The 55,085-nt window shown below is 62.4% G+C and carries 55 protein-coding genes and 2 pseudogenes (2 of these 57 cut by a window edge); 30 read left to right on the top strand and 27 right to left on the bottom strand.

The genetic code is table 11. The features are described 5' to 3' along the window. Window positions 1-260 carry the end of a DMT family transporter gene (locus C0Z18_RS21720; RefSeq protein WP_102647497.1) on the top strand. It extends 643 nt beyond the left edge of the window, so the window shows 260 of its 903 coding nt (coding positions 644-903); the start codon falls outside the window, past its left edge; the stop codon is at window positions 258-260. Between the two features lie 316 nt (window positions 261-576). Continuing rightward, on the top strand, window positions 577-2,088 hold the full coding sequence (locus tag C0Z18_RS21715) for a methyl-accepting chemotaxis protein (protein ID WP_199189517.1): 1,512 nt from the start codon (window positions 577-579) through the stop codon (window positions 2,086-2,088). 15 nt (window positions 2,089-2,103) lie between these two features. On the opposite strand, the gene mnmH is transcribed toward C0Z18_RS21715, so the two are convergent. After that, window positions 2,104-3,153 carry a tRNA 2-selenouridine(34) synthase MnmH gene (gene mnmH / locus C0Z18_RS21710; protein ID WP_233217423.1) on the bottom strand — a complete coding sequence of 350 codons (1,050 nt, stop codon included), beginning with the start codon at window positions 3,151-3,153 and terminating at the stop codon, window positions 2,104-2,106. A gap of 81 nt (window positions 3,154-3,234) precedes the next feature. On the opposite strand from mnmH, the pseudogene C0Z18_RS21705 reads away from it, so the two are divergent. Next, window positions 3,235-3,351: pseudogene (locus C0Z18_RS21705) on the top strand (YjbQ family protein); the annotation flags it as partial. A gap of 20 nt (window positions 3,352-3,371) precedes the next feature. On the opposite strand, the gene C0Z18_RS21700 reads toward C0Z18_RS21705, so the two are convergent. After that, window positions 3,372-5,084, bottom strand: coding sequence for an acid phosphatase (locus C0Z18_RS21700; RefSeq protein ID WP_102647533.1), 1,713 nt, complete (start codon window positions 5,082-5,084; stop codon window positions 3,372-3,374). 257 nt (window positions 5,085-5,341) lie between these two features. Here C0Z18_RS21700 and C0Z18_RS21695 point away from each other — a divergent pair, with 257 nt between their 5' ends. Further along, the gene (locus C0Z18_RS21695) at window positions 5,342-6,154 is read left to right on the top strand and encodes a COG4705 family protein (RefSeq protein WP_102647495.1); all 813 of its coding nucleotides are present in this window, start codon (window positions 5,342-5,344) and stop codon (window positions 6,152-6,154) included. Window positions 6,155-6,169: 15 nt separating this feature from the next. On the opposite strand, the gene C0Z18_RS21690 is transcribed toward C0Z18_RS21695, so the two are convergent. Further along, window positions 6,170-6,895 (bottom strand): helix-turn-helix domain-containing protein, encoded by a 726-nt coding sequence (locus C0Z18_RS21690; RefSeq protein ID WP_102647494.1) that lies wholly within the window; start codon window positions 6,893-6,895, stop codon window positions 6,170-6,172. A 287-nt stretch (window positions 6,896-7,182) separates the two neighbouring features. Between C0Z18_RS21690 and C0Z18_RS21685 the strand changes: the two genes are divergently transcribed. From C0Z18_RS21685 to C0Z18_RS21675, 3 genes are all read left to right on the top strand, one after another. After that, window positions 7,183-9,033, top strand: coding sequence for a M24 family metallopeptidase (locus C0Z18_RS21685; protein WP_102647532.1), 1,851 nt, complete (start codon window positions 7,183-7,185; stop codon window positions 9,031-9,033). A 288-nt stretch (window positions 9,034-9,321) separates the two neighbouring features. After that, a complete protein-coding gene (locus C0Z18_RS21680) occupies window positions 9,322-10,011 on the top strand; it encodes a type IV pili methyl-accepting chemotaxis transducer N-terminal domain-containing protein (protein WP_102647493.1) in 690 nt (229 codons plus the stop codon). A gap of 67 nt (window positions 10,012-10,078) precedes the next feature. Continuing rightward, window positions 10,079-11,566, top strand: coding sequence for a purine-cytosine permease family protein (locus C0Z18_RS21675; RefSeq protein WP_102647531.1), 1,488 nt, complete (start codon window positions 10,079-10,081; stop codon window positions 11,564-11,566). 39 nt (window positions 11,567-11,605) lie between these two features. Here the strand turns inward: C0Z18_RS21675 and C0Z18_RS21670 are convergent, their stop codons facing one another. Continuing rightward, entirely contained in the window at window positions 11,606-12,490 is an 885-nt protein-coding gene (locus C0Z18_RS21670) for an alpha/beta fold hydrolase (protein WP_102647492.1), read from the bottom strand. Window positions 12,491-12,514: 24 nt separating this feature from the next. Then, window positions 12,515-13,735 (bottom strand): MFS transporter, encoded by a 1,221-nt coding sequence (locus C0Z18_RS21665; RefSeq protein WP_102647491.1) that lies wholly within the window; start codon window positions 13,733-13,735, stop codon window positions 12,515-12,517. 105 nt (window positions 13,736-13,840) lie between these two features. Here C0Z18_RS21665 and C0Z18_RS21660 point away from each other — a divergent pair, with 105 nt between their 5' ends. After that, on the top strand, window positions 13,841-14,737 hold the full coding sequence (locus C0Z18_RS21660) for a LysR family transcriptional regulator (RefSeq protein WP_233217422.1): 897 nt from the start codon (window positions 13,841-13,843) through the stop codon (window positions 14,735-14,737). 26 nt (window positions 14,738-14,763) lie between these two features. Here C0Z18_RS21660 and C0Z18_RS33005 read toward each other — a convergent pair whose 3' ends face one another. Beyond that, entirely contained in the window at window positions 14,764-14,901 is a 138-nt protein-coding gene (locus C0Z18_RS33005) for a hypothetical protein (RefSeq protein ID WP_158244272.1), read from the bottom strand. Here C0Z18_RS33005 and C0Z18_RS21655 point away from each other — a divergent pair. The 4 genes from C0Z18_RS21655 to C0Z18_RS21640 all read left to right on the top strand — a co-directional run bounded on the left by C0Z18_RS21655 (window position 14,900) and on the right by C0Z18_RS21640 (window position 18,781). Next, window positions 14,900-15,802, top strand: a complete 903-nt coding sequence (locus tag C0Z18_RS21655) for an NAD-dependent protein deacetylase (protein ID WP_102647530.1) — start codon at window positions 14,900-14,902, stop codon at window positions 15,800-15,802. The two genes, C0Z18_RS33005 and C0Z18_RS21655, sit on opposite strands and share 2 nt — an antisense overlap. A 68-nt stretch (window positions 15,803-15,870) precedes the next feature. Then, window positions 15,871-17,280 (top strand): NADP-dependent phosphogluconate dehydrogenase, encoded by a 1,410-nt coding sequence (gene gndA, locus C0Z18_RS21650; RefSeq protein ID WP_102647489.1) that lies wholly within the window; start codon window positions 15,871-15,873, stop codon window positions 17,278-17,280. A 207-nt stretch (window positions 17,281-17,487) separates the two neighbouring features. After that, a complete protein-coding gene (locus C0Z18_RS21645; RefSeq protein ID WP_102647488.1) occupies window positions 17,488-17,808 on the top strand; it encodes a DUF4148 domain-containing protein in 321 nt (106 codons plus the stop codon). A 250-nt stretch (window positions 17,809-18,058) separates the two neighbouring features. Then, the gene (locus C0Z18_RS21640) at window positions 18,059-18,781 is read left to right on the top strand and encodes a peptidoglycan DD-metalloendopeptidase family protein (RefSeq protein WP_102647487.1); all 723 of its coding nucleotides are present in this window, start codon (window positions 18,059-18,061) and stop codon (window positions 18,779-18,781) included. A gap of 50 nt (window positions 18,782-18,831) precedes the next feature. Here C0Z18_RS21640 and C0Z18_RS21635 read toward each other — a convergent pair whose 3' ends face one another. Then, window positions 18,832-19,071 (bottom strand): hypothetical protein, encoded by a 240-nt coding sequence (locus tag C0Z18_RS21635; protein ID WP_233217421.1) that lies wholly within the window; start codon window positions 19,069-19,071, stop codon window positions 18,832-18,834. Between the two features lie 210 nt (window positions 19,072-19,281). Here C0Z18_RS21635 and C0Z18_RS21630 point away from each other — a divergent pair, with 210 nt between their 5' ends. Beyond that, window positions 19,282-21,735: a glycogen/starch/alpha-glucan phosphorylase gene (locus C0Z18_RS21630; RefSeq protein WP_102647486.1), complete on the top strand. Its 2,454-nt coding sequence runs from the start codon at window positions 19,282-19,284 to the stop codon at window positions 21,733-21,735. Between the two features lie 46 nt (window positions 21,736-21,781). On the opposite strand, the gene C0Z18_RS21625 is transcribed toward C0Z18_RS21630, so the two are convergent. The 3 genes from C0Z18_RS21625 to C0Z18_RS21615 form a co-directional block, all read right to left on the bottom strand. Next, window positions 21,782-22,174, bottom strand: a complete 393-nt coding sequence (locus C0Z18_RS21625) for a DUF6232 family protein (protein ID WP_102647485.1) — start codon at window positions 22,172-22,174, stop codon at window positions 21,782-21,784. A 98-nt stretch (window positions 22,175-22,272) separates the two neighbouring features. Then, on the bottom strand, window positions 22,273-22,527 hold the full coding sequence (locus C0Z18_RS21620; RefSeq protein WP_102647484.1) for a DUF2866 domain-containing protein: 255 nt from the start codon (window positions 22,525-22,527) through the stop codon (window positions 22,273-22,275). Between the two features lie 279 nt (window positions 22,528-22,806). Continuing rightward, a complete protein-coding gene (locus C0Z18_RS21615; protein WP_102647483.1) occupies window positions 22,807-23,706 on the bottom strand; it encodes a LysR substrate-binding domain-containing protein in 900 nt (299 codons plus the stop codon). Window positions 23,707-23,839: 133 nt separating this feature from the next. Here C0Z18_RS21615 and C0Z18_RS21610 point away from each other — a divergent pair, with 133 nt between their 5' ends. Then, window positions 23,840-24,472 (top strand): FMN-dependent NADH-azoreductase, encoded by a 633-nt coding sequence (locus C0Z18_RS21610; protein ID WP_102647482.1) that lies wholly within the window; start codon window positions 23,840-23,842, stop codon window positions 24,470-24,472. 29 nt (window positions 24,473-24,501) lie between these two features. On the opposite strand, the gene C0Z18_RS21605 is transcribed toward C0Z18_RS21610, so the two are convergent. The 4 genes from C0Z18_RS21605 to C0Z18_RS21590 form a co-directional block, all read right to left on the bottom strand. Further along, on the bottom strand, window positions 24,502-25,566 hold the full coding sequence (locus C0Z18_RS21605) for a hypothetical protein (RefSeq protein WP_102647481.1): 1,065 nt from the start codon (window positions 25,564-25,566) through the stop codon (window positions 24,502-24,504). A gap of 276 nt (window positions 25,567-25,842) precedes the next feature. Then, window positions 25,843-26,700, bottom strand: a complete 858-nt coding sequence (locus C0Z18_RS21600) for a helix-turn-helix domain-containing protein (RefSeq protein ID WP_102647480.1) — start codon at window positions 26,698-26,700, stop codon at window positions 25,843-25,845. Window positions 26,701-26,737: 37 nt separating this feature from the next. Next, window positions 26,738-27,301, bottom strand: coding sequence for a carboxymuconolactone decarboxylase family protein (locus C0Z18_RS21595; RefSeq protein WP_102647479.1), 564 nt, complete (start codon window positions 27,299-27,301; stop codon window positions 26,738-26,740). A gap of 143 nt (window positions 27,302-27,444) precedes the next feature. Further along, window positions 27,445-28,386 carry a LysR family transcriptional regulator gene (locus C0Z18_RS21590; RefSeq protein ID WP_102647478.1) on the bottom strand — a complete coding sequence of 314 codons (942 nt, stop codon included), beginning with the start codon at window positions 28,384-28,386 and terminating at the stop codon, window positions 27,445-27,447. A gap of 106 nt (window positions 28,387-28,492) precedes the next feature. Here C0Z18_RS21590 and C0Z18_RS21585 point away from each other — a divergent pair, with 106 nt between their 5' ends. From C0Z18_RS21585 to C0Z18_RS21570, 4 genes are all read left to right on the top strand, one after another. Next, entirely contained in the window at window positions 28,493-29,227 is a 735-nt protein-coding gene (locus C0Z18_RS21585; RefSeq protein ID WP_102647477.1) for an SDR family NAD(P)-dependent oxidoreductase, read from the top strand. 22 nt (window positions 29,228-29,249) lie between these two features. Next, on the top strand, window positions 29,250-29,846 hold the full coding sequence (locus C0Z18_RS21580) for an NADPH-dependent F420 reductase (RefSeq protein WP_102647476.1): 597 nt from the start codon (window positions 29,250-29,252) through the stop codon (window positions 29,844-29,846). 149 nt (window positions 29,847-29,995) lie between these two features. Further along, a complete protein-coding gene (locus C0Z18_RS21575) occupies window positions 29,996-30,286 on the top strand; it encodes a helix-turn-helix domain-containing protein (protein WP_102647475.1) in 291 nt (96 codons plus the stop codon). Continuing rightward, window positions 30,283-31,584, top strand: a complete 1,302-nt coding sequence (locus C0Z18_RS21570; RefSeq protein WP_102647474.1) for a type II toxin-antitoxin system HipA family toxin — start codon at window positions 30,283-30,285, stop codon at window positions 31,582-31,584. The genes C0Z18_RS21575 and C0Z18_RS21570 overlap by 4 nt, the downstream gene beginning before the upstream one ends. A gap of 13 nt (window positions 31,585-31,597) precedes the next feature. Here the strand turns inward: C0Z18_RS21570 and C0Z18_RS21565 are convergent, their stop codons facing one another. Further along, window positions 31,598-33,037, bottom strand: coding sequence for an alpha/beta fold hydrolase (locus C0Z18_RS21565; RefSeq protein ID WP_102647473.1), 1,440 nt, complete (start codon window positions 33,035-33,037; stop codon window positions 31,598-31,600). Between the two features lie 181 nt (window positions 33,038-33,218). Here C0Z18_RS21565 and C0Z18_RS21560 point away from each other — a divergent pair, with 181 nt between their 5' ends. After that, window positions 33,219-33,797: a TetR/AcrR family transcriptional regulator gene (locus C0Z18_RS21560; protein ID WP_102647472.1), complete on the top strand. Its 579-nt coding sequence runs from the start codon at window positions 33,219-33,221 to the stop codon at window positions 33,795-33,797. Window positions 33,798-33,912: 115 nt separating this feature from the next. On the opposite strand, the gene C0Z18_RS21555 is transcribed toward C0Z18_RS21560, so the two are convergent. Further along, window positions 33,913-34,794, bottom strand: coding sequence for a LysR family transcriptional regulator (locus C0Z18_RS21555; RefSeq protein ID WP_102647471.1), 882 nt, complete (start codon window positions 34,792-34,794; stop codon window positions 33,913-33,915). A gap of 133 nt (window positions 34,795-34,927) precedes the next feature. On the opposite strand from C0Z18_RS21555, the gene C0Z18_RS21550 reads away from it, so the two are divergent. Genes C0Z18_RS21550 through C0Z18_RS21540 form a run of 3 tightly spaced genes read left to right on the top strand, consistent with a single transcriptional unit; the run spans window position 34,928 to window position 36,747 of the window. Further along, window positions 34,928-35,431: an SRPBCC domain-containing protein gene (locus C0Z18_RS21550; protein ID WP_102647470.1), complete on the top strand. Its 504-nt coding sequence runs from the start codon at window positions 34,928-34,930 to the stop codon at window positions 35,429-35,431. A gap of 18 nt (window positions 35,432-35,449) precedes the next feature. Beyond that, complete coding sequence (locus tag C0Z18_RS21545) at window positions 35,450-35,947, top strand: SRPBCC domain-containing protein (RefSeq protein WP_102647469.1); 498 nt, start codon at window positions 35,450-35,452, stop codon at window positions 35,945-35,947. 5 nt (window positions 35,948-35,952) lie between these two features. After that, the gene (locus C0Z18_RS21540) at window positions 35,953-36,747 is read left to right on the top strand and encodes an SDR family NAD(P)-dependent oxidoreductase (protein ID WP_102647468.1); all 795 of its coding nucleotides are present in this window, start codon (window positions 35,953-35,955) and stop codon (window positions 36,745-36,747) included. Between the two features lie 18 nt (window positions 36,748-36,765). On the opposite strand, the gene C0Z18_RS21535 is transcribed toward C0Z18_RS21540, so the two are convergent. Then, entirely contained in the window at window positions 36,766-37,611 is an 846-nt protein-coding gene (locus C0Z18_RS21535; protein WP_102647467.1) for an NAD(P)-dependent oxidoreductase, read from the bottom strand. Between the two features lie 26 nt (window positions 37,612-37,637). After that, on the bottom strand, window positions 37,638-38,660 hold the full coding sequence (locus C0Z18_RS21530) for an alpha/beta hydrolase (RefSeq protein WP_199189514.1): 1,023 nt from the start codon (window positions 38,658-38,660) through the stop codon (window positions 37,638-37,640). A gap of 139 nt (window positions 38,661-38,799) precedes the next feature. Between C0Z18_RS21530 and C0Z18_RS21525 the strand changes: the two genes are divergently transcribed. Beyond that, window positions 38,800-39,651 carry a LysR family transcriptional regulator gene (locus C0Z18_RS21525; protein WP_102647465.1) on the top strand — a complete coding sequence of 284 codons (852 nt, stop codon included), beginning with the start codon at window positions 38,800-38,802 and terminating at the stop codon, window positions 39,649-39,651. A 173-nt stretch (window positions 39,652-39,824) separates the two neighbouring features. On the opposite strand, the gene C0Z18_RS21520 is transcribed toward C0Z18_RS21525, so the two are convergent. After that, window positions 39,825-40,697, bottom strand: coding sequence for an NmrA family NAD(P)-binding protein (locus tag C0Z18_RS21520; RefSeq protein WP_102647464.1), 873 nt, complete (start codon window positions 40,695-40,697; stop codon window positions 39,825-39,827). 169 nt (window positions 40,698-40,866) lie between these two features. On the opposite strand from C0Z18_RS21520, the gene C0Z18_RS21515 reads away from it, so the two are divergent. Further along, on the top strand, window positions 40,867-41,298 hold the full coding sequence (locus C0Z18_RS21515; protein ID WP_102647463.1) for a winged helix-turn-helix transcriptional regulator: 432 nt from the start codon (window positions 40,867-40,869) through the stop codon (window positions 41,296-41,298). Between the two features lie 12 nt (window positions 41,299-41,310). Here the strand turns inward: C0Z18_RS21515 and C0Z18_RS21510 are convergent, their stop codons facing one another. Next, the gene (locus C0Z18_RS21510; protein ID WP_102647462.1) at window positions 41,311-41,649 is read right to left on the bottom strand and encodes a cupin domain-containing protein; all 339 of its coding nucleotides are present in this window, start codon (window positions 41,647-41,649) and stop codon (window positions 41,311-41,313) included. 335 nt (window positions 41,650-41,984) lie between these two features. On the opposite strand from C0Z18_RS21510, the gene C0Z18_RS21505 reads away from it, so the two are divergent. From C0Z18_RS21505 to C0Z18_RS21495, 3 genes are all read left to right on the top strand, one after another. After that, window positions 41,985-42,755 (top strand): hypothetical protein, encoded by a 771-nt coding sequence (locus tag C0Z18_RS21505; RefSeq protein ID WP_146014066.1) that lies wholly within the window; start codon window positions 41,985-41,987, stop codon window positions 42,753-42,755. Window positions 42,756-43,205: 450 nt separating this feature from the next. After that, window positions 43,206-44,900 carry an FAD-dependent oxidoreductase gene (locus tag C0Z18_RS21500; protein ID WP_102647460.1) on the top strand — a complete coding sequence of 565 codons (1,695 nt, stop codon included), beginning with the start codon at window positions 43,206-43,208 and terminating at the stop codon, window positions 44,898-44,900. Window positions 44,901-44,906: 6 nt separating this feature from the next. Continuing rightward, window positions 44,907-45,113 (top strand): DUF2783 domain-containing protein, encoded by a 207-nt coding sequence (locus C0Z18_RS21495; RefSeq protein WP_102647459.1) that lies wholly within the window; start codon window positions 44,907-44,909, stop codon window positions 45,111-45,113. 44 nt (window positions 45,114-45,157) lie between these two features. Here the strand turns inward: C0Z18_RS21495 and C0Z18_RS33915 are convergent. Further along, window positions 45,158-46,811 (bottom strand): annotated as a pseudogene (locus tag C0Z18_RS33915) (IclR family transcriptional regulator). A gap of 162 nt (window positions 46,812-46,973) precedes the next feature. Here C0Z18_RS33915 and C0Z18_RS21485 point away from each other — a divergent pair. After that, window positions 46,974-47,933, top strand: a complete 960-nt coding sequence (locus C0Z18_RS21485) for an MBL fold metallo-hydrolase (protein ID WP_102647458.1) — start codon at window positions 46,974-46,976, stop codon at window positions 47,931-47,933. Window positions 47,934-48,059: 126 nt separating this feature from the next. Next, on the top strand, window positions 48,060-49,397 hold the full coding sequence (locus C0Z18_RS21480) for an MFS transporter (RefSeq protein WP_102647457.1): 1,338 nt from the start codon (window positions 48,060-48,062) through the stop codon (window positions 49,395-49,397). Window positions 49,398-49,401: 4 nt separating this feature from the next. Here C0Z18_RS21480 and hpaH read toward each other — a convergent pair whose 3' ends face one another. From hpaH to C0Z18_RS21450, 6 genes are read right to left on the bottom strand one after another with little or no spacing between them, the layout of a single operon-like run. Continuing rightward, window positions 49,402-50,205 carry a 2-oxo-hept-4-ene-1,7-dioate hydratase gene (gene hpaH / locus C0Z18_RS21475; protein ID WP_102647456.1) on the bottom strand — a complete coding sequence of 268 codons (804 nt, stop codon included), beginning with the start codon at window positions 50,203-50,205 and terminating at the stop codon, window positions 49,402-49,404. A 3-nt stretch (window positions 50,206-50,208) separates the two neighbouring features. Further along, entirely contained in the window at window positions 50,209-50,655 is a 447-nt protein-coding gene (locus C0Z18_RS21470; RefSeq protein WP_102647455.1) for a 5-carboxymethyl-2-hydroxymuconate isomerase, read from the bottom strand. Window positions 50,656-50,680: 25 nt separating this feature from the next. Continuing rightward, the gene (gene hpaD, locus C0Z18_RS21465; RefSeq protein ID WP_102647454.1) at window positions 50,681-51,604 is read right to left on the bottom strand and encodes a 3,4-dihydroxyphenylacetate 2,3-dioxygenase; all 924 of its coding nucleotides are present in this window, start codon (window positions 51,602-51,604) and stop codon (window positions 50,681-50,683) included. Window positions 51,605-51,629: 25 nt separating this feature from the next. Continuing rightward, a complete protein-coding gene (hpaE, locus tag C0Z18_RS21460; RefSeq protein WP_102647453.1) occupies window positions 51,630-53,090 on the bottom strand; it encodes a 5-carboxymethyl-2-hydroxymuconate semialdehyde dehydrogenase in 1,461 nt (486 codons plus the stop codon). A 21-nt stretch (window positions 53,091-53,111) separates the two neighbouring features. Further along, complete coding sequence (locus C0Z18_RS21455) at window positions 53,112-53,870, bottom strand: fumarylacetoacetate hydrolase family protein (protein WP_102647452.1); 759 nt, start codon at window positions 53,868-53,870, stop codon at window positions 53,112-53,114. Next, window positions 53,867-54,640, bottom strand: a complete 774-nt coding sequence (locus C0Z18_RS21450) for a fumarylacetoacetate hydrolase family protein (RefSeq protein WP_102647451.1) — start codon at window positions 54,638-54,640, stop codon at window positions 53,867-53,869. The genes C0Z18_RS21455 and C0Z18_RS21450 overlap by 4 nt, the downstream gene beginning before the upstream one ends. Before the next feature lie 133 nt (window positions 54,641-54,773). Here C0Z18_RS21450 and hpaR point away from each other — a divergent pair, with 133 nt between their 5' ends. After that, a protein-coding gene (gene hpaR / locus C0Z18_RS21445; RefSeq protein WP_233217417.1) for a homoprotocatechuate degradation operon regulator HpaR crosses the window boundary here: on the top strand, window positions 54,774-55,085 show its 5' portion. Its footprint extends 135 nt past the window's final position; the window shows 312 of its 447 coding nt (coding positions 1-312); the start codon lies at window positions 54,774-54,776; its stop codon lies beyond the right edge, outside the window.

Below are 55,085 nucleotides of genomic sequence, written 5' to 3'. Positions count from 1 at the left end.
TGACCACCGCCTCGGCGAGAACGATTCAGGCCGTGGTGGTGCTGGGAGTGTTCCCCGCCGCGTTGGGCTATGCGACGTGGGCGTACGCGCTCGGCCATTTCGGCGCGGCGCGCGCGTCCAACTTCCTCTATCTGACGCCGGCGGTCGCAACCGTACTCTCGATCGCGCTGACCGGCGACGAGGTGCGTGCAACGACGGTGACGGGCGGCATCATGACGATCGCAGGCGTGGCCTATGTCGCTTGGCGCGGGCGACGATAACGGTGGCCGCTTAATCGGTTCCGTATGACATTGCAATCGCTGCGCGCCCGCAATCCGGTAAATCGCGCGACGAACTGGCGGCGAGCGGTCCCTATAATCAGACTTTTCGGTGATTTCCCCTAAGCGGATATTGAAAATATTCGGTAGTCCGAACTAATCGACCCTGAAGAATTGCCGGGCGCGGCCGTTAATCAATGTGAATTCATTGTTGAATGACGCCGGTTGCATTGCACCAGCCATGTGCACCGGCTTTGCCCGTGGGGGAAGTGTGAATCGTCTGACGCTAAGCAAAAAATTAGGATTGGCCTTGCTCGTGATGTGGCTCGGCTTGTTGTTCTTCGGGGGCTGGGCCGCGTTGCAAACGCGCGCGACGATGCTGAGCGGACGTCAGGCGGCGGTTCAAAACATCGTCGAAGCGGGTGTCGGTGTCGTCGCGCAATATCAGCAAATGGCGGAGCGCCACGAGATTTCGGAGGAAGAAGCCAAGCGCGGCGCGATGGCGCGGCTTTCCGCGATGCGGTTCCCCGGCAACGGTTATCTGTTCATCACGGACGGTCATCCTACGGTGATCATGCATCCGGTCCTGCCGGACTTGGTCAACAAGGACATGACGGACTATAAGGACGTCAACGGCAAGCGCCTGTTCGTGGAGATGCTGAAAGTGGCGCGCGCGCAGGGGCAAGGCTTCGTCGATTACATGGCGCGCGTTCCCGGCAAGAGCGAGGAGGTGCCGAAGATCTCCTTCGTCAAACGCTTCGAACCGTGGGATTGGTACGTTGCCTCGGGCGTCTATATCAACGACATCGACACGGCGTTCCATGTGCGCTTGCTCAACTATCTGTTGACGATTCTGGTGCTCGGCAGTTTGAGTTCCGTCGCGCTCGTGATGATCATTCGCAACGTGCAGCGCAGCCTCGGCGGCGAGCCTGCTTATGCCGCGGCCGTGGCGGAATCGATCGCCGACGGCGACTTGACGCAAGACGTCATGGTGCGCGACGGCGATCGCGGCAGTATGGTGATGGCGATGCAGCGGATGCAGAATCGTCTCGCGGAAACCATGCACCGCATCCGCGGCGGCACCGAAACGATCAACGACGCCGCACAGCAAATCGCGGCCGGCAACCTCGATTTGTCCTCGCGTACCGAAGAGCAGGCGTCCTCGCTCGGCGAAACGGCGGCGAGCATGGAGCAGCTCACGGCGACGGTCAAGCAAAACGCCGACAACGCGCGCCAGGCCAATCAGATGGCGGCCGATACGTCGCGCATCGCTGGCGAAGGCGGCGAGGCCGTGCAACAGGTCGTGGCGACGATGCAAAACATCGCCGCGAGTTCGGCGCGTGTCGTCGATATCATTTCCGTCATCGAAGGCATCGCGTTCCAAACGAACATCCTCGCGTTGAACGCGGCGGTCGAGGCCGCGCGCGCGGGCGAGCAGGGCCGCGGCTTTGCCGTCGTCGCGGGCGAAGTGCGCAACCTCGCGCGCCGCAGCTCGGAAGCGGCGAAGGAAATCAAGGGGCTCATCGAGGAATCGGTCGGTAGCGTCGAGGCGGGCAAGACGCTCGTCCAAAGCGCGGGCAGCAAAATGGATTCGCTCGTGCATTCGGTCAAGCGCGTGACCGACATCATCAGCGAGATTTCGGCGGCATCGGAGGAGCAAAGCCGCGGTATCGAGCAAGTGAACATCGCCATCGCGCAAATGGACCAGACGACGCAGCAAAACGCTGCGATGGTGGAGCAAGCAGCCGGCAGCGCACAGGCGATGCAAGAGCAGGCCCGTCTGCTCGCCGAAGTCGTCAGCACATTCCGCACGCAGCGCGCGGCGCACTGAGCGATCAGCCGCGCATCAGCCGTGCATCAGTTCGAGTAGCTTGCGTGCTTGGTCGTCCATGTCCGGCGCGTTCGGATGCAATTCGAACGCGCTCGCGCACGGCAACTGAATGAAATGTCCCCGGCTGCTGCGCGCGTAGGCGGGATCGTAGTGCAGGTCGATGAGTTCGGCGAAGAGCGCGGTCCGGGCGTTTTCGTCGATGAGACGACACCAGCGCGCCACGCGCTCGCGGCTATGTAAGCCGATCAGCTTCGTCAATTGCGCTTTGAATGCCTCGGGCGCGTCGAACAGGTGCGCATAGTCTTCGAGCAAGAAGCCGATGCGCTCGTCGCGCGGCGTATGCACGGCGACGCAGCGCGCGCGATGCATGGCACCGAGCAACGCATCGGGCAACGCCACTCGGCCGATCGTTCGGCTTTCCGCTTCGATGAATACGGGCCGCTCGGGCGCGAAGCCGCGCAGCGCCTGCACGATCCCCGTTTCGAAAGCCTTTTGCGTGGGTTGCGATTGCCCTTGCAGCGCCCCGAGCAGCGAGCCGCGATGCGCGGCGATCCGCTCGAGGTCGAGGACCTGAGCGCCCGTATCGGCGAGCGCGCGCAACAGACGCGTCTTTCCACTGCCTGTCGCGCCGGTGAGTACGACGTATTCGAACCGTGGCGGCAATACCGTGAGCGCATCGAGCACGGAGCGCCGGTATGCCTTGTAGCCGCCCTCGAGCCGGCGTGCGTGCCAACCCATCAAATTGAGCCAGAGCGCCAGCGATTCCGAGCGCTTGCCGCCGCGCCAGCAATAGACGAGGGGCCGCCATCCTCGGGGGCGGGTGGCGAAGGTCGTCTCCAAGTGCCGCGCGATATTGCGCGCCACCATCGCCGCGCCCACGCGCGTGGCCTCGAACGGTGACACTTGCGCGTAGAGCGTGCCTACGACGACGCGCTCCTCGTTCTCGAGCACCGGAGCATTGATCGCGCCGGGGATGCGGTCTTCGGCGAATTCGAGCGGCGTGCGCACGTCCACGATTTCGTCGAATTCGACTAGACGCTCCAAGCTGACGTTGAGCTCTTTCAAGGGCGATCCGCGTGAGAGCCGGGGATGCGGGCGATTATGGCACGGCGTGCGGGCGGCGCGGCGGTACGAACCGATCCGTGCACGATTCCGGTCGAACATGGCGCGCTCGTATTGGGCACGTGGCAAGGGATCTATCTGTTCGAACACCGCAGGCAACCGCATCGACGCGACGTCGTCATGCACGCCATCGGGCAATGAGGCGCGAGCGCCCCGCGCGCTCACCCGAGGTCGAGCGCGGCCGTTAGATCGCCCGGCGGCGTCTCTCCGCGTGCGAGGAAAGCGCGATTGCGCGCCGCGACGCCGTCTAGCGGTGCGAGCCCATGGACGCGATCGATCAGACGCAGGATCGAGTTCGTGTCGTAAAACGTGTGGTCGACGAATCCCTTTTTCGCGAACGGCGCAATCACGAGCGCCGGAATGCGCGAGCCGGGCCCCCAGCGGTCGCCTCGCGGCGGCGCCACGGGGTCCCACCATCCGCCGTTTTCGTCGTGCGTCATGACGATGACCGTGTCGGCCCATTGCGGTCCGTTGCGAATCTGGTCGATGACTTTGGCGATATGGCGGTCTCCCGATTCGATGTCGGCATAGCCCGCGTGCATGTTCAGATTGCCTTGCGGCTTATAGAACGAGACGGCGGGCAAGCGGCCCGCATCGATATCGGCGATGAAGCGGTTCGTCGATGCGTCGTCGCCCATGCCCGCGTCGCGCACATGCCGGGTGCGTGCATCGGTGCCGGGGGCGTAGTTCGAGAAGTAATTGAACGGTTGATGGTGGTACTGGAAATCCGGCGTCATGCCGGTTTCTCGATGCTCGAGCGCATATTGCCAGGCACCGCTGTACCAGGCCCAGTCGACGCCTTTGGCCGATAGACGATCGCCGATGGTGGCGTAAGTTTGCGGTGGCATGACGCGCGGGTTCGAGGGATCGGCCAGCGCCGGATTGCCGCCGGGCGCCGGTGCGACGAAGCTCGGCTGATAAGGCGGCGCCATGGTGTTGACGGCGTAACCGTCCGGTGTGAACAAACCGTCTCGCACGAACTTCGGCGGGCCGTCGAGGGCAGAGCGTTTCGCGTCGGGCGCCAGCTTGAGCCGCGTGCCGAGCGGATCGTCGCCTTCCAATACCGAGACGAGATCCTTGGCGGGACTCGTATCGATGCCCGGGTAGAACGGGGCCTGCGCGGAGATGAGGTAGATGTGATTGAGCCACGACCCGCCGAATGCAGCCATGAAAAAGTTGTCGCACAGCGTGTATTGCCGCGCCAAGTTCCAAAGCTTGAGCGTGCTCGCCGAATTGCGGTAATGACCCATGACGAGCGCGCCCGAGTCGGCCCAGGCGACGAACTGATCGTTGCGCCCGCCATTGATTTGCATCTGGTTTTGATAAAAGCGGTGCCACAAGTCGCGCGTGACGACGGCGTTCGGCAGGGGCTTGCCGTGCGCATCGGCCACGACGAACGGCCGGTTCGGCAAGTGCGTGATGTCTTGCTCTCCGATCATGTAGCGCGTCATCCCCACTTGTTGCGCTTGCGGCACGAGGCCGCCCCAGATCTTCGGCAAATAGGGCAACGGGCTCTTGCCGTCCCGATCCAACTGCAAAGGGATCTTTCCATCGAGGGCGGTGAGCGGATAGCGTACGCCGGGGAAATCGCCGTAAAGGTTGGCGAAGCTGCGGTTTTCCGCATAGATGACGACGATCTGGCGTACTCGTGCGCGCAGGGCGGCGTCGATCGTCTCGTCCGCGGCCGTTCGCGCGATCGCGCTCTCGCGTTGCGCCGTACGGCTCGTTGGCGTGCTGCACGCGGGCAGGGCAAGTCCCATGCCGACGGCGGCGAGTCCGCCCAGTACGCGGCGGCGTTCGGGGTTCGTGGGCCGGTCCGCGTCCGTCGATTGCGGCTCGGGAAGGGGCGCGACTTTGGGTATTTCGTCTTGCATCGGCTCGTCTCCGTCGGTCGTGACCTGCGTGCGCACAGGCCCATCGGCTCTTATGCGCGCTGGATGGCGTGCGGTGCGGCGGCGCACGCCCGGCCGACATGGTAGCGCGGCGCAGCGACGAGCCTGTCGAAACTGAACGGCCGGGCACGAGCGGGCCCGGCGCATGCGATCCCGGCTAAGGGAACCTTAAGCTACCGCCGTCGATAATGAGTCCCGTTTGCAATATCCTTCCTTCCATCGATGCAGGAGAACAAAGCATGACAATACGCACCTCGATGGCTGTGCAGCAGAGCAGCGATGCATGGCTGAGCAAAGTGCCACAAGCCACGGCCGTGTTTTGGCTCGTAAAGATTTTGGCGACCACCGTGGGCGAGACGGGCGGCGACGCGCTTTCAATGACCTTGCGATTGGGTTATGCGGTCGCCACGTTCGTTTTTCTCGCGTTCTTTATCGTGACGTTGACGATCCAGGTTCGCTCGCGCAGCTATCACCCGGCGGCCTATTGGGCCGTCGTGGTGGCGACGACCACCGTCGGCACCACGACGTCGGATTTTCTCGATCGCACGGCCGGTCTCGGCTATGTGCTGTCGTCGGCGCTGCTGCTGCTCGGCGTCCTGATCGTGCTGGCGGCATGGCGTGCCGTGGCCGGCCGGATCGAGTACGACCGTATCTCGAACCCGCGCGACGAGGTCTTCTACTGGGTCACGATCTTGGTGTCGAATACGCTCGGTACCGCCTTGGGCGATTTCGCGGCCGATAACCTGGGCCTCGGCTTCGAACGCGGGGCGCTGCTGTTCGCGGGCATGCTGCTGATCGTCGCGCTCGTATGGCGCTTGGCGCGTCGCGTGCCGGTCGGGGTGCTGTTTTGGGCCGCGTACGTATTGACCCGGCCGCTCGGCGCGACGCTCGGCGATACGTTGACGAAACCGCTCGCCGAAGGCGGCCTGAACCTGAATCGGATTTCGGCCTCGCTCTCGATCTTGGCGGCGATGATCGTGGTGATCGTGATTCAGCATTTTGCGAGCGGCGGGGCACGCGCCCGGCGTGCCGCGCCATCCTCGATACACTGAGGCCGCACGCCGCGGTCAGCGCGGCGTCTTTTTCGCCGAAACGCTTTTCGCTCGCGTCGATTTGCGAGCCGCGTGCGGTGCCGGCGCCGCACTTGGCGCCGGTGCGGCGGTCGCGCTCGTCTTCTTGGCCGCTGTCATGCCTCGGCTTTTAGGCGCGCGCGACAGCGATTCAAACTCGGCGTGGCCGTCGTCGAACAGCGGCAACGTGCCGACGGCGATGAGTTCCGCGGGCCCCGGACCGACGTTCACCACGCGATGGCGATGCTGCGCATCGAAATGCAGCGAATCGCCGGCCGTGAGTTCGTAGTCCTTCTTGCGCAGCGTATAGCGCACCTTGCCGGAGAGCACATAGACGAATTCGTCGCCGCTATGGGCGACCCATTCGGAGCTATAGCCCTCCATCATTTGCACTTTGACGGCATTGAGCAGGCTGCCGTTGAACGTCGTCGAAAGGCGTTCGTACTTCTGCCGCATCGGGCCGACTTGATACGATTCGCGCCGGCCCTCGTGCGAATCGGGCTGCGCCTGACGCGGGTGCTCGAGCAACGTGCCGAGCGGCACGCTCAACGCTTTCGCGACATTGACGAGCGACGAGATCGAAATGCCGGTCAAGTTGCGCTCTACCTGCGACAAAAATCCTACCGACAAGCTCGAGGCGGTCGCCACCTCGAGCAGTGTCATCTTCGATTCTCGGCGCAGCCGCCGAATGCGCTGGCCGATGTGATTGATATCCGAATCCATGAATCCTCGATCTGGGAGGAGATCGCCGCGAGCCTTCGATCCGCCGAACGTATCGCACGGTACGTAAAGCACACTGGTTCTCGACGCGGATCGGCGCGTCCAGAACCAGCCGGGCAGCAACGTCGGCGCATTGTACCGCGCCGTTTACCGTCGAGCCCCGCGATAGCGCAAGCACCCAAATTTTTAGTGGCACCAAAATTTTAGCTTGACGTAAATTCGGTGCGACGGTAGTTTCACCATGGGGGCAGCCTTGAGTGCTGCGGGCACTGACCGAACGAGCGAATCCGATGATCGATCGACTTAAATACAACTTTTCCGATCTTCCGACTTACGAACCTTCGGTGGCCGATGTACAGGCCCGGCTCGGCGCTTTCATGGAACGCGTCAAGCTCGATGCGCTGATCGTCACCTCGCAAGACGAATTCATCTCGGAATATGTGCCGCGCCGAAACAGCCAGCGTTTCGCCGTGTCCGGCTTCGACGGCTCGGCGGGCTCCGGCATCTTTTTGAGCGCCGCGGCGGCCGCGCGCATCGGCGTGCCGCGCTTCGTGCTGTTCGTGGACGGCCGCTATCATCTGCAAGCCGAGGCGCAATGCGATAAGACGCTGGTGCAATTGGAGAAGCTCGAACTGGGCGTGCCGATCTGGACGGCGCTTGCTCGTTGGCTCTCGAGTCACGCCGACGTGCTGCGCTCGGTCGGCTACGATGCCCTGCGAGTGAGCGTGGGCCAACGCGATCGCCTGTTCGACGACACGCGCCGCGATGCCTTGCGATGGACGGCGTTTTCCGCACGCGAGATCGATCGCGCGATCGACTTGCCCGGCTGGGAAGTCGATCGGCCGATTTTCGAGGTGCCGGAATCGCTGACGGGCACGACCGTCGCGAGCAACATCGCCGCGTTGAACGATCGTTTGCGCGGGCACCTCGGCAATGCCGGCGCGCGGGTGTGCTGGTTGACCTGTGCGGCCGACGACATCGGCTATCTGCTCAATAGCCGCGGCTATCACATGCCCAACGCGTCGTCGCACCTCGGCTACTTGTTCGTCGTCGGCGACCAAGTCGCGCTTTATTTGCCCGAGGGTTGCGACGCGTGTCCGGTCGAGCTCGAGACGTATTCGAAACTACAGGTGTTCCGCAACGATTTGGCCGCGCTCGGGCGCTTCCTGGCACTGTTCGACGTCGAGCATATTTGCTACGGGGCGGACTTCGTCAACTGCGCGATGCCCGACGCGCTGAGCCGCGTTTGGCCGCACGCGCGGCACTCGAGCTTCAGCCCGGTCGAGTCGATGCGCGCATCGAAAACGCCGCAGGTGCTCGCTCATTTCCGCGATGCGTTCGCGCGTAGCAGCGCCGCGATCGCCGAGACGATGCGTTGGGCCAAGTACGGGGAGCCCGGGCAGCATCCTTCCGAATACGATTTGGCTCGCAAGGTCAACGATGCCTATGCCGCGCGCGGCGCGGTAGGGCTGACGTTCACGACGATCGCCGCGCACGGCGCCAATAGCGCGCTCGCTCACTACACGGCGGCGAGCAGCGACGTCGCGCTCGAAGAGGGCGAACTGGTGCTGCTCGATAGCGGCGCCTATTACGAAGGCGGGTTCGCGACGGACTGCACGCGCGTCGTGCTGCGCAAGACCGAGGCGCAAACGCGAGCCCAACCGTGGCAGCGCGAGATCTATACGATCGCGCTGAAGGCGTGCATCAAGGGGCTCGTCACGCGTTTTCCGGCGCAGTTGACGGGTGGCGAGGTGGATGAAGCGGTGCGCGATGTGTGCCGCGCGAGCGGCTACGACTTCAACCATGGCACGGGACATGGTATCGGCATCCACGTCCACGAAGGCGGCGTACGCTTCGCGCCGAACTCCGAATACGGTCTAGTCCCGAACGCGGTCATTTCGGTCGAGCCCGGCATCTATCTGCGGGGCAAGGGCGGCGTTCGGATCGAGAACGTCGTCATCATCCATCCGAGCGAGCATGAGCCCGGAAAGGTCGAATTCGAGAACATCGTCGCCGTGGGGTACGACTGGGATCTGATCGACGTGGATTTACTCGACGAAGCCGAACGCACCTACTTGCGCGACTACGAGCGGCTGTGCGCGCAGTTGGGCAACACGGTAACGCCGTGTCCGCTGCTCTGAGCGTCGAAGCACGTGTACCGATGCGCCCCGCGCCGGTGCCCGCTGCACCATCGCGGTCCGCCGCGCACAGACCCGTGGCGCGCTCGCACGAGACCCGTCTGCGAGACGGTTCGCAATGATCTGAAGTTTGCGGGCCGCGTGCAATGCGCGGCGCTGGCATAGCTATTGCGTAACGGGACGAGCGAAGTTCGCGCGTAGACCTCGCGCGAACGAGAACGCCCGCCACGGTATGCATTCGCCGTGGCGCAGCCCACGCCAAAGCGGTCGCATCGACGATCGCGTCCAGCCATGATCAAACAGCCGCTCAACGATACGCACCGCGCGCCCGAGGATAAAGCCGTTTCAGGCGAAACGATCGGAGAACTCATCAACCTCGCGGGCCGCCAGCGGATGTTGTCGCAGCGGATCGTCTTGCATGTGCTGTTGGCGGCGCAAGGCCACGAAGCCGCGACGGGCATCGCGAAGCAGTGCTTGTCGATCTTCGCCGCGACGCACGAGGACCTCGTTAGCGGAAACGATCGTCTGCCCGGTGTCTTTTGCGAGGCGCTGCGCCAGTTGTACTTCGGCTCGCAGCGGGCCGACGAGCGAATCCGCCGTTTCATCGGCGATGCCGAGCGCGCGATCTCGCTGATATCCACTCACTCGGCCGATGCGCCGGCGGCCGCCGACGCGCTCGTCAATCAAGCATCGCCGCTGCTCGAACTGCTGCAAAGCATCACGCTCGGCTATCAAAACGAAATGCGCAACGTCGAACGCGCCGCGACCCAACGCGACGCGCAATTGGCCGAGCAACTCGGGCGCATTTCGATGCAGGCGAACATCGTGGCGATCAATGCGCGCATCTCTGCGGGACGGGCGGGCCCCTACGGGCGCGAGTTCGCCGTCGTCACATCGCTGCTGGCCGATATCGTCAAGGAGATGGAGCGCATGATCCATGGCGTCGTGCGTGCCCGGGAACCGGCCCCTCGCTTGCGCTGAAATATTGCGACGCGTATGGTGATTGGCCTCCTCCCAGATGCGTGGCCGCCGCGCCGCGCCGAGCGCCATGGCGAATACGACTTCGGAATCCCGGCCTTTCGCGGAACGCCGCACGATCGACTACATTCCCGATTCGGAACGGCACGGCAGACCGGTCAGTCAATTCACGCTTTGGCTCGGCGCGAACCTGCAGATCACGGCTATCGTCACGGGCGCGCTCGCCGTCGTGCTGGGCGGCGACGTGTTCTGGTCGCTGGTGGGCCTAGCCATCGGCCAAATGCTCGGCGGCGCGGTGATGGCGCTGCATGGCGCGCAAGGGCCGGCGCTGGGACTCCCGCAAATGATTTCGAGCCGCGTCCAATTCGGCGTATGGGGCGCCACGCTGCCGCTCGTGCTCGTGTGTCTGATGTACGTGGGATTTTCGGCGGGCGGAACCGTGCTGGCCGGGCAGGCTATTGCCCAGTTGAGCGGTATCACGCCCACCTCGGGCGTGCTGGTTTTTGCGGCGCTCGTGCTGCTGGCTGCCGTGCTCGGCTATCGCCTGATTCATGGGTTGGGACGGCTCATGAGTCTGGTTGGCGTCGTGGCGTTCGTCTATTTGTTCGCACGCTTGCTCGCCAACCACGATATCGCCGCGCTGTTGGCGATTCGGCATTTCACGGTCGCCGATTTTTTGCTGGCGATGTCGCTATCGGCGTCGTGGCAGATCGCTTATGGCCCGTACGTCGCCGATTACTCGCGCTATCTGCCGCGAGCCACTTCCACGTCGCGCACGTTTTGGGCCGTCTGGTTGGGATCGGTCGTCGGTTCGCAAGCGTCGATGACGTTCGGCGTATTCGCCGCGGCGCTCGCGGGCCAGGCGTTCGCCGGGCATGAGGTGACGTACGTCGTCGGTCTTGGCGGCGGTGGGATCGCGGCTGCGCTGCTTTACTTCGCGATCGCGCTCGGCAAGCTCACGGCCACGACCTTGAACGCATACGGTTGCGTGATGTCGGTCGCGACGATCGCCACGGGGTTGGCGGGGCGGCGCAGCATCTCGGCTGCGATGCGCACGGGCTGCATCGTCGGCATGCTCGCGATCGTCGTCTGGATCGCGTTGGCGGGTCAGCACGCGTTCTTGAAGGCCTTCTCCTCGTTCATTCTGTTTTTGCTCGCGTTTTTCACGCCATGGAGCGCGATCAACCTCGTCGACTACTACTGCGTGACCAAGGAGCGCTATGACGTGCCCGCGCTCTACGATCCGAACGGGCGCTATGGCCGGTTCAACTTCACCGGTCTCGTGGTCTACGCGATCGGCGTGCTCGTGCAGATGCCGTTTATCGCCACGGGCTTTTACACGGGCCCGCTCGTCGGCGCGTTGGGCGGCGCGGACATCTCATGGATCGTGGGGCTGGCGGTTCCCGCGCTGCTCTACTACGTCGCCGTTCGGGGCAACCGGGCGCATGTGCCCGATCGGCTCATATTGCCCGGCGACGCCGCGGCGAGCGTGGCCGCTGCGAGCGCAACGTGGCGCACGCAGCCGGCAGCGCGCGCGGCCGGCGAATCGCCGCGGTAATCGCCGGGCCGGCGGGCCGGGTCTCCGGTGATGGAGCGCTCACCTGCCCGCTTCGTCGAGCGATACCAAGAAGCGGCGCGTGTGGGCGGCCACTTCGTCGCAGGCTTCGTCCAATGCGAAGTGACCCGCCTCGAGCACGTGCACCTCGGCGTTAGGCACGTCGCGTCGATAGGCATGTGCGCCCTCCACCGTGAACGACGGATCGTGTTTGCCCCATAGCACCAACATCGGCGGCCGATGTTCGCGCATATAGCGCTGCCAGTGCGGATAGCGCTCGACGTTCGTCCGGTAGTCGTAAAAGAGTTCGGTTTGAATGTCGATCTGCCCGGGACTCGACAAGAATGCGAACTCGTCGTGCCATGCATCGGGATCGTATCGTTCGGGATGGGCCGTGTGACCCACGTGGCGCAACCGCGTCGCGTCGAATGACAATAGGTTCGCGCGCAACGCGGCCTCGTGCCGGGGCCGATCCTCCCAAAACGCCTTGCGCGTGTCCCATAGCGGCCCGAGCCCCTCCTCGTGAGCCACGGCGTTTTGCACGACGATCGCTCGGATTCGCTCCGGCTGCGCTTGCGCCATCCGAAAGCCGACGGGGCCGCCGTAATCCTGAACGAACAACGCGAATCGGTCGAGTTCGAGCCTATCGGCGAAACGCGTCATTACTTGGGCGAGACGGTCGAACGTATAGAAGAATTCGCCGGGCGGCAGCGCCGTGCTGTGGCCGAATCCAGGATAGTCGGGGGCGATGAGCCGATAGCGATCGGCAAGCGGGGGCAGCAGCGTCTCGTACATGCGCGACGATGAAGGAAATCCGTGCAGCAACAACAAAACGGGTGCGTCGCGCGGACCTGCCTCGCGGTAAAAGATGTCCAACCCATCGATATCGATCGTCTTATATCGGATGTTTGCACGAGTCCAATTCATTTGGTTCTCCTGAGTATGGGGGAGTCAGGACGGCGTTCGATCGCGATGCGTCTGATGAATCGATGCGGCGGCGGTAAATACGACGAGCGTGACGGCACTGACGCCAAGCCAACCCATCGAAGCAAGCGTTGGACCCGAGAGCGCAGCGCCCACCGCGCCGCCGATAAAGAATAGCCCAGTGAACAAGCCGTTGACGCGGCCTCTCGATTCGGGCGCGAGCAAGTTGATCGCGCGCCGCCCCAATGCCTGATCCGCGATGACCCCCGCGTCGAGCAGGAACGCCGCCGCGGCGGCGATCCCGATCGCGGCGGTACGCGGCAGCGGTGCCGTCAGCGCCCATGCGGCGATCACGATGGCGGCGATCGCTAGGACGTGTGCCGTTTGTTTGGCTCGTCGCGCGTGGCCGCGATCGGCCGCATGCCCCGCGATCGGCGCGGCTAGTGCGCCGCCCGCGCCCGCCAGCGCGAACACCGCGATTTGCTCGGCGCTGCAATGAAACGGCGCGCGCGCGAGTACGACGGCTACGCTCGTCCAAAACATATTGAAGCCGGTCATGAGAAGCGCTTGGTATAGCGCATGTCTCCGCAGGGTTTGGGTCGACACGACGAGACGGCCCAGCGAGGCAATCAAGACGCGATAGGAAGGCTTGCCGGCGGGCAGCAGCGCAGGCAGGCGCGGTACGGCGCAAGCGGCGACGAGCGCGAGCAGCGCGGCATCCGCGAGAAAAAAACCGCGCCATCCGAGTGCCCGCGTCACGATGCTGGCAAGGGGGCGCGAAAGCAAAATGCCGAGCATGAGTCCGCTCATGACGTTTCCGACGACGGCGCCGCGTGCCTCCACAGGCGCGAGCGCCGCGGCGGCGGGAACGAGCATTTGGATCGCGCTGGCTGTGATTCCGATCGCAAGCGATGCGAAGAGAAAGACGATCGGCGCCGGCGCGAGCGCTGCGACAGCCAGGAAGAGCGCCTGTGCGGCCAGCGTGGCGCCGATCAGCGGACGGTTCGGCAGGCGATCGACGAGTGGAACGAGCGCCACGAGCCCCACGGCGTAGCCGAGCATCGTCAGCGCCGTGACGAGCGTCGTCCAGGCGCGCAAATGCAGCGAGGCATCGAGCGCGCCGAGCATGACTTGCGATGCGTACAGGGGCAACACCGCGACGCCCACCAAAGTCGCGAAGAGCAAAATCGGCACGCCGTGGCGACCGGCTGCCGGTTGAGGTAGGGCGCGCTGCGGGCAAGTGTCCATAGAAATATCGTCCAAAAAGAGATTCCGAATGATGCTACCCTCTCGTTTCGTGAATGTAATTGGCCTTGTCAGGGAGACATAGTCCAAGAAATCGGGAGAATAACGATGCAATCGTTGCGCGAACTCGAGACCTTCGTAGCGATCGCGGAAGAGGGCAGCTTGACGGGTGCGGCGCGGCGAGTGGGCAGGTCGCTCCAAGCGGTGAGCCGAGGACTGCAAACGCTCGAGAGCGACATGGGCGCGACGCTCGTATTACGCACGACGCGCACCTCGCGACTGAGCGCCGCCGGTGAACGGTTTTATCAGCGCGTGAAGGCGATCCTCGCCGATCTGGAGATCGCGCAAACCGAGTTGGCGGAAGACGCGCGGCGGTTGACGGGTAGATTGCGCGTCAATGCGCCGAGCCTGTTCGGGCCGCGTTTCGTCGTGCCGCTCGTCGCCGAATTTTTGCTGCGTCATCCGGAGTTGGACGCGTCCGTCACGCTCGACGACGAGTTCAGCGATCCGGCGGCGAGCGGCGCCGACGTGACGGTGCGAATCGGCGCCACACCCGATTCGCGATTGGTCGCGCGCAAGCTTGCCGACGTGCGGCGGGTGGCATTTGCCTCGGCCTCGTACCTCGCTTCACATGGGCACCCGCAGACGCCGGAGGATCTCGCCTCGCATGCGTGCGTCGTGCGCACCGGCGTCGGGAACCCGTATCGGTGGAGCTTCACCGCGCACACCGGCGCGGAGGTCTCGGTGAACGTGGCGGGCCGCTTCGAGAGCGATCAAGTCGCGGCCGTCAACGCGGCGGTGATGGGCGGGTTGGGAATCGGGCTGGCCGCCTTCTGGCAGATTCGCGATGCGCTCGAAGCCGGGCGCGTGAGCATCGTGCTGCCTCAGCATGAGCCCGCGCCGCTACCGCTGTTCGCGCTCTGGCTGCGCACACGCAAAATGCCCGCGCGTACACGCCTGCTGATCGATTTTCTCGCCGCCCGGCTTGCCGGCGAGAAACTTTAAGGCAGCGTCGGCCTTGCCGGGGCGGCTCACACGCGTTCGGGCGGCGGCACGTTCCGGTCGAACGGCGTAGAATGCGCGTCGTCTCTGCCCGCGCGGCGCGAGCCATCGTCGCCATCGTCGCCGTTGCCGCCGTTAGTGTTGTTGGAGGAGTCGCTGCTCATCATGACCGAGTCGCCCGCTTCGATTCGACTACCCGAGCCTTCGTCCCGCGAACCCGCGCTAGATCCGGCGGCGTTCGACGACTTGTGCGAGTTCGTCGCCGCGCACAAGCGGCTTTTCGTTTTGACGGGCGCGGGTGTCAGCGTTGCGTCCGGCATCCCCGGCTATCGCGATCTGCACGGCAACTGGATGCGTGCGCAACCGATTCAGTGGCAAGCCTTCCGCGACTCCGAACACGCGAGGCGCCGGTATTGGGCGCGCAGCATGGTCGGCTGGCCGATGCTCGACCGGGCGCGGCCCAATGCTGCGCATGAGGCGCTGGCCCGTCTTGGAGCGGTGGGCCGCATAGCGCGTCTGGTCACGCAGAACGTCGACGGACTGCATCAGCGGGCCGGGAGCAGCGGCGTCGTGGAGTTGCACGGCAGTATCGACGATGTGATTTGCCTCGACTGCGCCAGCCGATATCCGCGCGCGCAGGTCCAAACCTGGCTCTTGCGCGATAATCTCGACCTCGCTGAAGTGAGCGCCGCGGCTTCGGCCGATGGCGATGCGCATCTCGAGTGGGACGCGCTCGATGTCTTTCGCGTGCCGAACTGCCCGCATTGCGGCGGCATGCTCAAGCCCGACGTGGTTTTTTTCGGCGAGAACGTGCCGCGCGATCGCGTGCAGGCGGCCTCCGAAGCGCTCGAAGCGGCGGACGCCATGCTCGTGGTGGGGTCGTCGCTGATGGTGTTTTCGGGTTACCGATTCTGTATGTGGGCAGCGAAGGCGGGCACGCCGATTGCCGCGATCAATATCGGCGTCACGCGCGCCGATGCGCTGCTATCGCTGAAGATTCAAGCCCCGTGCGGCGAAGCGCTGGCCCAAGCGGCCGCGCGCGTCGCGCCTTTAGTTTCTTATCGTTGACGGTCGTACCGTCGTGACGTGTGCGGCGCGATCCGCCGGGCGCGTCGGCTTTTTGGAGAATTCGACAAATGGGCAAACCAGCCATTGGCGTCATCGGGCTTGCGGTGATGGGCCGCAATCTAGCGTTGAACATCGAAAGCCGCGGTTATACGGTCGCGGTCTACAACCGCAGCCGCGAGAAGACGGACGAACTCGTCGCGCAATTTCCGGATCGCAAGCTCGTGCCCGCGCATTCGCTCGAGCAGTTCGTCGATTCGCTCGAAAAGCCTCGGCGTATTTTGCTGATGGTCAAGGCGGGCGAGCCGACCGACGCGACCATTGCGGCGCTCAAGCCGCTGCTCGATAAGGGCGACGTCCTCATCGACGGGGGCAACACGCCCTTCACCGATACGATCCGCCGGAATCAAGAGCTCGCACAGGCCGGATTGCATTTCATCGGCACGGGTGTGTCGGGCGGCGAGGAGGGGGCGCTCAAGGGGCCCGCGATCATGCCGGGCGGCCCGCGTGACGCCTACGAACTCGTCGCACCGATCTTGACTCAAATCGCCGCCAAGGCGCCGGACGGCGAACCGTGCGTCGCCTATATCGGCCCGGACGGTGCGGGCCACTTCGTGAAGATGGTGCACAACGGTATCGAATACGGCGACATGCAATTGATCGCCGAAAGCTATGCCGTGCTCAAGCAAGTGGCCGGGCTGACGAATCCCGAATTGGCCAAGGTCTACACGGAATGGAACGAAGGCGAACTCGACAGCTACCTCATCGATATCACCGCGAAGATTTTCGGCAAACGCGACGATGAGACGGGCAAGGATCTCGTCGACGTCATCCTCGATCGCGCCGCGCAAAAGGGCACGGGCAAGTGGACGAGCCAAAACGCGCTCGACCTCGGCGTGCCGCTGCCGCTCATTACGGAGTCCGTGTTCGCCCGCGTGCTGTCGTCGCTGAAATCGCAGCGCGTCGCCGCGAGCAAGGTGCTCGCGGGCCCGCAGGCCAAGCCGTTCGCCGGCGATCGGGCCGCCTTCGTCGAGGCCGTGCGCCGGGCGCTCTATTTCAGCAAGGTAATCTCGTACGCCCAGGGCTTCGCTCAATTGCGCGCCGCGTCCGAGGAGTACAAGTGGAACCTCGATTTCGGCGGCATCGCGAAGATTTTCCGAGCGGGCTGCATCATCCGGGCGCGCTTCCTACAGAAGATCACCGATGCGTACGCGAACGATCGCGCGCTTGCCAATTTGCTGCTCGATCCGTATTTCCGCGAAATCGCCGAGCGCTATCAAGCGGCGTTGCGCGACGTCGTCGTGGCGGCCGTGACGGCCGGCGTGCCGGTGCCCGCGTTTGCCTCGGCGATCGCTTATTTCGACGCTTACCGGTCCGAACGGTTGCCGGCCAATCTCGTTCAGGCGCAGCGCGATTTCTTCGGCGCGCATACGTTCGAACGGATCGATCGCGAAGGCAGCTTCCACGCAAACTGGGCGTAAGCGTTTAGCGATAGGGCGGGATCAATGCGCAAAAATGCACAATTGATCCCGCTTTGTGCAGGAAACTTTGCCGATTTTGCGAGATTGTTGCTCATATAGAAATTCAATTTCGTCGAATTAGTGGTTTTCCCTAGGTGATCGACTGACTAGACTGGAATTAATCGCTGCGGCACTTCGCACGTGGCGAACCAGTAACGGAGGTTGATCATGAAGTCATTCGTGTATGCAATGGTTGCCGCTTCCGCTTTGGCTGCACCGCTCGCGTCGTACGCTCAAACGTCCACCAACGGCCCGGTCACGCGCGAAGAAGTGCGCCAGGATCTGATCAATGTGGAGCAGGCAGGCTATAACCCTGCCGCGCGCAGTCCGTACTATCCGGACGACATTCAAGCGGCCGAGCAGCGCGTCCATGCGCAGGAAGGCTACGGCGGCGTGGCGGCCGGCACCTCGCAGTCGGGTGGCCCCGCGGTAGTGCGGCCGATGGGTACCGATAGCGCGCAGCCCGAGTCCACGTATTTCGGCCACTAAGAGCGCTCGACGGCGGAACGCGATCGCGCCCTCTGTGTCAGACAGGGGCGATCGGTCGAAAGATGAGACTGGCTCGCTGCTCCCGCAAGGAGCGCGAGCCAGTTTTGTTTTGTCTTTCGGCGTGAGCATGTACGATGTTCGGCAAGTACGATCGTGGAATACGATAAACGTCCGCCCGTCGGCGCAAGTGCTTTGCTAGGCGCCGGCGGAACGTGTTCGAAGAGCAACATTGCATCGATCGAGGGCCGAGGTGAAGACAGTGAGCATTCCAGGACGACAGCGCCTTGCATGGGCGCGCGCTGCGTTGGCGCTGACCGGCGCAACGATTTTGGCCGGTTGTGCGACGGGCGATTGGTTGCAATCGCCATTCGGATCGCAGCCCCCGTCCCAGAGCGTGCAAAGCACGCGCGTCCCCGCGGGTTTTTATCGCGTCAATCCGGGCGATACGCTGCCCGGTATCGCCAGCGCATTCGGTCAAAACCCCGATCAAGTGGCGCAATGGAACAACATGCCGCGCACGGCCATGCTGACGCCGGGGCAAGTCGTGCGCGTGGCGCCGCCGCCGGGCCTAGCCTCCGGTGCGAATGGAAACGGGAACGACGCGATCGCTGTCCACCCCGCTTGGCCCGCGTATGGGCAAGTCGTCCGGCTCACGGGCGATGCCGGAAACGTCAAAGGCATCCGTATCACCGGCCGGCCCGAGGAACCGGTGAAGGCGTCGGCGGACGGCAACGTCATCTATGTCGGTACCGGAATCGATCAATACAAATCGCTGGTCGTGGTCAAGCACGGCGGCGATGTGGTGACCGGCTACGCCATCAACGGCGACGTGTACGTCAAGGAAGGCGACACGGTCAAGCAAGGGCAACTCCTTGCGCAGATGGGTGCCGATACCAACGGGCGCGGTACCGTCGAATTCGAAATCCGCCGCGCCGGCAAGCCCGTCGATCCCTTGGCATTTCTGCCGCGCTGACCGGCTCATATCTTTCTCAACCTCCGGCGGGCACCCGCCGTGCTGGCGCCCTAACAGAGCGACGCCAGCACGATGGAGAGCCGTTTCACATTCGCGTGGAATGCCTCGAGCGTATCGCGCTGTGCGGAACCGCTCGCGTGAGGTTGTGTCGATAGTTCGGCGTGCGCCTTCAATTCGTCGGCGATGGCGCATCGCGTCTCGGTTGGGAGCGCACGGATAATCGAGAGGCTCAGCAGTTCTTGTGCGTGAAGCATGCCGATGACCGAATGGATGTTCGCTTGGGTGGTCATATCGATCTCCGATGAACGCTGGCGGTGTTTGCATACTAGGCCGCCGCGCGTCGCGGTGCCAACGCCATGCGCGAGCAGGCGCGCCGAGCGAAGCGCTCGAGCCCGGCTTCGCGTCGGCTCGAAATGGCGTAACCTGAATGTTCCCGCGGTAGGCGTCTGGGGCCGTTCGCCAGCAAGGCGCATGCCGCTCGTTGTCCGAGGAGGAATTCGATGACAGCCGTCGATCTGGAATTCGACCAGCTCAACAGTACCGTCGACGCGCTTAGGCGCTCCATCTCCAACCGGCTGATGTACGGCGTGGGAAAAGACGCCGTCGCGGCCAGGCCGCAAGATTGGCTCAACGCCGCGGCCCTCGCCGTGCGCGACCGGCTGGTCGCCCGCTGGATGACCACTACGCGGCAACAGTACGAACAAGACGTCAAACGCGTTTACTACTTGTCGATGGAGTTTCTCATCGGCCGCACGTTCACGAACGCACTGCTTGCGCTCGGTATCTACGATCAGATGAAGGAAGCATTGGCGAGTCTCGGCGTGGACATGGAGGCCGTGATCGATCTCGAGCCCGATGCGGCGCTCGGCAACGGAGGCCTCGGCCGGCTGGCCGCGTGTTTTCTCGATTCGATGGCGACGCTTGCCATCCCGGGTTTCGGCTACGGGATTCGATACGACTACGGCATGTTCCGCCAGCAAATCGTCGACGGCGAGCAGGTCGAGACGCCCGACTATTGGTTGCGCGCCGGCAACCCGTGGGAGTTTCCTCGTCCCGAGGTGCAGTACATCGTGCATTTCGGCGGGCGCACGATCGTGCGCGATGGCCACACGGAATGGATCGACACCGAGCACGTCAACGCGATGGCGTTCGACACGGTCATACCCGGCTTCGGTACGAGCGCGACCAATACGTTGCGGCTCTGGTCCGCGAGGGCTACCGAGGAACTCGATCTGTCGGCTTTCAATCAAGGCGACTATCGCCGCGCGGTCGAAGCGAAGGAGCATTCGGAGAACGTATCGCGGCTGCTTTATCCCGACGATTCGACGCCAGCGGGCCGGGAATTGCGGCTGCGTCAGGAGTACTTTTTCGTCTCGGCGACGATGCAGGATTTGATTCGCCGGTATCAGCGCACGCATAGCACCTTCGGACGTTTCTCGGAGAAAGTCGCGATTCACTTGAACGACACGCACCCGGTGCTCGCGATTCCCGAGCTGATGCGCCTGCTCGTGGATATCCATCATGTGCCGTGGGATCGCGCTTGGAAGATGGTGCATCAGGTGTTTTCGTATACGAATCACACGCTGATGCCCGAAGCCCTCGAAACATGGGACGTCGACATGCTCGCGCGCTTGCTGCCGCGGCACCTCGAAATCATCTTCGAGATCAACGCCGGCTTTTTGAAAGAGGCAAGCGAGCACTTCGGACACGATATCGACGTGATCCGCCGCGTGTCGCTCGTCGACGAATTCGGCCAGCGGCGCGTGCGCATGGCGCACCTCGCGATCGTTGCGAGCCAGAAGGTCAACGGCGTTTCGCAGTTGCATTCGCAGTTGATGGAGCGTGAATTCTTCAGCGAATTCGCGCGGTTTTTCCCCGAGCGCTTCACGAACGTGACGAACGGCATCACGCCCAGACGCTGGCTGTCTCAGGCGAACCAACCTCTGTCGAAGCTTATCGACTCGCATATCGGCACTGGCTGGCGCACGAATTTGTTCGAACTGTCGAAGCTGCGCGAGTTCAAGGAGGACGCGGCGTTCACGTCGGAGTTTCGCGCGGCGAAGCGGCGCAATAAGATCGGGCTCGCACAGCGCTTGTTGCACGAGACCGGCTGCACGGTGCATCCTGATGCGCTATTCGATTTGCAGGTGAAGCGGATTCACGAGTACAAGCGGCAACTGCTGAACGTGCTGCATGTGATCGTCCGGTACAACCGCATTCGCGCCCGGCCCGGCGACGATTGGGTGCCGCGTGTCGTCATGTTCGCCGGCAAGGCCGCGTCCGCATACAAGATGGCGAAGACGATCATCAAGCTGATCGGGGACGTGAGCGAGAAGATCAATCGCGATCCCATCGTCGGCGATCGGTTGAAGGTCGTGTTCGTGCCCAATTACGGCGTGAGCGTGGCGGAGCTGATGATTCCGGCCGCTGACTTATCCGAGCAAATATCGATGGCGGGCACCGAGGCTTCGGGCACCGGAAACATGAAGCTTGCGCTCAACGGTGCCTTGACAATCGGCACGATGGACGGCGCGAACATCGAAATCTGCGAAGCCGTGGGGCGCGAGAACATGTTCATCTTCGGTCATACGGCCGATGGCGTGAGCGCGTTGCGCGCATCCGGTTACCGGCCCCGGGAGATATACGAGCGCGATCCGGAATTGCGACAGGCGCTCGATCAAATCCGATCGGGGTACTTTTCCGACGGAGACCCCCATCGGTTCTCCGACATCTTCCATACCTTGGTGGATTGGGGCGATCACTACATGGTGCTCGCCGATTTCGCGGCGTTCGCCGCGGCTCAAGATGCCGTCGATGCGCGCTTCCGCGATCCGCGTGCATGGACATCGAGCGCGATAGAAAACGTGGCCGGCATGGGACGTTTTTCTTCCGATCGCACCATCGACGAGTATGCGCAAAAGATTTGGCGCGTGAAGCGGTTGTCGTTCGATTGAGCGAGCGGACCCCGCGGCTCGGATGACCGGGCGGCGGGTCTCGCGGTTACTGCGCCGCGGTGTCGCGAATCGATGCGAGCGCGTTTTGCAGCGCTTGCTGCACGCGTTCGACGAAGTCGGGATCGGGGCTGGAGAGCGCTTCCCGATCGCCGCCTTGAGTGGCGACCATGAGCCGGTGTTTGATGTCTTGCGTGGTCCAGGCGAGGATGCCGACGACGATCATCATCGCGCCGAGCGTGAGCGCGGCGCCCGAGGACACGATAGCTCCCGCGACGGCGGCGGCTGCACCCGCGAGCGAAAGTGTGAGCGGCAGGACCTTATTCTTTTGAATCGTCTCGACGCGTGTGCTTTGAATCTCTCGCAACGAAAAGATTTGGCCGCCCGCGCTCAGCCCGTTGCGCGTGATCATGACGCCACGCTCGTTGAAGTTGTTATCCATCGAGAAACGTTGGAACGGAGGTGATTGGCCCGCCAGCCTAGCAGATATCGGCGCAACGCGTCATTGGACACGGCGCCGCACCCGTTTTAGCCTTCAGTTCAGCAGAGTTCGTCGCAGTACATGCGACCCGGAACGTGCGAAGCGACGAGCCGAGCGATATCCGTATCCGTGTATTCGGCCGGTACGACGCATCGATTCGACGGGGAATCTTTGTGCATCGTCCATTCGACGAGCCGGTAAGTGCGCCCCCAGGGGCGTTGCACGGGCATCGACACGCGGCAGCTTTGGACCGGTAGTGCGTGCTCGCGTTTGAGCATCGTGCGCAGATGCTTGTACACCGAATCTTCGATCATCGCCGTTTCCCTTTACGGCGCCGCACGGGCCGTGCGGCCGCCACGCGTAGGACTATAAAAAAACGCCGCCGATGCTCCGGCGGCTCAACAGGGGTGGTATGGGATGCATAGTCGCAGCCGAGAATTAAGCGAGCCTTAAAGGGAGCGGGTGTTTCTCGCGTGCGAGAAAGGCATCGGGGAACGAAAGCTTGGATAACTGGCTGATAGATAAGGATTTCCTATGCTATTGCGTCCCCGCGTGTAATACCTCGTCACACTTTCAATGGGTAATGCGCCGGGTCAGTCCGGCTTCGGCCGTGCTCTGCCATGTCGAGTCGCGCGAGTGCCCATTCGCGCGTGGACTTCATCGAAAATCATCTCGGCGAATTCGACGGCGGGCGCCATGTCCTCGTCGACGAGCATGACGAACTCGACGTCGGGTAGTTCAGGTAGACCCTCCGCCGCACCGAGTTCCCGCAGCTCGTCGTCGATCATGCAGCGTGGCAGGGGGGCGATCGCGATACCGGCTCGAGCGAACGTATGGACGCCCGTGGCACTCGGGCTCTCGCAGGCGACGCGATACGGCATACCCGCAAGGGTCAGCGCTTTGACGGCTGCCTCGCGAAACGGACACGGATCGGGAAAGCACGCGAGCGGTACATCGCCTTCGGGAAGCGGCTCATGTCGCGCAAACGCCCAAGCGAGCGGCTCTCGCCACAAGGTCACGCCATGGTTCAACGGAGCGCATCGGCTACCGATCACTAGATCGAAATCGCCGTTTGCGTGCCGTCGAAATAAATGGTCCCCAATGTCGACGGTCAAGTCCAGCAGCAAACCGCGGCGCGCGACGCTGAAGCGGCGTATCGCGTCGGCAAGCCATCCGCCCGCAAAATCCTCCGACACGCCGATGCGCAGCTTCCCGCTATAGGTATCGCCGGTTCCTAACCGGCTTCTCGCTTCCTCGCTCAGATTGAGCATGGCGCGTGCATAGCCGAGGAGCATGTCGCCATGGTCGGTCAGCGCGACGTTACGCGTGTTGCGCACGAGCAGAGCGCATCCGACCTGTTCTTCGAGACGCACTACCTGAGCACTGACCGCGGATTGACTCAAGTGCAGCCTGCGGCCCGCCGCGGTGAAGCTACGCGTGTCGGCGACGGCGATGAACGTATGAAGGAGCGCGGTATCGAGAGGGCGGCTCATTAATCACCAAACGAGGTTAATAAGAACGAATAATATCGTTTCTAAATTATAGGCCGTCTCGATACTCTGCGAAGCACGGCGAGCGACCGTGCACTGTGCCTGTCGCCGTCCCCCTCGAAAAAGGATCGGTGCCATGACTCAAGTGCTCTATATCGAAGGTTCGCCCAATAAGGCGTACTCGGCGTCCATCGACGTGTGCAGCGCGTTTCTCGATGCGTACCGATCGGCGAACCCTGGTCATGTGATCCGGAAGTTCGACGTCTGGGATGAGGGGCTACCCGAGTTCGGCGAGGACGCTCTGGCGGCGAAGTACGCGGGCCTCAACGGCACGGCGTTGACCCCGGAGCAGGCGGGCGCGTGGCGACGGATCGAGGAACTCGCGGCGCCGTTTCACGAAGCGGACAAGCTGCTGTTCGGGGTGCCGTTGTGGAACTTCAGCATCCCGTACAAGCTGAAACAACTGATTGACTTGATCTCGCAGAAGGATGTGCTTTTCTCGTTCGATAGTTCGGGCTTTGCCGGTTTGTTGCGCGGGAAGAAAGCGGCGGTTGTTTATGCCCGGGGTCTTAGCTACTCGTCGCCGGGTTCGCTGACGCCGGCCAGTGAGTTCGATTTGCAACGTCCTTATATGGAAACTTGGCTCAAGTTCGTGGGGGTGGAGGATGTTGCCGGGATCGTCGTCGAGCGCACGTTGTTCGGTGCCGACGGCAAGGTCGATCGAAGCCGGGCGATCGAGGAGGCGCGGGCGATCGCTCGGGCGTTTTGAGAGGGATGGGTGCCAATTGGTCGGTGCGCTCACCCTGGAGCCGCGCGATCGACCGAAAGAATATGAACCCCAATATCGTTCTGACTTTGCGTAACCCGGACGCGGGTCGATCTGCTCCAATATTCAAGCGGGTACGGATCGCAATAGCGAATAGCACGACCGACTAACGGGTCATCGAAGACGACGTACCTGTGGCACCCTTTTTCCTGGGTTGTCGCGGTTAAACTCAATGGGGCGTCGAACGTTGTCAGTACGCCCGGCGTCACGCTCACCTCGAGCCGTTGGACGGAATGAGCGACGATTGCTCCGCCACCGAGAATCAACAGCAGGGCTATTGCCACCTCCGCCAGCACGATTCCTGCGCCCCTTCGCACGCCTGCTTTCGCAAATGCCGCCCATCTCACGGCGGCCGCCCCTCCAACGGATAGCGCGAGGATTGCCACCGACACCTTGGCCCATACCGCGGGCTTTGCTTGCGCGGTGAGGTAGATATTTTGGCCGGTAGATGCAACGGATATGAGCAATGCGATGAACGCAAACACAGACAGATAATGGCTCCAACTAATAGCGAGCTTCGTTTCGCGAGCATCGAACGGGTCGGCCGTTCCCGGGACGCGATGTTGGCACCACTGGTTGATTTGCGCCGACATTCCGATCGTCTGGCCCTCCGTCGTGTCACCCGGCAACCGTACTGTTGCTTGGCCGTATCGAAGGTCAATCCACCAACGGTGGGCAGATCTTGGACCGCCCGTTTTCACCACGAGCGCAGTCATTACCCCAGGGAATTTCCATCTGCCAATACCCTCGTGGACGGCACCATCCGTCCGTATGGATACGGTCGACTTGAGGCTGCCGCTCCATAAGAAGAACGCGATCAGTCCCGCATCGCCTAGCAGGCAAATTGGAATGACAACCCAGTTGTTGTTCGAGAAGATCGACGCGTGAGTGGTTTGCCAAAGATAGTGGTTCGCGGCCAAAATCGCTGCACCTATCAACAGAAGCAATGCGAGCTCAACGCGATCCGCAGTCGGATAGGCGATGTGCAGGGCGTCCGCGCTCTCGGAAAATCGGGTGGTCCTGGGGTTTGATTGCATCAGTCATTCTTTTAATGATGTCGTAGCGCGCTCAAATGCTCGAGGCTCAACGTCCGAGACAGCGTCTCGGCCTTGGTAGGTACGACTTTCGGAGGCAATTCCCGAGACACCGTCTCGGAAATCTGGTCTAGCGGGTACGCCCGATAGGCCATTGTATCAACGTGCTGAAGAACAGACTGTCGCTCAGATGGAATCATCGTATTGCAAGGCTGATTGTCGCGATTTTCGGCTATACGGCAGGCCGACGTACTACCGAGCCGAGGCCGCAACCGGCCGTCAGCCCCCGGTTCCGTGACTTTTTGAATGCGCGCCGAGCAACGCCCGGTGGCGTGCTTCGGTTTCGTCATCGGCGGGGAACATGCATTCCAGACGTAGTTCCTGTGCCACGACGCTGCGCGGCGCACCGACGGTTGTAACCATCGAGAAATATCGAAGCACCCCCCCCTCGCTGATGAAATCCAACGGAATGACAGGCATCGTAGGCGCAGCGGGCGGCGCATGATGTGTCTTCCAGTCACGCGGCACGTCTGGGTAGGCAAGCAGTTCGTCGAGCAGACGCCTAGTGCCTGCGTCGATCACGTTGCCGACCGATTCCCGATACACGCGTTGTAGCAAGCTTCGCGAAACAGCATCCCAATCGGCCACGAACGGACGCATCCCCTGCGGATCGAAGATCAAATGAAGGATGTTGCGCGGACCCGTGCGCGCGGCCATATCGATGAAAGAGCTGAAAAAGCGCGGCGCCGCGTCGTTGGTCATCAGAACATTCCAGTGACGATCCATCACGATCGCGGGAAAGGGCTCATGCTGTCGAACGACCCGTTCGAGTGCGCCGATGACGGTATGCATCTCCTGTGCATTCCATGGCGCCTCTGAATACACGGGCGCGTAGCCGGCAGCGAGCAACAGGACATTGCGCTCGCGCAACGGTACATCGAGCGTCTGTGCAAGTGTCAACAGCGTGTCCCGTCCGGGCACGCTGCGCCCGCTTTCGATGAAACTGATCTGACGCTGCGAGATGCCGGCCTCGAGCGACAGATCGAGCTGACTCACGCCACGCACGTCCCGCCAATAGCGCAACAGCTCACCGAGTTCGCCTGTTGGCGCTTTCGGATCGGGACGAGTGACGTTCATCGATTTCCCCAACGGTGTGTGGATGAATAAGCATGGATCAGGCCGCGGGCACGGGCGCACGCCACGCGACGTCCTCGAACTGCGCTTCGAGCGGCGGGTGCGTTACGCTGCTCGCGTAATTCGTGATCGTCGATGCGGCTACCACTGCGATCACCTCGAGTATCTGCTCCAGGCTGAAGCCCGCTTCTAGAAAGCGCTTCCGGTCGCCTTCGGCCACGCGGCCCCGCTTCTCGATCAGAGTGCGAGCCAATGCCGATAACGCGGCCAGTGCGGGGTCGTCCGGCAAGGCACCGTGCCGGATCGCGTCGACATCGGCGGGCCGCACACCTTCCTTCAATGCAAGCGCCGTGTGAAACGCGACCGGCCATTCGCTTGCATTCGTCACTGCGTTCGTCAGCAACAGCGTTTGAATCTGCGCCTCGGTGAGACTGCTCGCATGGACGCGCTCGAACAGGCCGATGAAACCGTTGATCAGCGCCGGCGATACGGCCATCGTTGCGGCGATGTTCGGGATCAGGCCGAACGCCTGCTGCAGTTGCCGAAGCACGGGCTTCGATCCCTCGGGAGCCGATTCGATCGTATGGAGAGGATAGCTGGACATGGTAGCTCCTTGGCGGTGAGCGCGGCCGGAATGGGCGCGCAATGTCCGAAGCGTAAAAGCGGCCGTTCATTGCGCCAATTACATCGCATGTAATAGGACCCGCATCACGGTGTGAACCGACCGGCAGGTCGCGGAGCAAGCCATCAGCGACCGCGCGCCACCCTGGCCTTGGTCTTCCCACTCTTCGCGAGGAGATGACGATGGCCAAGAAGCTCGACGAGCCGCGCCTCGCACGCGGCAAGCGAGTACCCGCGCCGCTGCGAAATCATGAACGTGAGGGGGCGCATGTGCCAGGCACGCCGTTGGAGTTCGACGAGTGTTCCGTCCGCCAGATCTTGCGCAACCATATGACGCGGCATGTGCCCCCAGCACAAACTTCCCCTGAGCAGATCGTGCTTCGCACCCAGGTCGTTCACCCACCACTGGCGTTCACTGGCCACCCCTTGTTGCGTCTTTTCCGCATCGGGCTGGTTGTCGGTCACGACAAGCTGGATGTGGCGCCCGAATTCCTCCCGCGCGATCGGCCCCGTCATGGCGGCCAGCGGGTGCGCCGGCCCACAGACGGTCACCATCTGCGCGTCGCACAGATGCTCCCTTTCTATGGTGCCGGGGCTCAGCTCGGGTACGTCCGTGATCGTTACCGCCAATGCGCAGGTGCCTTCGAGAACCAACCGCTCGCCGCCCTGCATGGTCGTCATGCGCAGATTGATCGCGACCGTTGGAAAGTCCGCCTGCACGGTGCGCAGGCAATCGATGAGGTGCGCGCGCGGGAAGTAGGTATCCACTGCAACCGAGACCTGTGGGACCCCGGCCTGGGCGATCGCAATCGCACGCATCTTCATTTCCTCGGTGCGCGAGATCACCCCGCGAGCATCAGGTAGGAGACCGCGGCCAGCGGCCGTCAGCGTCGCTTTGCGCGTATTGCGCTCGAACAGCACCACATCGAAGGCACTCTCGAGCGCGCTGATCGCATGACTGATCGCCGATTGTGCGCGCCTCAATTGCCGTGCGGCTCCGGAAAAGCTGCCCTGGTCGCATACGGCAACGAACGCGCGAAGTTGATTGATGGTGACGTTGTCCAACATAGCTATCTAGAAAGTAGATGGTATTTATCGATATTCAGTCAATTGGCTTCATGAATCAAGAGTCCCACAATCGGGCTTCTCGCTTTCGTTTCGAAGGATGCATGACATGAATAGACTCAATGGAAAGACCGCGGTGATCACCGGCGGCGCCACGGGCATCGGCCGCGCGGCGGCAAAGCGCTTTATCGAGGAGGGGGCTTTCGTCTTCATCTTCGGCCGCCGGCAGGAAGCACTCGACGCCGCCTTAGCCGACCTCGGGCCCCATGCGCGGGCAGTGAGGGGCTCGGTCTCCGATCCGGCCGACCTCGATCGGCTTTACGCGGCGGTGAAGGCCGAGCGCGAGACCCTCGACATCGTCTTCGCCAATGCGGGCACTGGCAGCCCGCTAGCACTCGGCCAGATCACCGGCGAGCACATCGACGAGACCTTCGACACCAATGTGAAGGGGACGATCTTGACGGTCCAGAAGGCGTTGCCGCTGATGGGCTCGGGCGGTTCGATCATCCTGACGGGATCGAGCGCCGGTACCACGGGAGCGCCCGGATTCACGGTCTACAGCGCGAGCAAGGCAGCGGTGCGCAACCTTGCCCGGACTTGGGCGCAAGACCTGAAGGGCACCGGTATCCGGGTGAACGTGCTGTCGCCCGGGGCGACAGCGACCGAACTCGCGAAGGAGGCGCTGGGCGAAGAGGGGCAGAAGGCCTACGGTGCGATGACGCCGCTCCAGCGTATGGCCGATCCGGCGGAGATCGGCGCGGTCGCCGCTTTCCTTGCGTCGTCGGACAGCAGTTTCATGACCGCCAGCGAGGTCGCCGTCGATGGTGGCTTGGCACAACTCTGACCGAGAAACGGAGGAAATACCTATGAGTTACGCAATCGTCGGCTTCGGCAAGATCGGCCACGCACTGGCCAAGGCGTTCGCCCGCAAGGGCATCGAAGTATCCGTTGCAACCACGCGCGACCCTGCAAGCTTTGCGTTCGATGCCGCAGCGATCGGACCTACGATCATTCCCACAACCCTGGCGGAAGCGGTCAAGGCGGACATCGTCTTTTTGGCGGTCCGTTTCGAGTCGTACCCGGAGGTCTCGAAGGCGCTGCCTAGCTGGAACGGAAAGACCATCGTCGACGTCATGAACACGTTCGCCACACCTGAGGAACTGGACGGTCTGCCGTCCTCGGCTTTCGTCGCGGAGGCGTTCGCCGGAGCCAGGCTGGTGAAAGGATTCAATCATCTCGCTGCGGGCGTTCTCGGCCAAGACCCGGCCGTGCAAGGTGGCAGGAGAGTCGTGTTCCTCGCAAGCGACGACGACGGCGCCGTGGCGGAAATTGGCGAGCTTGCGGAAAAACTTGGTTTCGCGCCAATCGAACTCGGCGGGCTTGCGGAGGGTGGATTGCTCGTGCACGCGCGCGGAAATAACTGGGGAGAACTGATTTTCAAGGACTTGGTCACTTTCGACTGATAGCCGACGGCTGCGGCGTCGAACGTCTTCGTGAGTGGGTATGAAATATAATACGACGGTGTGTATTTGTATGATATTGAATACGAAAGCTGGGCGTCATCATGGGGGAGGAGTATAATTTTTAATAACTCCACGCTGCAAAGTATGAAATGTCATTCGTACAACAAGTCAGGGCCCTTCTTTCGCGTCGCGGGATGTCCGTCACCGAATTGGGCGACCTGATTGGCATCGCTCGCCCCAATGTGTCCGCGACGTTGGCTGGCAGGCACGACGCCCGGAGCAATACACTCGACGCGCTCGCAGCAGGTTTGAACGCGCAATGGGTGCTCGTGCCGAACGAGCACCTCGCAGCTGTCCGGCAGGTCTTGGCGGGGAAGGGGACTGGGCCTGATCTCGAGGCACCGAGCGCGGCGGAGATGTTCGTCAAGGCGCGCCAATGACCGATGCAATCCACCCGCGCTACCTGGAGGTGCTGCTTTACGGCAAGGTCTGTGGCTACCTCTGCGAACTTGCCGGAAACTGCCGCTTCGTGCCGTCGGAGTCGTTCAAAGCCGCCAATGGCTCGCCGACGCTCACCTTGTCGATGGCCATCCCGGGCGCCCCGGCGATCGCGGCCGACATTTTTTCAAACGCTTTCCACCCGGCGCTCTACAACACGGGCGGTAAGCTTCCGCCATTCTTTGCGGGGCTCCTCCCGGAGAGCGATCTACGCAAGCGGCTTGAAGCGACTCGGCACAATCCGGAAGATCGAGACGACTTCGGCGTACTAGCTGCCGCCGGTGAAGATCTGCCCGGCGCGGTTGTCGTTCAGCCTCCCGCGGACGCGCACGCCATTCCGGAGTACGCGCGAACGTTTGGTGCTACCGGCGGTGCCGACAATCTCGAAATTGGCGTAACGGAAGGGGCCGCCGAGGGCGCAGCCTCCATCTCCGGCGTGCAGAACAAGCTCGCGCTTTCGACGGTGAACAAGGGCAAGCGGTACACGATGCCGGGACACGGGAAGCTTTCCGATGTCATCGCCAAGCTTCCCGCCAAAAACGACGACTCGCAGATCTTCAACGAGTACGTCGCGATGCAGCTTGCCAAAGCGGCCGGTATCAACGTCGCGTCGTGCGAGCCGATGAATCTCTCGGTTATCGAAATCGACGGTCTTCAAGCCATGGCAGGCACGGCAACGTCGTTTCTCGCAGTCGAGCGCTACGACCGGCAGGGTAACGAGCGCATCCACGTGGAAGATGCTTGCCAGATGCTGGGGCGCATGCCGACGGCCAAGTATGCGAAAGAGGAGCAGTTTCGTTTGTTGCTGAGTTTGCTGGGCGCACTGAGTCCGCGGGGCGTGAGGGACGTCCGTGAGTTCTTCATGCGGCAAGCGGTCAACACGCTTATCGGCAACAGCGATGCGCATCTCAAGAATTTCTCCGTCGTCTACGCGGACAAGGTGCATCCGTTGCTAACCCCGGCATACGACATTGTTTGCGTCGCCGCGTTGCCGGGGTTCTCCACATACGGCATGAACGTCGCCATCGATCGGATGCAGCGCGCGCAGACACTCGATACCTTCGCGGAACTGGCTAAATCCGCAGGCATTGCTCAACGTATCGCTACGGCCGCGGTGAAAGCAGCGGTATCCGCTGCGCACGATACGTGGCCGAAGCTGCTCGACGAGCTTCCCACACCGCGCGGCATGAAGGAAGTGATCCTCGACCGCCTGAACACTTTGCCGTTGGCGACACGCTGAACCGGTCGCAGCGCTAGATAACGGCGCCCGGCTGGAAGCCCGCGTCGATCTCGACTTGCGACAGGTGAGCGACCGTGTTGACGAGCGTCTTGCCCGCCACCGCCATTGCGATCGCTACCGCGGCACGACGGTCGAACCCCGCCGCCTTCAACGTGTTGACGTCGCTATCCGACACCTGCGTACGCTTCGATGCAATGGCGATCGCGAACTGACGCACTGCTTCGAGCTTCGGATCGGCGAGCACGCTACCGCTGCGCAGCGCATCGACGACGTCTGCCGATGCGCCGAGCTTGCCGGCGAGCGTCGCATGAACGGCCACGCCATAGTCGGCGGCATTCGCGCGGCTCGCAGCGGCCATCGCAACTTGCTGGGCCACCGCATCGAGCGAGGTCGTGCCGAGCGAATGGAGCCAGACCAGGTATGCGGAGAGCACCGGCGGCTCGACCGCAAGCGCATGGCCGAGATTGGGCACGAAACCGAACAGGCCGCGCATGGCATCGAACAGCGGCTTGGTTCCATCCGACTCCGGCACGTCATTCAATGCGCCGAACAACGCCGGCCCTTGTGCAACGTCCAGCGTCCGCGCGAAGAATGCCCGGACGATGCCGGCTACTTCGTCCAGATGCGATTCGAGCGGGAAGTGCCCCCCATCGACGAAACGCACCTCGGCATCGGGGATGTCGCGCCGGAACGCTTCGGCCCCTGCGGGCAGGAAGAACGGATCGTTCTTGCCCCACACGGCGAGGGTCGGCGGACGATGCGCGCGGAAATATTCATGGAACCGCGGATAGGCCGCGACGTTCGTCTTGTAGTCGCCGAACAGATCGAGCTGGATTTCGTCGTTGCCCGCGCGATCGAGAAAATGCTGGTCGAGCGTGTAGCTCTCAGGCGCGATATGCGACGTATCGGCCTCGCCGTGTTCGTACTGGAACCGTGTTGTCCCCGCCGCGAGGAGGCTGCGTAGCTGCGCTCGGTTCGCATCGGACGGGTCCTGCCAATAGGCACGTATCGGGTTCCACCCTTCGCTCAGCCCTTCCTCATAGGCGTTCCCGTTCTGCGAGACGAGCGCGGACACGCGGTCCGGGCGGGACGCCGCGAGGCGAAAGCCTACCGGCGCGCCGTAATCGAACACGTACAGCGCATAGCGCGTCAGGCCGATCGTATCGGTGAAGCTTTCGATTACCTCGGCAAGGTGGTCGAAGGTATAGCCGAATGTCTTCGCGTCGGGCGCCTCGGAAAAGCCGAAACCGGGCAGATCCGGCGCGATCACGCGGTACTTGTCGGCCAGACGGTCGATCAGTCCGCGGTACTGATGGCTCGAAGTCGGGAAACCGTGCAGCAGCAACACGGCGGGTGCGTCCTTCTGTCCGGCTTCGCGGTAGAACAGGTTGACGGCCATGCCTGTGCGGCGGTCGGCGACGGAAACGGTTTGATACGTGGCGAGCGTGGACATCGAAATCTCCTGGGTCACGGAACGAGGCGTCGGCCAGAATCGACTGCATGAATTCATTGAACCGAACGATCGGTACAGTAAGACGTGAAGTTGTGTGTGTCAAGGATTGATTTATGGGTCAATGCAACTTACCCTTTCAATCTGTACCGAACGATCAGTTTTTTGGAAAGGCGAAAGACCTATGGCCACCGCTCTGGCATCGAAGGAAGAAATCATCGACCGGCTGTTCACCGTGTTCCGGGATCGCGGCTTCGAGGGGGCGTCGATTACCGATCTATCGAGCGCGACCGGCCTCGGAAAATCGAGCCTCTATCACCATTTCCCCGAAGGGAAGCAACAGATGGCCGAGGCGGTGATCGACCGGGCAACGGCGATGATCGACAGTGAAATCCTGAGCGCGGCACGGTCCGCCGGCACGTTGAAAACCCGTATCCGCAAAATCGTGGCCACGATGGACCAGCTTTATCTGGGTGGACGCACGCCCTGCGTGCTCGGTCAACTCGCGATGTCCGACATCGGCAAGGTGGCGAAGCAGGGTCTGCTCCAGGCGTTTTCGCACTGGATCGACGCTATCGAAGCATTGGCGCGCGAAAGTGGAATGTCGCCCGTACGGGCTCGGCATTTCGCGGAAGACTGGGTTGCGCGCCTGCAAGGGGCACTCATTCTGCAGGCTGCAAACGGGGATATCGGACCGTACAAACGAGCGATGGCCGCATTGACCGAACTCGCAAAGGACAGCAGCGATCGTATTTCCGAATAGAGCGGAACGGACGCCTATACGGGCGTCCGGTCCCTCTGGATTTTAGGCCGTTCAGTTCCATGTCTTCCGGCCTGCCATGCCCGCGCGCCGACTGCCTTTCGACGGTGGGATGGTCCTAAATGCGCCGCGCGAGCGCATCGGCCAGAAAATCGGTCGCACTGCGCACTCGGGTCGCCACGAAGCGTCGCTTAGGCCAGACGAGGCTGACCTCCCTAGGCTGTTGCATAAAATCGTCGAGCACCGTGACGATGTCCGGGTGCCGGAGTTCGCCCACCAGGGAAGCCCGGTGAAACATGCCGATGCCGACGCCGGCCTGTACGCCCGCAAGAATCGTTTCGACGCTATTGGACGACAGATTCCCGCGTACTCGCACGTTGAACGGGCCCTCCGGCCCGACGAACGGCCACTCCGTCATCTCGCCATAGACGAGGCAGTTGTGATCCGCGAGCTCGGCCGGAGTGCGGGGTACACCGTACTGCTCGAAGTAACGGCGCGATCCTGCGCACACGAGCGAGGTCGCGGCCACACGACGCACGACCGAATCGGGCTCTTCGATGGGGCTCACTCGAATCGCAAGATCGATTCTGTCTTCCACCATATCGCGCACGGCGTCGGATAGGACCATATCGATTCGCAAGCCGGGATATTGCGCCAGCAAGCCGGGAATGAGCGGCAGCACGTGTAGCCGACCGAACGTCGAGGGTGCCGCAATCCGAATGAGACCCGAAACGTCGAGCGTGGCGCTGGTGAGCTCGCTATCGGCCACCTGAATCTCGTCCACCAATGGCCGCGTGCGCTCGTAGTAAAGCTGCCCCTGACCGGTCAGCGTCACCTTGCGCGTACTGCGATGGAGCAGCGCCACACCGAGCCGTTTTTCCAGAGCATTGACGGCCTTACTGACCGCAGACTGCGACTCGCCGATCCTACGCGCGGCCGCGGAAAAGCCGCCCGCCTCGACGACGGCGATAAAGGCGTTCAATTCGTGAAACCGATCCATCGCGCGACTCCGGCTGCATGCACGCCGGAACTCATTCCAGCGTGGAATAGGTTTTATGAAAGTCGACGCAATTATCATTTGATCTCGCCGAAATTACCATTCTCCGCATGCTAACCCTGTGCCGGAGAAACCCATGCACGAAACAATCAAGTGGCCCGAGGCGATGAAACCGAGTCGTTCTCCGATCCATTTCACCAACGAGCTCGATGTCTCGGCTTCCGTCGAAACGATCTGGTCTTTGCTAACCGACTTCCAGTCCTGGCCGGCCTTCTATCCCGGTGTACAGCATGTGCAGCCGCTCGACGGCGGGGAGCGTTTCGGCCTTGGTACGAGGTTCGAGACGAACCTCGCCGGCCAGGATGTCTTCGCGTCCGTGCAGGAGTTCGAGCCGATGAGCCGCATCGCGTGGGGAGGATATCCGAAGGTCTCTCGAACATCCATGGCCTATCACGCCTGGATCATCACGCCCACGGCGAGCGGGTGCCATCTATGGACCGAGGAGACGATGCAGGGACCGCACTGGCTGGAGCTCGCGAAGCAGGCACCCGACGTGTTCTGGCTCACCCACGAAAAGCTGCTTAAGAATCTCGCCGAAGTCGCCATGGCACGCGAACGTTCCCATGTCGAACCCCACTGAAAAACGGAGATTCGATACATGATCGACAAAGTCATTTGGCCGGAACGCTATGACCCGCGTACATCGGCGATTTACGCGCTCAACGATATCGACGTGAAAGCGCCGCCGGAAGTGGTCTGGAAACTGCTCGTCGATGCGCAGCGCTGGTCGCGCTACTTCCCGGCCGAGGATCAGGTCCGAATCGCGTCCGGCGAGTCGGAACTCGCGCTCGGCACGCGCTACAGCCGTGTGACGGTCGGCTATCCGATGTCGCTCGTCGTCACGGAATGCGTGCCGAATCGCCGGCTGGCGTGGGCGACAACGGTCGATGGCGACGAAACCGGTTCGAGCGCATATCACGGTTGGGTGATCACGCCAACTCAAGATGGTTGTCATCTGCTGACCGAAGAGACGCAGCAAGGCCCGTTCTTCGTGGATCTGATTGGCAGCAAGCATCCCGGTGCGCTCTATCGCTACCACCAGGAATGGGTCGAATGCCTCGCACGAGCCGCCGAAGCGGAAGTAGCACGGAGATAAACTTTATGAAGATCGAACTCAATGGCCGCAAGGCCATCGTAACGGGCTCCACAGCCGGCATTGGCCGTGCGATCGCCGAAGGGCTGGCGCGCGCAGGCGCCGCGGTCGTAGTCAACGGCCGAACCCAAGAGAGGGTCGATGCCGCGCTGCATGAAATGCGCACGATCCTGCCGAACGCGGAACTGACCGGCGTCGCCGCGGATGTTGCAACATCGGAAGGCTGCGCGACCTTGTTCGCACAAGCGCCGGTGGCCGATATCCTCGTCAACAATGCGGGGACGGCGCGGCTGAACGACTTTTTCGCGCAGGACGATAGCGAATGGCTAGACCTCTTCCAACTCAACGTGATGAGCGGCGTTCGTACCGCCCGCTATTACGTGCCCAAGATGATCGAGCAGGGATGGGGGCGCGTGGTGTTTATCAGCAGCGAGTCGGGGCTGAACATCCCTAAAGAAATGATCGACTACGGCGTGACGAAGACCGCGATGCTCGCGGTGTCGCGAGGGCTAGCCGAGCGCGTTGCCGGCACGGGCGTGACCGTCAATGCCGTGCTGCCCGGCCCGACCAATTCCGAAATCCTTTCGAACTGGATGAAAGCGACAGCGCAAGAGCAAGGCATCACGCAAGAACAGGCTGAACAACAGTTCCTGAAGAACGCACGGCCAACGTCGCTGATCAACCGCTTCGCCACGACGAACGAAGTTGCGAACATGGTCGTGTATGCATGCTCGGAGCAGGCGTCCGCCACGACGGGCGCAGCGCTGCGCGTCGATGGGGGAGTGGTGCGTTCGATTGCTTGAGAACACTGCCGGTGCGCTTCACGGATCCACCGTCAACGCTGCCATGGCCGACCAGTCGCGATCGCCCATGCCCGCGTCGACAGTTTCATTCATCCGGCCATGTACCACGGCGAGCATCGGCAGTGTTCGGCCAACCTGTTCGGCCGCTTCGGACGCGAGACGAAGATCCTTCAACCCAAGCGAGGCCTTGAAGCCGGGCTGATACTCGTTGTCGATGATGTTGCGGGAATAGGTTTGATAGGGTCGGCTGCCGAACAGCGTTCCCAGGATCAACTCGAAGAATCGCTCTCGCGAAAGCCCGTTCGTCTCGGTGAGGACGACCGCTTCCGCCATCGCTTCGATCGCCATCGTGATCATCATGTTGCAGGCAATTTTCGCGGCATAGGCCGTGGGCGGCTCCTCTCCCATGTCCCAAACGCGTTTGCTAATAACGTCCAGCGCAGGCTTGACCCGTTCGAGCGCGGCAGGCGCGCCGGCGGCAAGGACGTTGAGTTCGCCTTTGGCAGCGACATCGGGACGCCCCAGCACCGGCGCAGCCACATAAGCGACGCCCGCCGCGCGATGAAGCTCGACCAGCTCTCGCGCAAACGCTACGGAGATGGTCGATGCCACGACATGCACGAGGCCGGGCCGCGCTCGCGGCAGAAGATTCGTGTCCATCAGGACGCTGCGGATTGCGCCGTCGTCGGACAGCATCGTCAATGCCATGTCCGCCTGTAACGCTAGAACGGGCGCCTCAACCATGCGCACGCCATCGATATGTCCGCCTGAACGATTCCACCCTGTAACGGTATGCCCGGCAGCCACCAGATTGCGGGCCATTTCGCGGCCCATTGAACCTAAACCAATGATTCCGATTTCCATTCGACTCTCCTCGCAAAGGAGCGTGTTCACGATTGTCCTTGCACCGGGCCCAATTCCTCCGTGTCCTCTGTGTGTTCGATGAGCCAGTTCAACACCGGCGCTAGCGCATCATCGGAGTTCTTCTCGTAGATGAGCCCGTGACCATTTCCGAACACACCATGGTCGGGAAGATGCAACACTTCCGCGTTGCCGCCCGCCGCTTTGAGTTGCTCGATCGCGGGGCGGCTTGCTGCGGCGAAGGCCGACGCTTCCGCGGTAACCGCGACGATCGGTAAGCCGGCGAGAGCCGGTAACCGGTATTGGCCGGGCTTCGCCGAGCGCAGTTCTTCAGGCGTTGAGACCGGCGGTTCCCAGTTCATCGGCACGGCCGCGAGGCCCCAGGCGAGCGAGCCGATATTGGGGATGTTCGCAAACGGAGGACCCATCGGTTCGACTGCGACGATCGCCTTGACGAGCCCAGGCCGACGATCGGCTACGACCCAGCCGACGGGCCCCGACGCCGAGTGCGTCAAGAGAATTGCCGGACCTACTCTATCCAATAGCTTCGCAATCCGATCCGCCTCGATGTCTTGCGAAAAGGCGAGGTCTGCGGGCAGCGGACCATAGCCGGCGATGAACTCGTCCATGGCGGCTTCGTCGTTCCGTGCGAAGGGCCATTGCGTGTGCCGATCTTCGTATTCGCTCGGGAAGTAGATATGGCGGCCGTGTTCATACGAGAACGCCGGCCCCATCGGCCCCATCGTCTCGACGTGGAAGGGCGATCTTCCTTGTCCTGGACGGTCGGCAACGAGAACCGCATAGCCCGCTTCCACGAGGCGCTGCGCCCAGCCCGGCCGGCCATCCGGTGTGTCGAACCACTCGGTTCCCTGATAGCCGCCTCCGTGTAAAAGCACGATCGGCCATGGGCGAGTGACTTGCTCCGGCGCTTCCCATTCGACGAAGAGCGGGCCGCTTTGGTAGGTCGCGCCATTTCGTTCGACTCGATCGCCCGCAATCCACATATGCCCGCGTCGCACGGTGCGCGGGACAGCATTTTTCCAAAAGGCCAAGTTCATTCTCCAGTGTCGGAAGTAAGGTGTGAGGCGCGCCGTGTTACCTGCTGCAATGGCCCGCAGTCTCGCAAATTCATTTATGTTCGGCAATTGAATACAATGAACACTGTGCGTTCATTTTTGTGGGTCTGAATTTATGGAGTGGAGCGACGTCAAGATCTTCCTGGCAATAGCGCGCACGGGAACATTGGGCGCCGCTGCGCGTGCGTTACGCTTGAGCCATCCGACCATTGGCCGACGGCTTCGCGCGCTCGAAGAGGCGACGGGGCAAGTGCTTTTTCAGCGAACGGCGGAAGGTTTCGTCTTGACCGGGGAAGGCACCGCGATCTTGCCGCTCGCCGAGCAAATGGAGGACGGTGCGGTCGCCATGGAGCGGCGGCTGGCTGGCGAGCAGCAAGCGCTGGAAGGAACGCTCAGGGTGTCATCGGCCGATTGGTTCGGTGCGCATGTGCTGCCGCCGGTTATTGCCGAATACTCGCGCAAGTATCCGCATGTCGAGATCGAAGTCCTGACAGGAACGCGCTTGTTCAACCTGGCGCAGCGTGAAGCGGACGTCGCTTTCCGTATCGTCCCATTCGAAGGTCATGACATCGTACAAAGACGGTTGACCCGGATGCGCTACGGCGTTTACATAGCAAATTCGAGCGTCGATCCAATCGAAGGCGACGGCGCAGGGAGCCGCTTGATCGCGATGGATACGTCGACCGGTGCCTTTCCGGATATCGACTGGCTAAAAAATCGCTTTCCAAACGCAGGGGTCGGGTTGCGGTCGAACAACCGTAATGTCCATGCGCAGATGTGCGGCTCGGGGCTCGGCATTGCCGTGCTGCCACGACCTGTCGGCGATCAAAATCCTGCCATTCGGCGACTCGCGTTGAGCGAAGACCCACCGCACCGCGATATCTGGATGGGCTACCACCGCGATCTCAGGCGGCTACAACGTCTGCGCGCCTTCGTTGATCTCGTGATGAAGCATGTGGCCGATTAACGGCCCCGTGATGCACCTAAATCAGGCGTTTTATGCGTAAGAGCAATCCAACCGGCAAGAATCGATAGTGCCGCCACGACAAGGGGCGGCACTCCGTGTCCGTCTTCTCCGATGACGGGGCTGCCGAAGACCAGTGTGGCCGTTTGATCGACGAGCCGGCCGATCTCGGCTGTTCAACCCGTAGTGGCTTTGTGGGCCGCAGCAAAGACATCGCGAGCGGACGTCGTGCCCGCGACGTGCTCCGTACCCGCGACACCGACGTCCATCCAGCCCGCATTGACGGCATCGAACATCGCTTCGGCCGGTCCTGTCTGGCCCTTCGGTATGCCGAACTGTTCGAACGCGGCAGACCACCCATCCCGCGGCATGGCGAAGGCGTTGACGTCGCGCTGCAAGACTTCGCCTAGCTGGGCCGCGACTTCATCGGCGCTCACCATCGAGCCGAGCTCGACGACGCGATGCCCGGACCACGCCGGACCGGTCAGCAGCGTCGCCACCTCGGCGCCGATATCGTCGGTCGCGACCATGGTCGACTTCCGATCCGTCGGGTTGTAATACACCGGTAGCGTGCCACCCTGGGCAACGTGCAAGCCGTAAAGGAAGTTTTCGAAAAACCCGCCGGCTCGCACATAGGCGATCGGCAACGGCAGGCGCTGCAGTCCTTGCTCTAGGAGCGACAGGGCCGTGATCATTCCCAACCCTTCGGTTCGGTTCGCCCCCATCGACGACAGCACGGCCACCCGCGGCGGAGCTGCCCTGGTCAGGGCCTCGACATAGTTCTCGATCACGCTCTTCGCTTCTCTAAAATCAGGCGAGGGAGCCCAAACAGAAGGCAGCATGACGAATGCGCCTTCGACCCCTTCGAGCGCCTGCTCGACCGCGGTCACATCGTTCCAGTCGCCGTCGATCAGCTCCACACCTCGAGCCGCCCATTGCGTCGCCTTCTCGCGATTGCGGACCAGCGCACGTACTTTCTTGTCTTGCGCTAACAGATGCCGGGCCGTTGCGCCGCCTACGCGTCCAGTGATTCCCATTACCAAAAACATGTATTTCTCCTGAAATGAGTCGTGCCTTTGAACGCGGGCGGAAGCGGGGGGCGACAGCCGAGCGCGTTGAGGTTCGGTCTTTGCTTGAGGGCAGGTCTATCATAGAGACCTATGCCTCGCGCCGGAAGGAGGCAGTTTTTTGTTACCAGAAGACCGAAAGGGAACCTGAATGAGTACCGCCCAGAATGCGATCGAGCGATTCAAGGGATATCAACGTCAATTGGATGACGCCGAGCCAGCACACTGCGCGATTCGCGACGTGCTCGACCGCATAGGCGACAAATGGAGCATGCTCATGATCATGGAGCTCGCGACGCGATCGCAGCGCTTCAGTGAGCTTCATCGAGCCATCCCGGACATTTCCAAGCGCATGCTTACCCAGACACTTCGCGATCTGGAGCGCGACGGACTCATTACCCGACATGTTTTTCCCACCAGCCCGCCAAGCGTCGAGTATCGCTTGGCTCCGCTAGGCCAATCCTTGTTGGAACCGATGGCGGCCCTCATCGATTGGGCCGATCGTCGTTATCCCGACATCCACGCCGCGCGCGTCCGCTTTGACGGCGCATCCGGTGATGGTCCGCTCACCAGTCGAGAATGACTGCCATGAACGCTAACCCCCACCGTCCGGGTCAAAGAAAATCACCCACGTCCGGAAGTCTTCGCTGAAGCTTTCGAAGCGATGATCCGTATGAGCCGGTACGAAAAGAAAGTCGCCGGCTTTGAATTCGCACGTTTGGTTCTCTCTCCGAAATACCCCCGAGCCGGACGAGACGATGTACACCTCGTCGCGCGTATGCGGCGTTTGCGTATCGACACCGCGTGGCGCGAACAACTCGACGGAAACGTCCCCTCGCGCAAACACGGTGGCAAACGGCACGGGAAGCTCGGACAGCAAAGCGGATGTATCGGCCTCGGAAAGATGCAGTACGTCGCTCGGGATGGTCGTCATAGTCGATCCTGTTTTGACGTGGGCGTGTTACGCGTTTGCGGCGAGTAAGCTCGATGCAAGGTGTCCACATCATAGCGCCGGAGAGATCGTCGCCGTGGCCGCTTGTTGGGTTCGCTTATGCACAGGAACTCCTGCATATCCGCAGTCCGCATCCCTCGCCGTGGGAAATATCGCAAACCGACTACGGAAATCAGGTCTGCAGACCTGTACGCCATTGCCAATACTTAACGCGAATCGATCGGTTCATCGCATTCGGGGCCACCTGTTAGTGCCGGTATTGGGCCGAATCCGAGAGCCGTCTCCGCTCAATCCATTCGCAATTTTGAGGAATCGACGTGGCATACCTGGATCCGATCGGCGCGGTACGTGCGCTCCCTACCGATCTCAATACCTACTGGGACAGACCTCTACCGCCGGCCCCAGGCCCGTCCGGAATCAGCGGCGACATGAACACGGGCAATGCAAAGCTGGTTTGGGACGAGGATGGCGATGGCGAGAAGGCGACGGCGACGATCACCAACAACCAAAATCAGGTCGTCGGACAGGTGTGCGTCGATGACAAGACGAACGCGGTCTACGTGACCAAGTACGATCCGAGCACCGGCAAGCCCGAAGTCGATCTCGCGACAGGCAAGCCGGAAACATCGAGCTTCCATTACGATTCCGCAGGCAATCTCATCAACGACGGCAGCGTCACGTCCGAAGACCGCGCTCACATACCCCTCGATGACTTCGACGAAATTCACAATCATTTCGTCACGCTGCAAGACGGCACCGCGAACACGCTGCCGATCTCCGTCGATATCGCCCCCGATATCACGAGCCCATCGGGCCACTCGCTGACGGCAATGCTGACGATGCCTGCCAAGCCGAGTTCGAATCCCGACCACACGATCGATATGCTTTTCATCAAGGCAGGTGGGATAGAGCAGGACGGTTCGACTGCGGATCCCAAGCAATTGACCGCCCAATTCATGCCGGAGGCAGGCACCGACACGACCTACGTCTCGCCGATGCCGGAGTCGGCCCCGGCCGCCGCGCCAGCCACCGCGCCTTCCCATCCCTCGGACAAAGGATGGTTGCAGGATTTGACCTCTTGGACGTAACGCCGTAGGCGCAGGAAACAAACGGCAGCCCGCGGCCGGAACCGGCGCGGCCTGCCGCCGTCGTTCAAACTCGCAATTCGCCCCTCTGCTTTTCCCGGCGCCGCGCGTGCCCGTCTGCACATCCACTCCCTCGACGCAACGCAAAGCGCCCGCATAACGCGCCGGTCAGACGCATGCTGCCGCGCTTGCATGCCTACGTGCGTTCGCCTTTCGAATCAGCAAGTTAGCCTGTCCGCCCTCAGGTTACCCACAACCTTGCCAACAAAATCTGGGGATAACCCTCGCGCTACGACGAGCCGCCGATGGCGGTCCGCGCTCGGCCGCACCGACCGCCCGAGCCGCCCCTAGGGTAAACACAAATGCCCCCCGGCCGCCCCCGCATCTAGAATTTGATCAATTCATAGATAGCAAAAACGCTTGCTATAGATTAATTAAAGGCACGGAGACGCCATGGCGGTCGATTACCAAAAATTGCGGTTCGACTACGTTCGAGCCGCCGAGCACGACGCTCCCGCTCAGCCGGTGCATCCGGTGGTAGTGGTAGGGGCGGGGCCGATCGGCCTGTCTGCCGCGATCGACCTCGCGCAGCAGGGCGTCAGCGTGGTGCTGGTCGACAATGACGACACCCTCTCCACCGGTTCGCGAGCGATCTGCTTCGCCAAGCGCACCCTCGAGATCTTCGATCGCTTGGGTTGCGGGGACCGCATGGTCGAGAAGGGCGTGAGTTGGAACGTTGGGAAAGTCTTCTTCCAAGACGAGTTGATCTATACGTTCAACTTGCTGCCCGAAGCGGGGCACGCGAGGCCCGCATTTATCAATCTGCAGCAGTATTACGTCGAGGGCTACCTCGTCGATCGGGCGATGGCGCTCGAGAACATCGAGATTCGCTGGAAGAGCAACGTGATCGGAGTCGAACAACGCGACGATCATGTCGAGCTTCGAATTGAAACGCCCGACGGCACCTATCCGCTCAGGGCGCAGTACGTCGTCGCGGCCGACGGCGCGCGAAGCCCCATTCGCAACATGCTGGGCCTCGACAGCCATGGGCGCACGTTCAAGGACCGCTTCCTCATCGCCGACGTGAAAATGAAGGCGGCGTTCCCCACGGAACGCTGGTTCTGGTTCGATCCACCGTTCCACCGCAATCAGTCCGTGTTGCTTCACCGCCAACCCGACGACGTCTGGCGTATCGATTTCCAATTGGGCTGGGATGCCGACCCGGTCGCCGAGAAAGCGCCCGAGAAAGTGATTCCGCGCGTGAATGCGTTGCTCGGCGAAAACGTGGAATTCGAACTCGAGTGGGTCAGCGTCTATACGTTTTCGTGCGTGCGCATGGACTCGTTCCGTCATGGCCGCGTCTTGTTTGCCGGCGATAGCGCGCATGGCGTCTCGCCGTTCGGCGCGCGCGGTGCGAACAGCGGCGTTCAAGATACCGATAATCTCGCGTGGAAGCTGCGGCTCGTGCTGGACGGCGAAGCGCCGTCCGCGTTGCTCGATACCTACGCCTCGGAACGCGAATTCGCCGCCGACGAAAACATCCGCAACTCGACGCGCGCGACCGATTTCATCACGCCCAAGAGCGCGGTCTCTCGCTTGTTCCGGGACGCAACGCTCAAGCTCGCGAAAGACTGTCCGTTCGCGCGGCGCATCGTCAATAGCGGCCGGCTGTCGGTGCCGGCGGTGCTGTCCACTTCGCCGTTGAATACGCCGGATGCCGAAAGCGACGCATTCGCGGGCCCGATGGTTCCGGGCAGCGTGTGCATCGACGCACCGGTGGCGGTCGATGGCAAGAGCGCCTGGTTTCTCAACCAAACCGCCGGCAGTGCATTTACGGGCATTTATTTCCCTCGGTTTGACGAGGACTTCACCAAGGTAGCCGCGAACTTGGACGCGCTTTGCAAGCTTCCGATCGGCGTGCGCCCGGTGATCGTCATTCCCCACGGCGCACAGGTGCCCCCGGTCCCGAACGCGACGATCGTCGAGGACGTGCAAGGGCTCGTCACCGTGCGCTTCGACGCGCGTCCCGGCACGTTCTATCTACTGCGTCCCGATCAGCATGTCTGCGCGCGCTGGCGTGCATTGAACGTGAACTCGGTTTCCGCCGCGCTCGATCGGGCGACATGCAACATCACTTCGAACGGCTGAACGATCATGAGCCATCTCAATCTCGACCCCAACATCGCGGACATGGACGCGTTCTACGAGCAGCTTATCGACACGCATCAAGGACTCAGCGATGCCGATAGCCATGCGTTAAACGCCAAGCTCGTTTTGTTGCTCGCGAATCATATCGGTGACATGGACGTGCTCAAGGAAGCCTTCGCGAAGGCGCGCTCGGGCTTGACGGCCGTCGCATGAGCGTGACGGTGCCGATCGTTTTGCGAAACCGGCGCCGCCCCGCGTCAAGCCTCGTTCGATTGCGGCGTGAGCAGGCCGAAGCGCCAAGACAGCCGTTGCGTGGCGCCGAGCAGCGCGCGTCCGATCGATCCTTGAGCGCTGCGATCGAATCCGCTCGACGGACCGATGACGGCGATTACGAGGCGAATGCTGCCGGTGTGATCGAAGACGGGCGCGGCGAGCGTCCCGATGCCGGGAATCGGCGCATCGAACGCTTCGTCGAGGCCGCTCTCGCGGATGCGGTCCAAGCGCGCACGATAGCTCCGCGAGACGGAGGCGGGCGCCGCCGCATCGCCCGCAAGCCGAATCGGCTCCTGAGCGAGAAAGCCTTTGAGTAAATCTTCGGCCATATGCGCGGCGAACACACGCCCGATCGCCGTGTTGACGAGCGACATCACGGTGCCGACACGCAAGCTGATATGTTGCGGCCGCGCCGATTCCTCGAGCCGGATCACGGTGGGGCCCAGCGGTCCCAACGTAGCGGCGGCCACCGATAGCTCGGTCGCAGCCGCCAACGCGACGATCTCGGCTTCGGCGTCGCGCGTCGGCGAGAGGCGTTGCAGTGCGATCAACCCGAGTTCGAACGCAAGGGGCCCGGCCGTAAAACAGCCGTCGTCGTTACGTTGGAGCAGGCCGATTTTTTGCAGGCTGACGAGGTGAGGGAATGCTTTGGCGGGCGGCATGCCGGCGGCTGCGGCGAGGTCGCGCAGATTGAGCGGATGACCGGCCGCGGCAAGCGCCGATAGGATCTCGCCGGTGCTGTCGAGCGCATTGATGCCGCGCTGCGCTTTCGTGGGGGCTTGCCCGAGGTCGTCGTTCAGGGCGTCGGTGGAATCAAACGGCATGGGTCGGGGTCTCGTGAGGCAGAGCGTGGGCGATGCGCTTCGCGGCTTCGGTCATCTCGCGCGCGATCGATCCGTCCCAGTCGATGTCCATCGCGCCCGACGGCCCGATGACGGTCAGCGCGAGCAACAGCGTGCCGTTCGCGTCGAGCACGGGCACGCTCATGCTGCTGATGCCGGGGCTCGGCATATCGACGCTGCGCGCGAGGCGGCGGCGCCGGATCGCGTCCAGGCTAGCGTGCTTGTCCGGGCGCGAAGCGCGATCGCCGGCGATCAATTGCGCCTGAGCGAGGCCTTGGTGTTTCATCATGTCGGCGAGTTGTTCCGCGCTCGAGAAAGCGCTGAACAGCCGGCCGGTGGACGTGGTTTCCAATGACATCACGGTGCCCACATGCAAATTCACATGCAGCGGATTGCCTCCGCGCTCGTAACGCACGATCGTCGGCCCTTGCGCGCCCGCGACGCACACGGCCACGCTGAAGCCGGTTCTCTCGGCCAACTGCGTCGCGTACGGCACCGCCACGCGATAGGCCGGTTGCTGCTCGACGTAGATCAGGCCAAGGCGCAGCGAAAGCGGGCCGGGCTCGTAATAGCCGGTGAGGGCGTCGCGCTTCACGAGTCCGAGCTTCGTGAGACTGACCAAATAAGTGTGGGCCTGCGCGGTAGAAAGGCCGGCGCTCGATGCCAATTCGCTGAGCGCGACGCGCTCGCGCCGCGAAGCGAACGCTTCGAGAATCCGTCCGGCCACTTCGACGCTCTGAATCCCGCGTTGCGCTTTAGGGGTTGCTTCGTTCAATTGTGATATCCGCTCCTGCAGGCTTACGCCATGGTGCCCGATCGTAACGCATTCGCCGAGCGCGTCCCGAACCGGGGTTTTCCCGTAGTTCAACTATAGCAAGATCGTTTGCTATTGACAAAGATCAAGGTCGAAGTGACCATGCGGTCATATACCGCCCCACTCATCGGATAGGAGACAGACGTGGCCAAGGCATTCGCATCTCAAGCAGACCTCGAAGAGAAGAAGATCACTTTCACGCAGTTGTCGGAGAACGCATGGGCGTACACGGCGGAAGGCGATCCGAACTCGGGAGTGATCATCGGCGACGACGGCGTGCTGATCGTCGATACGACGGCCACGCCTGCGATGGCGCAAGATCTCATCGCTAAGATTCGCGGCGTGACCGACAAGCCCATCAAGTACGTCGTGCTCTCGCACTACCATGCGGTGCGCGTGCTCGGCGCCTCGGCGTACTTCGAGGAAGGCGCGCAGCAAATCATCGCGAGCCGCGGCACCTACGAGATGATCGTCGAGCGGGGCGAACAGGATATGAAGTCGGAAATCGAGCGCTTTCCGCGTCTGTTCGCGGGGGTGGAGACGGTGCCGGGGCTCACGTGGCCAACGCTCGTATTCGATAAGGAAATCACGCTGTGGCTCGGTAAGCTCGAAGTGAAGATCGCCCACCTCGGCGCCGGTCATACGAAGGGCGATACGGTCGTCTGGCTGCCGTCGCAAAAGGTGCTGTTCTCGGGCGACCTCGTCGAGTACGACGCCGCTTGCTATTGCGGCGATGCGCAGCTCGAAGCGTGGCCCGCGACGTTGGAAGCGCTGCGCGCGTTGAACGCCGAGAAACTCGTACCCGGCCGTGGCCCCGCGCTGCTGTCGCCCGAGCAAGTGAACAAAGGGCTCGACTACACGAAAGACTTCGTCACGACGCTGCTTCAAGCCGGGCGCGATGCCGTGAAGGAAAAGCTCGATCTGAAGGGCGCGATGGCGCTGACCCGCAAGACGATGGACCCGAAGTTCGGCCATGTCTTCATCTACGAGCATTGCCTCCCGTTCGACGTCTCGCGCGCTTACGACGAAGCGAGCGGCATCACGCATCCGCGCATCTGGACCGCGCAGCGCGACAAGGAAATGTGGAGCGCGTTGCAGGACTGAACCCACCGCGGCGTTGCAGGAAAGGTCCCGCGCGGGACCTTTCTTTTTGATGAACTACCGAGGGCGCGCGAGACGCCCTAAGACAGGCCGGTCGCGCAATCGAGCGCGGTGCCATGGAGCGAGACAATGCAGAACACTTTGAAGCTCGATTCGTCGAGCGAGACGTATGCCGCAGGGGACGAACAGCGATTGTTCGCCAAGGTCGCTTGGCGCACCATTCCCTTTCTATTCGTTTGCTATGTCGTGTCCTTTCTGGACCGGATCAATATCGGCTTCGCGCAATTGCAGATGAAGCACGACCTCGCGTTCAGCGATGCGATGTACGGTCTCGGCGCGGGCGTGTTCTATATCGGTTACGTCTTGTGCGAAGTACCGAGCAATATGCTGTTGGCCAAGTACGGCGCTCGCAAGACGTTCGCCCGCATCATGCTGCTATGGGGCGTGGCCTCGGTCTGCATGATGTTCGTATCGAAGCCGTCGCATTTCTACTTCCTGCGTTTTATGCTCGGTGTGTTCGAGGCGGGCTTCTTCCCCGGCATCGTGCTTTATCTGACTTACTGGTTTCCGGCGAATCGGCGGGCGGCCGTCATGTCGGTGTTCTTCGCCGGCGTGGCGGTGGCAGGCGTGCTCGGAGGCTTGATGTCGGGCTGGATCATGCGCGACATGGGCGGCGTGGGCGGCCTTTATGGATGGCAGTGGATGTTCGCGTTGGAGGGGGCACCCGCGCTCGTGCTTGCCGTTGCGGCGTTTTTCTATCTCGTCGACAAGCCGCAGGATGCGCGGTGGCTCAGCGAAGCGGAAAAAAACAAGCTCGTCGCTTTGTGTGCGGAAAGCAATCCGAGCGCTAACGGACACGGCGCACACGATGCGCGCAGTTTTACCGCCGCGCTCGTCAATCCGCGCGTCTACCTGTTCGCCTTCATCTATTTCTCTCTAACGTGCGCGTCGCTGACACTGAACTTTTGGATGCCGCTGATGATCCGCGATTTCGGCATCAAGGATGTCGTTCAGGTCAGTCTTTATACGGCTATCCCCAACGCAATCGGCGCGATTGGGCTGATCGTGATCGCGCGGCGCTCCGATCGGAAGGCCGAACGCCGTCGCCACTTCGCTTTCTGCACGATCGGTGGCGGTATCGCGCTGGCGGCGCTCACGCTCCATCTGAGCAGTTTTGCCGCGATGCTCGCGATCCTGTCGGCGGCGGCCGCTCTGATTTTTGCGGCGCTGCCGATCTTTTGGGCCGTGCCGCCCAGCTATCTTGCCGGCAATGCGGCCGCTTCGGGCATCGCGCTGATCAGCAGCATCGGCATTACGAGCGGCATCGTCAGCCCGTGGGTGATCGGCCAGATTCGCACGAGCACCGGGAGCATGGATATCGCGGTGTATCTGCTGGCGGGGTTGCTCGTGGCCAGCGGCGTCGCGCTGATGGCGGGCGTGAAGCCGAGCGTCCCTCAACCTCGGTGATTTTTTAGACGAATCGGAACGAAATCGAACCGAGCCGTCCGTAATCGACATGGAAGGAGTCGCCCGCCGCCGCCGGCGTCGGGCGCGTGAACGAGCCAGCCAGTACGATGTCGCCCGCGTTCAGCCTTTCGCCATACGGGGCAATCTTGTTGGCGAGCCAAGCAACGCCCCTGGCCGGATGATTGAGCACGGCCGCCGCGAGCCCCGTTTCCTCGATCACGCCGTTCTTGTGCAGCATCGCGCCGACCCAGCGCAGGTCTACCTCCATCGGCTTCACTGGCCGCCCGCCGAGGACGATGCCCGCATTCGCCGCGAAATCGCTGATGGTGTCGAAGACTTTGCGCATGGCACGCGTGTCGCGGTCGAATTGCTCGATGCGAGCGTCGATGATCTCGACGGCCGGCACGACGTAGGCAGTTGCCGACAGTACGTCGAACAAGGTGACGCCCGGTCCTTCGAGCGGTTTATCGAGCACGAAGGCCAGCTCCACCTCGACGCGCGGCGCGATGAAGCGGCTCGCCGGAATGTCGGTGCCCGCATCGAAGAACATGTCGTCCATCAATGGGGCATAGTCGGGTTCGGTGATTTGACTGACTTGCTGCATTGCGCGTGAGGTCAGTCCGATCTTGCGGCCCTTGATCGTCCGGCCGTCCGCTAGCTCGAGCTTGACCCATTCGCGCTGGATGGCGTAGCCGTCGTCGATCGTCATCTCGGGAAAGCGGCTCGAGAAATGGCGCAATTGCGTGCGCGTCTTGCGCGCCTCGTATAGTTGGCGTGCCAGCGATGCGATCGTCTCTTGCGGAACCATCGGTCAGCCTCGCGAGAAGAGCGGATGCAGTGAGCTCAGGCGCGCGTTGTACACCTCCTGGCCCTCGTCGATTTGCAATGTGATGCCCATGTGTTTCGTCGCCAGCAGCGGGGCAAAATGTGCTTCGACGCGCGCGCGCAGCGCAAGCCCCGCCGCCTCGTGTACGGCTGCGCTGCGTCCGCGCGCAAGCCGTAGGTTCAAGTAGACGAACGAGTACTCGCCGGTTCCGCCCGCTGCCCGTCCGGCCTTGCCGCCATCGGCTATCGCGTAGTGAGCGGCAGGGTAGGCGAGCACGCGGACGCCGCCGATCGGAAACACCGGATGACCGGCTTCATCGCGTTGCTCGCACATCGTATCGGCGAGGGCCGCGCATAGCGCTTGCATGTCGGTGCCCCCGTCCGCCACCGGGCGATCGAGATCGGGGGTATAGAGAATCGTTAGATGCGGCATGTCGTTCTCCTAAATGATGCTGCGGTCATAAGCGAGCAAATGCGCGGTACCGCTTGGCACTCGATGCCTCGGCCGGCGGAATCGCCTGGCCGTCTTGCGGCGTCACAGGAAATACCGCGTTGATCTGCCCCGTGCCGGACGCGCCAAAATATGGCGTGATCACTTCGACCCGGCCGTCGTAAGCCGACCATCCTAGTGCGCCGAGCATCATCGCCGTGTCGTGCATGAACCCTTCGCCGTGACCCTTCGTTGCGTACTCGGGCAGCATCTCGCAGAACGTTTTCCAATCGCCGCGCTCCCACATTGCGACGACTTGCCGGTCGAGCGTCTCCAATAGCGGGCTCCAAATCTTGAACGCGTACTCGGGGGCGAGCCCGTTTTGCGCGAATCGATGGCTCAAGCTGCCGCTTGCAAGGAACGCCACTTTGCCGTCGTAGCGCTCCTGAACGGCGCGACGCATCGCCCAGCCGAGGCGGGCGCTGTCGCCCAGGTAGTGCGCCATGCAAAGCGCCGATACCGATACGACCTTGAAATGCTCATCGGCGTTCATGTACCGCAGCGGGACGAGCGTGCCGTACTCGGGCGCGAGCGTCGTGGCATCGTGAGAAAACGTCTCGACGCCGTGCTCGTTGCATACTTCGGCGAGCAGCCGGCCGAGCGCGGGATTGCCCGGCGCTTTGAACGGCATGTTCGCAATGAAGTGAGGTAACTCGTTGCTGGTGTACAGCCCTTCGAAATGCGGCGCGCAATTGACGTGGTAATTCGCGTTGACGAGCCAGTGCGTGTCGAACACGACGAGCGTATCGACGCCGAGCGCCTTGCAACGCCGGGCGATTTCGCGATGTCCGTCGATCGCATCTTGCCGGGTGCCTTTGCGCGGGCCGTCGAGTTCGGATAGGAACATCGAAGGCACGTGCGTGATTTTTGCAACGAGCGCGAGTTCGCCCATGATCGTCTCCTCGGCGTTGCGCCGATCAAACGCGTCCCCATTGGGGAATAGGATGAGAGCCGAGCGAGACGCACACGTTCTTCGGCTCGAGGAACACTTCGTAGCTCCACGTGCCGCCTTCGCGGCCGACGCCCGAAGCCTTCGTGCCGCCGAACGGCTGGCGCAGATCGCGCACGTTTTGGCTATTGACGAAGCACATACCGGCCTCGATCGCGGCGGCGACGCGATGGGCGCGGCCCGTATTCTCGGTCCACACGTAGCTGGACAATCCGTATGCGATGTCGTTCGCGATACGGATCGCGTCGGCCTCGTCGTCGAACGGAATCAAACAAGCGACGGGACCGAAGATTTCTTCTTGGGCAATGCGCATCGTGTTCTCGACATCGACGAACACCGTGGGCGCAACGTAGTTGCCGTCTTTTAGCGACGCGGGCAAATCGAGCGCATCGAGCCCACCGCAGGCGAGTGTCGCCCCTTCTTGCGGGCCGAGTTCGATGTAGCTTCGCACCTTCGCGAGGTGATCGCGGCTGATCATCGGGCCGATGATCGTGTCGTCTTGCAACGGGTCACCTACCTTGAGCCGTTTCGCGCGTTCGATGAAGCGGTCGGCAAAACGCGCGTAGATCGACTTTTGCACGAGAATGCGCGAGCCCGCGGTGCATCGTTCGCCATTGTTCGAGAAAATCATGAATACGGCCGCATCGAGCGCGCGCTCGAAGTCGGCATCGTCGAAGATCACGAACGGCGATTTGCCGCCGAGCTCCATCGAGAATTTCTTCAAGCCCGCCGCTCGAACGATGCGATTGCCCGTGGCGGTGGAGCCCGTGAACGAGACCGCGCGCACGTCGCGGTGCGAGACGAGCGGCTCACCCACCTCGGGCCCGAAGCCGTGCACGATGTTCAGCACCCCCGGGGCGATGCCGGCCTCGAGCGCAAGCTCGCCCAAACGCGATGCGGTCAGCGGCGACAGCTCGCTCATCTTCAATACGGCCGTGTTGCCGAAGGCGAGGCACGGCGCGACCTTCCAAGTCGCGGTCATGAACGGCACGTTCCAGGGAGAAATGAGCGCGCACACGCCGACGGGATGGAAGAGCGTGTAATTGAGGTGCGTGTCGGTCGGATAGCTGTGCCCGTCCACGCGGGAACACATCTCGGCGAAGTAATGAAAATTATCGGCCGCGCGCGGAATCAGTTGCTTGCGCGTTTGCGCGATGGTTTGGCCGCTGTCGTTCGTTTCCGTCTCGGAGAGTTCGGGAACATATTGCGTGATCAACTCGCCGAGCTTGTGCAGCGCACGCGCGCGGTCCTTGGGCGTGCGTGCCGCCCAGCCGGGGAATGCGGCCTTCGCGGCGGCAACGGCGGCGTCGATCTCTCGCGCGCCGCCGCGCGCCACCTCGGCAAGCACCGCTTGATTCGCGGGGTTGACGGTTTCGAAGTAATCTCGGCCCGCATGCCATTGGCCGTCGATGAGGTGGTCGATACGCATGAAGAGTCCTATCGATTTCGTTCAGACACGGCCGAAGACGGCATCCGATGCGATGTCGTTGACGAGACGGCCGAGACCGTCGATCTCGCAAACGACTTGGTCCCCGGCATCGACATTGATAACGCCTTCGGGCGTACCCGTGAGAATCACATCTCCCGGGGAGAGCGTCATGAAGCCGCTCAGGTATTCGATGAGTGTAGGCACGTCGGTAACGAGGTCGCGCGTGTTACCGCGTTGGTGCAAGGTGCCGTTCACGAAAGTACGCAATTGTAGATTCGCAACGTCCGGGATGTCGGCGGCTTCGACGAACCAAGGGCCGAGGACGGTGCTGCCATCGCGGTTTTTGACGCGCAGGTTCGGGCGGTAGTAGTTCTCCAAGTAGTCGCGAATCGCATAATCGTTGGCGATGGTGTAGCCCGCGACGTGCTCCATCGCTTGCGCGCGACGAACGTTGCGCGCCGTGCGGCCGATGACGACGGCCAACTCGCACTCGTAGTGCATGAACGTGACGCCGGCCGGCCGGCGCGTGACGCCGCGGTGCCCCAGTACCGTGCCCGGTCCCTTCAAAAACACGAGCGGTTCTTCCTGCTTCGAGAACTGCAATTCTTTAGCGTGTTCGGCGTAATTGAGGCCGAGCGCGAAGATCGTACCCACCTCGATGGGCGCGAGCCAAACGACATCCTCTTCGCGCACGATCCGGCCATCGGCGAGCCGCAACAGCTCGCCGCACGGATACGCTTCATGAATGGCGCCTGAGTAGGCTACGCGAGCGCGCATCATCGAGTGCCTCCGGCCGGTTGCGATTCGTTGACGAACGATACGCGAAGCGGTGCGAAATCGCCGATGACGATGTCGGCGTCGTCTCCGGCGCGCGCGACCGGCGTGCCGTGCGGTACGCCGAGCGTGAGGATGTCGCCGGGCGCGAGCGTCATGAAATCGGTCACGTCGGCGAGCAAGCGCGCGACACTACGAACCGACGTAGCGGTCGTCGCTTCGAAGGGCGGGCGGCCGGGAATATCGACGCGAATCGCAATCCGATCGGGATTCGGAACATGCTGCTTCGCGACGAGTGCGGGGCCGATCACACAGAATCGATCGCGCGCCCGAAAGCGCACCGAGGGCCGATAAACGCTTGCATGGGGAAGGCTGAGGTCCGCGACCGCGGTGTACCCGGCGACATAATCGAGCGCGTTTTCCATGCTCACGCGCGTTGCCGTGCGGCCGATCACGATGCCGAGCGAGGCGCCGATTTCGATACCGTTCGCGTCGGCGGGCACCTCGACGCAAGCGCGATGACCGGCGAGCGTATTGCGCGGCTTCAAATAAAGGACGGGGGCTTTCGGCGGTGCTTTATAGGGTGCCTCGTGCATTGCCTCGCCGAGGGCTTCGAGCGCTGCGCGGTCGTTGAGCAGCACGCCGTACACCGCCTGGCACACCGGCGGCCGCAGGGCCACGCCGCGCGCAAGCAGGTCGCGCAGCGCGGCGGCGTCGAGTTCGAGCGGCAACGCATCGCCCTCGACATGGACGAGATGGTCGGTCAGCGTAAACATGTACCGGGTCCGGGATGAAAAATCGCTAATATGTTAGCGAGTCTGCGCTTGATATGATCTCCGGTCAACAAGATCGCGGTGTTCGCGCGGGTTTTCCCTCGATGCGCCGCGTCTGATTCGTCTTCCCATTGCCATGTCCCATTCCGCTGCCCACGGTCCCGTCCACCGTAACTTGCCGATGCTGCTTCTGCGCGCGCGCGAAAAAATGATGGAGCGGTTTCGGCCGCTCTTGACCGCGAACGGGTTAACCGAGCAGCAATGGCGCGTGATTCGCGCGCTCGACGAGAACGGGCCGCTCGAGCCCCGCCAGATTTCGGATCTCTGTACGATTTCGAGCCCCAGCATGGCGGGCGTACTCGCGCGCATGGAAGGGATGGGCCTAGTCACGAAAGAGCGCTTTCCCGACGATCAGCGGCGTGTGCGCGTGTCGCTGACCAAGAAGAGC

This window comes from Trinickia dabaoshanensis (genome assembly GCF_002879885.1).
Taxonomy (GTDB): domain Bacteria; phylum Pseudomonadota; class Gammaproteobacteria; order Burkholderiales; family Burkholderiaceae; genus Trinickia; species Trinickia dabaoshanensis.
Note: the sequence above shows the minus strand (reverse complement) of the source record. Positions and strands in the feature narration are given on the sequence as shown.

Bases quoted from the DNA above. Each gene is read 5' to 3' on its own strand.
- C0Z18_RS21500 (WP_102647460.1), top strand. From the start codon at position 43,206: ATGGCGGTCGATTACCAAAAATTGCGGTTCGACTACGTTCGAGCCGCC.
- C0Z18_RS21695 (WP_102647495.1), top strand. From the start codon at position 5,342: ATGACAATACGCACCTCGATGGCTGTGCAGCAGAGCAGCGATGCATGG.
- C0Z18_RS21635 (WP_233217421.1), bottom strand. From the start codon at position 19,071: ATGACCACCCAAGCGAACATCCATTCGGTCATCGGCATGCTTCACGCA.
- C0Z18_RS21600 (WP_102647480.1), bottom strand. From the start codon at position 26,700: ATGAACGTCACTCGTCCCGATCCGAAAGCGCCAACAGGCGAACTCGGT.
- C0Z18_RS21480 (WP_102647457.1), top strand. From the start codon at position 48,060: ATGCAGAACACTTTGAAGCTCGATTCGTCGAGCGAGACGTATGCCGCA.
- C0Z18_RS21690 (WP_102647494.1), bottom strand. From the start codon at position 6,895: ATGGATTCGGATATCAATCACATCGGCCAGCGCATTCGGCGGCTGCGC.
- C0Z18_RS21470 (WP_102647455.1), bottom strand. From the start codon at position 50,655: ATGCCGCATCTAACGATTCTCTATACCCCCGATCTCGATCGCCCGGTG.
- C0Z18_RS21570 (WP_102647474.1), top strand. From the start codon at position 30,283: ATGACCGATGCAATCCACCCGCGCTACCTGGAGGTGCTGCTTTACGGC.
- C0Z18_RS21615 (WP_102647483.1), bottom strand. From the start codon at position 23,706: ATGAGCCGCCCTCTCGATACCGCGCTCCTTCATACGTTCATCGCCGTC.
- C0Z18_RS21655 (WP_102647530.1), top strand. From the start codon at position 14,900: ATGACCGAGTCGCCCGCTTCGATTCGACTACCCGAGCCTTCGTCCCGC.
- C0Z18_RS21535 (WP_102647467.1), bottom strand. From the start codon at position 37,611: ATGGAAATCGGAATCATTGGTTTAGGTTCAATGGGCCGCGAAATGGCC.
- C0Z18_RS21670 (WP_102647492.1), bottom strand. From the start codon at position 12,490: ATGAATTGGACTCGTGCAAACATCCGATATAAGACGATCGATATCGAT.
- C0Z18_RS21525 (WP_102647465.1), top strand. From the start codon at position 38,800: ATGGAGTGGAGCGACGTCAAGATCTTCCTGGCAATAGCGCGCACGGGA.
- C0Z18_RS33005 (WP_158244272.1), bottom strand. From the start codon at position 14,901: ATGATGAGCAGCGACTCCTCCAACAACACTAACGGCGGCAACGGCGAC.
- C0Z18_RS21575 (WP_102647475.1), top strand. From the start codon at position 29,996: ATGTCATTCGTACAACAAGTCAGGGCCCTTCTTTCGCGTCGCGGGATG.
- C0Z18_RS21455 (WP_102647452.1), bottom strand. From the start codon at position 53,870: ATGATGCGCGCTCGCGTAGCCTACTCAGGCGCCATTCATGAAGCGTAT.
- C0Z18_RS21595 (WP_102647479.1), bottom strand. From the start codon at position 27,301: ATGTCCAGCTATCCTCTCCATACGATCGAATCGGCTCCCGAGGGATCG.
- C0Z18_RS21515 (WP_102647463.1), top strand. From the start codon at position 40,867: ATGAGTACCGCCCAGAATGCGATCGAGCGATTCAAGGGATATCAACGT.
- C0Z18_RS21550 (WP_102647470.1), top strand. From the start codon at position 34,928: ATGCACGAAACAATCAAGTGGCCCGAGGCGATGAAACCGAGTCGTTCT.
- C0Z18_RS21715 (WP_199189517.1), top strand. From the start codon at position 577: ATGTGGCTCGGCTTGTTGTTCTTCGGGGGCTGGGCCGCGTTGCAAACG.
- hpaE (WP_102647453.1), bottom strand. From the start codon at position 53,090: ATGCGTATCGACCACCTCATCGACGGCCAATGGCATGCGGGCCGAGAT.
- C0Z18_RS21625 (WP_102647485.1), bottom strand. From the start codon at position 22,174: ATGGATAACAACTTCAACGAGCGTGGCGTCATGATCACGCGCAACGGG.
- C0Z18_RS21700 (WP_102647533.1), bottom strand. From the start codon at position 5,084: ATGCAAGACGAAATACCCAAAGTCGCGCCCCTTCCCGAGCCGCAATCG.
- C0Z18_RS21680 (WP_102647493.1), top strand. From the start codon at position 9,322: ATGATCAAACAGCCGCTCAACGATACGCACCGCGCGCCCGAGGATAAA.
- C0Z18_RS21675 (WP_102647531.1), top strand. From the start codon at position 10,079: ATGGCGAATACGACTTCGGAATCCCGGCCTTTCGCGGAACGCCGCACG.
- C0Z18_RS21545 (WP_102647469.1), top strand. From the start codon at position 35,450: ATGATCGACAAAGTCATTTGGCCGGAACGCTATGACCCGCGTACATCG.
- C0Z18_RS21450 (WP_102647451.1), bottom strand. From the start codon at position 54,640: ATGTTTACGCTGACCGACCATCTCGTCCATGTCGAGGGCGATGCGTTG.
- C0Z18_RS21610 (WP_102647482.1), top strand. From the start codon at position 23,840: ATGACTCAAGTGCTCTATATCGAAGGTTCGCCCAATAAGGCGTACTCG.
- hpaD (WP_102647454.1), bottom strand. From the start codon at position 51,604: ATGGGCGAACTCGCGCTCGTTGCAAAAATCACGCACGTGCCTTCGATG.
- C0Z18_RS21585 (WP_102647477.1), top strand. From the start codon at position 28,493: ATGAATAGACTCAATGGAAAGACCGCGGTGATCACCGGCGGCGCCACG.
- C0Z18_RS21665 (WP_102647491.1), bottom strand. From the start codon at position 13,735: ATGGACACTTGCCCGCAGCGCGCCCTACCTCAACCGGCAGCCGGTCGC.
- C0Z18_RS21540 (WP_102647468.1), top strand. From the start codon at position 35,953: ATGAAGATCGAACTCAATGGCCGCAAGGCCATCGTAACGGGCTCCACA.
- C0Z18_RS21630 (WP_102647486.1), top strand. From the start codon at position 19,282: ATGACAGCCGTCGATCTGGAATTCGACCAGCTCAACAGTACCGTCGAC.
- hpaH (WP_102647456.1), bottom strand. From the start codon at position 50,205: ATGGTTCCGCAAGAGACGATCGCATCGCTGGCACGCCAACTATACGAG.
- C0Z18_RS21520 (WP_102647464.1), bottom strand. From the start codon at position 40,697: ATGTTTTTGGTAATGGGAATCACTGGACGCGTAGGCGGCGCAACGGCC.
- C0Z18_RS21660 (WP_233217422.1), top strand. From the start codon at position 13,841: ATGCAATCGTTGCGCGAACTCGAGACCTTCGTAGCGATCGCGGAAGAG.
- C0Z18_RS21565 (WP_102647473.1), bottom strand. From the start codon at position 33,037: ATGTCCACGCTCGCCACGTATCAAACCGTTTCCGTCGCCGACCGCCGC.
- C0Z18_RS21590 (WP_102647478.1), bottom strand. From the start codon at position 28,386: ATGTTGGACAACGTCACCATCAATCAACTTCGCGCGTTCGTTGCCGTA.
- C0Z18_RS21495 (WP_102647459.1), top strand. From the start codon at position 44,907: ATGAGCCATCTCAATCTCGACCCCAACATCGCGGACATGGACGCGTTC.
- C0Z18_RS21605 (WP_102647481.1), bottom strand. From the start codon at position 25,566: ATGCAATCAAACCCCAGGACCACCCGATTTTCCGAGAGCGCGGACGCC.
- C0Z18_RS21685 (WP_102647532.1), top strand. From the start codon at position 7,183: ATGATCGATCGACTTAAATACAACTTTTCCGATCTTCCGACTTACGAA.
- C0Z18_RS21620 (WP_102647484.1), bottom strand. From the start codon at position 22,527: ATGATCGAAGATTCGGTGTACAAGCATCTGCGCACGATGCTCAAACGC.
- C0Z18_RS21560 (WP_102647472.1), top strand. From the start codon at position 33,219: ATGGCCACCGCTCTGGCATCGAAGGAAGAAATCATCGACCGGCTGTTC.
- C0Z18_RS21645 (WP_102647488.1), top strand. From the start codon at position 17,488: ATGAAGTCATTCGTGTATGCAATGGTTGCCGCTTCCGCTTTGGCTGCA.
- gndA (WP_102647489.1), top strand. From the start codon at position 15,871: ATGGGCAAACCAGCCATTGGCGTCATCGGGCTTGCGGTGATGGGCCGC.
- C0Z18_RS21510 (WP_102647462.1), bottom strand. From the start codon at position 41,649: ATGACGACCATCCCGAGCGACGTACTGCATCTTTCCGAGGCCGATACA.
- C0Z18_RS21580 (WP_102647476.1), top strand. From the start codon at position 29,250: ATGAGTTACGCAATCGTCGGCTTCGGCAAGATCGGCCACGCACTGGCC.
- C0Z18_RS21555 (WP_102647471.1), bottom strand. From the start codon at position 34,794: ATGGATCGGTTTCACGAATTGAACGCCTTTATCGCCGTCGTCGAGGCG.